A 56193-nucleotide genomic window follows, 5' to 3' on the forward strand; every position below is an offset into this window, starting at 1 on the left:
CCCGGCCGAGCCCATGCGCGTCTCGCTGACCGCCAGGCCCAGGGTTCCGGTCTTGCCCACCGGGAAGAGGCCGGCGGCGTAGACGCTGGAATAGCCGCCCGTGCCGACGGAGACGCCCGCCTCGCCGTGGACCTTGCGCGGGCTCTCGGCGGAGACCACGCCGTCGGCCCCGGCCTCGCCGGACAGGTCGACCGGCTTGGAGGCGGCGATCCACTGCTGGATCTGGGCCATGGTGTCGTCGTTCGTGGCGCCGGCGGTCTGTATGGCGTCGGCGGGATCGGACGCCCGGGCGGCGGGCGCGGCCAGCGCCAGGGCCAGCGCCGACAGCGCCAGGGTGCGGGACGTAAGGATCAGGCGCATCGCAGGTCCGGTTTCATCGGGGGCCATCATCCGCCGCGAACGCGGCTCGCTGATGGCCGGTTTGTAACATCGGCATGTCGCCGCGGAGATGTGCGGGCCGTTTCAGCCGGCGGGCACGACCACCGTGGTGGACAGGCTGTCGAGGCCGTCGTTCAGGCGCGCGCGCTGGTCGTCCGACAGCGAGCCGTAGAGCGCCTTCATGGCGGCGACGGCGCGGCGCTGGTTCTCGTAGGTCTGGCGGTAGAACCGCATCTTGGCGTCCGCCCGCGCGAGCGGCCCGGCGTCGGCCGCCAGCGACAGGAACGCCGAGTCGGAGGGGGCGGTGAAGGCGGTCGCCACGAAGTCGCGCCAGCGTCGCTCCTGGCGGTCGTTGAGCTGGAGGTCGGCGTGCAGCTCCTGCAGGCTCGCGGTTAGGCTGGCCTGCAGCACGCGCTCGGCGATGATGCGCTGGGCCTGGTCGGCGGTCACCGCGTAGGGGCGCGCCAGGAGCGCGGCGTCCTGGGCCGAGGCGGGCGTGCAAAGGGCGGTTGCGCCGGCCACGGCGGCGAGGGCCAGCAGCGGCGTGCGAAGCTTGACGGGCATGGTCATGGTCGTGTCCCAAGCGCCCCCGCCCTGGAGCTTCTAGGCGCGGCGCCGGACGGAAATTGGACCGCGTCTTGCGGCCGTCTTGCGAAACTGTCGGCCAAGATCAAGGCGCTTAAGGGGTCCGCAGACGCGGTCGAAGCGTATAGAAAGCGGCGTAGCCGTAGGAGCGTAAGAATGGCCAAACCCACCCAAGCCGAAGCCGAGGCGGCCGTGCGCGTGCTGATCGAGTGGGCTGGCGACGACCCGGCGCGCGAGGGGCTGATGGACACGCCCGGCCGCGTGGCGCGCTCGTATCGCGAGCTGTTCAAGGGCTACGGCGAGGACCCGCGCGACTATCTGAGCCGCACCTTCGAGGAGGTGGCCGGCTACGACGAGCTGGTGGTGCTGTCCGACATCCGGGTGGTGAGCTTCTGCGAGCACCACATGCTGCCGGTGGTCGGCAAGGCGCACGTGGCCTATCTGCCCAGGGACCGGGTGGTGGGCATCTCCAAGCTGGCGCGGGTGGTGCATGGTTTCGCCCGGCGCCTGCAGATCCAGGAGAAGCTGACCGCCGAGATCGCCCAGGCGATCCAGGACATCCTCGATCCGCTGGGCGTGGGCGTGGTGATCGAGGCCGAGCATAGCTGCATGACGCTGCGCGGGGTCAACACGCCCGGTTCGACCCTGACCACCAGCCGCCTGTTGGGCGTGATCCGCGACGATCCGCGCACGCGCGAGGAGTTCCTGGCGCTGGTGCGCCGCAGCTAGGTTTGCCCAAGGGACAGGTTTCCGGGAAGGACCCGACCAGATGAGCCATCAACGCATCGCCACCGTCTCCGAGAACCGCAAGGGCCCGTTCGGCCAGACCGTGCACGTGGGCGCCAACGTGGTGCAGGCCGACGAGCCGGTCGAGCTGGGCGGGTTGGGGCAGGGGCTCGACCCGTTCGAGTTCGTGCTGGCGGGGCTGGGCGCCTGCACCTCCATGACCATCCGCATGTACGCCACCCGCAAGGGCTGGCCGCTGGATCACGTGGAGGTGGTGACCGCCCACGCCGAGCGGCTGAGCGAGGGCGCGCCGCAGGACGTGTTCACCCGCGAGATCCGCCTTCACGGCGACCTGTCGGACGAGGAGCGGGCGCGCCTGCTCGACATCGCCGAGCGCTGCCCGGTGAGCCGCAGCCTGGGCAAGGGCGCGATCATCCGCTCCCACCTGGCTGAGGCGGGCGAGGGCGTGGGCGGCGTCACCTCCTGACCGCGGCTTGGGCGCGGGCGCCCGCGCAGGGGGCGCATCGGCCGCAGACGACGGGCGCCGGCGGGGGCGGAGCCAGCTCGGCGCTTACATCGGCGCGCCCGCGGGCATAGCCTTCCGGGCGAAGCTGCGGGAGAAACGCCATGAGCCTGGAAGACATAGCCCCCACCGACGCGCGCCTGTCGCAGGACGCCGAGGCCGACCTCCTGGATCGCGGTTGGTCGCGGCGCAGCCTGGCGCGGATCGCGGGCCTGCTGGCCGTGAGCTCGGGCCTGGCGGCCACGGTGCGGCCGGCCGCCGCGCGGGCCCAGGCCGAGGCCTCCAAGGTGCGCATCGACGCCAACGAGTGCTGGGTGGGCCCGTTCGCCCCGGCGGTGAAGACCGCCGCCGACGAGGTGATCGTCGGCAACCGCTACACCGGCCCGCAGCGCGACGCCTTCCTGAAGGCGGTCGCCGAGGTGGAGAAGGTGCCGACCAGCCACGTGATGCCCTGGCCAGGCTCGAGCGATCCCCTGGCGCGGGTGATCGTGACCTTCTGCTCGCCGACGCGGGGCCTGGTGATCGCCGACCCGACCTTCGAGCTGGCCGGCAGCGTGGCCTCCTGGCTGAAGGTGAAGACGACCAAGGTTCCGCTGACGGCGAGCTACGCCCACGACGTCAAGGCGATGCTGGCGGCCGACCCGAACGCCGGGGTCTATTACGTCTGCTCGCCGAACAACCCGACCGGCACCATCACGCCGCTGGCCGACATCGAGTGGCTGGTGGCCAACAAGCCCGAGGGCTCGGTGGTGCTGATCGACGAGGCCTACATCCACTTCTCCGACGCGCCGAACGCGGCCTATCTGGCGGCCCAGGACAAGGACGTGGTGGTGCTGCGCACCTTCTCCAAGCTGTTCGGCATGGCCGGCATGCGCATGGGGCTGACGATCACCAAGCCGGCGTTCGGCGCCAAGCTGATGCGCTACGACGGGATGATGGCGAGCTACGCCCTGCCGAACCCCTCGCTGGTGGCGGCGACCACGAGCCTGACCCAGGCCGAGCTGATCAAGGCGCGCCGGGCGGAGATGCAGGCGGCCCGCGCCGAGGCCTTCAAGGTGCTGGACGCGCAGAAGCTGCCCTACATCGCCAGCAACGCGAACATGTTCATGGTCGACTGGGGCAGGCCCGCCAAGGACGTGCAGAAGGCCTTCGCCGGCGAGGGCGTGGCCATCGGCCGCTCCTGGCCGATCTGGCCGAACCGCTCGCGGATCACCGTGGGCTCGATGGACGACATGCAGGCCTTCAACGCTGCGGTGATCAAGCTGGGCCTGAAGGGGGCGTAGGCTAGCGCCAGCCGAAGATGCTCTCCCTCTGGGGGAGCTGTCAGCCGCAGGCTGACTGAGGGGGACTTTGGCTCCCCTCGCGCTCGCCAGCCGAGCCTAGGCGTTGAATCGCAGTCCCCCTCAGTCGCTTCGCGACAGCTCCCCCAGAGGGGGAGCATCTTCGGGGTCTGGCCCGTGGAAGGCTGGTTGAGGCCGCTCACGCCCCGGTAACTTGCGCGCGCCGGGGCGCTGGCCGACCATCCCGGCAAAGGGAGGCCAGGCATGCGCGAATTCCGGATCATCGACACGGGCGAGGTGCGCCTGCGGGCGGCCGTGGAGGGGGACGGGCCGCTGGTGATCATGGTGCACGGCTTTCCGGAGTCTTGGTTCTCCTGGCGCCACCAGATGGGGCCGGTGGCCGACGCCGGCTTCACCGCCTGCGCCATCGACGTGCGTGGCTATGGCGGCTCGGACAAGCCCCGGCCGGTCGAAGCCTACGCCATGGAGCACATGATCGCCGACGTGGCCGGCGTGGCCGACGCGCTGTCGCCCGGCGAGCCGGCGATCATCCTGGGCCACGACTGGGGCGCGCCGATCGTCTGGAACTCGGCGCTGACCCGGCCGGAACGGTTCCGCGCGGTGGCGGCGCTGTCGGTGCCTTATATGGGCGTGGGCTCGCGGCCGTTCTCGGCGATCTTCGACGAGCTCTTCACCAAGAAGAACCGTTTCTTCTACCAGGCCTATTTCCAGAAGGAGGGGGTGGCCGAGGCGGAAGGCGAGGCCGACATCCGCAGCTTCCTGCGCAAGTTCTACTACGCGATCAGTGGCGACGCGCCGGCCGGAAGCTGGCCCAGCAACAAGACCGCGTCCGATCCGCTGCTGAAGGGCCTGGTCGATCCCGACCCGTTCCCGGCGTGGCTGACGCCAGCGGACCTCGACTACTACGTCGGCGAGTTCAAGAGCTCGGGCCTGCGCGGGCCGATCAACCGCTATCGCAACCACGAGCGGGACTTCGCGTTCCTGTCGGCCTTCAAGGACAGGAAGATCGAGCAGCCGGCCTTCTTCGTCTCGGGCACGCGTGACCTGGCGTTCAACATGCTGGGCGGGCCGGACCCCATCGAGGTCATGCGCCGGTTCGTGCCGAACCTGCAGGTGGCCGAGGTGCTGGAAGGCTGCGGCCACTGGACCCAGCAGGAGCGGCCGGACGAGGTGACGAAGCTCCTGATCCCCTGGCTGAAATCGCTCTGAGCCGCCCCCATTCGCGAGAGGACCATCATGTACGAACACCTTGAGCTGAAGCACGAGGGCGAGGTCATCTGGGCCACGATGAACCGGCCCGAGCGGCTGAACGCCCTGAACCGCAAGCTGGTGGACGAGCTGCGCGACTTCTTCGTCGGGCTCTACTGGCGGCGCGACGTGCGGGTGGTGGTGCTCTGCGGCGCGGGCGCGGCGTTCTGCGCGGGCCTGGACCTGAAGGAGCACCGCGGCGCCAACGCCGACCGTTCGGTGGGCGGCGGGCTGACCGGCCAGCGGGAGATCAGCGAGATCGTCATCGCCATGCGCCGCTGTCCCCAGCCGATCATCGCCTGCGTGGACGGGGCGGCCTCCGGCGGCGGCTTCGCCCTGGCGCTGGCCTCGGACGTGCGGATCGCCACGCCGCGCACGCGGATGAACGCGGCCTTCATCCGCATCGGCCTGTCGGCCTGCGACATCGGGGTGAGCTATTTCCTGCCCAGGATGGTCGGCAGCTCGGTGGCCGCCGAATACATGCTGACCGGACGCTTCATCAGCGCCGAGCGGGCCTACGAGCTGGGGCTGGTGAGCCGGGTGGTGGAGCCCGAGCAGGTGAAGGGCGAGGCCGAAGCCTTCGCCGAGGACATGCTGCACGCCACGCCGCTCGGCCTTCGGCTGACCAAGGAGTGCCTGAACCACGCCATCGACGCCCAGGGGCTGGAGGCGGCGATCGCCATGGAGGACCGCAACCAGATCCTCTGCGCCCAGGACGGCGACTTTGCCGAGGGGGTGCGGGCGTTCCTGGAGAAGCGCAAGCCGGTCTACGCGCGCTAGCGGAACAGACCGAGCAGGATGGAGGGGGTGTTGTTGGCGATGGTCAGCGCCTGGATCGCCAGCTGCTGCTTGACCTGCAGGGCCTGAAGCCGCGCGGCTTCCTTGGCCACGTCGGCGTCCACCAGATTGCCCACCCCGGCGTCGATCGCATCCTGCAGCTTGCCGACGAATTCCAGGTGGGTGTCGAGCGCCTTGCCGCCGACGCCGAACGAGGAGAGCACCGAGGACACCCGCTCGATGGTGGCGTTGAGCGCGGTCAGGTCGACCTGGGTGACGCTGCCGGTCACCACCGGGATCGCGCCGGCCAGCACCGAGCCGGTGAGCGACAGGTCGATGTGCGTCACGTCGATGGTGGAGGAGGCGTCGGCGTTGGCGATGGCGTGGACGGCGCCCTGGCTTCCGGGGCCGATCAGGTTGACGCCGTCGAACTGGGCGTTGGCCGCGATCGTGCCGATCTCCTTCATCAGGCCGGCGTAGTCGTCGTAGAGCGCCTTGCGCGAGGCGGCGGACAGGCCCTGCTCGCTGGCGGCCACGGCCTTCTCGCGCATCTGGACCAGCAGGTCGGAGATCGACTGGCCGGCGGACATGGCCACCTCGACGATCGACTGGCCGCGCTGCAGCGACGCCTTCACCGAATCCAGGCTCTTGGACTGGGCCCGCGCGTTCTGGGCGATGGCCCAGACGGCCGGGTTGTCCTTGGCCGAGGCGACCTTCAGGCCGGTGCTGATGCGGTTCTGGACCTTGGCCAGCTCGGCGTTGGTGGCGTTCAGCGCCTGCAGCGCCACCCTCGCGCCGACGTTGGTGTTGACGCTGTTGAGCGACATCTCGCCAAGGCCCGTTTCACGAGCGGCCGCAACGGTGCGGCCACCGGACGTTTTGTCCTGCAACCACATTGACTTGGCAGTCTTAACGTCTTGTTCACGCGCGGACGATCGGCCGGGCGCGAGGCCCGGCCGCCGGCCTTAGTGCGCCGCCGAGGTGTCGACGTCCATGCGCGGTCTGGGCGTCAGCCAGATGCCGATCGCCGCGATGCCGAAGATCGCCGCGCAGCCCAGGAAGATGTTGTTGGTGGAGATGGTCACCGCCTGGCTCTGCACCATCTGACTCACGTCGGCCACGGCCTGGTGCGAGCTGAAGCCCGCCCCGGTGAGCGTGTCGAGCGTGTCCTGGGTTCCGCGCATCATGCCGGCGAGATCGGCGTGCGAGCGCGTGGAGCCGTTCTCCCACAGGGTGGTCACCAGCGAGGTGGCGAAGGCCCCGGACACCGTGCGGATGAAGTTGAACAGGCCGGCCGCCGCGGCGGTCTCCTGCGGGGCGACGCTGCCCAAGGCCACCAGGTTGATCGGCATGAAGAACATCGGCATGCCCGCGCCGGCCAGCAGCAGCCAGCGGGAGATCTGCCAATAGGTCATCTCGTTGGTGGCGAAGCCGCGCATGAAGGTGATCACCGCCAGCCAGCCGACGCCCAGGAAGATCAGCCGTCGGGGATCGCCGCGCGAGGCGAGCTGGGAGGAGATCGGGGCGCTGACGATCGCCAGCACGCCGAACAGGCCCGTCACGCAGCCGGCCCAGGTGGCCGTGTAGCCCATGTTGGTCTGCAGCCACAGCGGCGTGAGCACGTTGGTGGCGAAGAACGAGCCGTAGACTAACGACAGCACCACCGTGGCCGTGGCGAAGCCGGAGTGTTTGAACACCTTCAGGTCGACGATCGGCTCGCTGTCGGTGAGCTCCCAGATCATGAAGGCGGCGAAGCCGACCAGGGCGACCAGGCCCAGGGCGACGATCGTGCTGTTCTCGAACCAGTCGCGTTCCTTGCCCAGGTCCAGCATGAGCTGCAGCGCGCCGACCCACAGAACCAGCAGGCCCAGGCCCACGGTGTCGACCTTGGCCTTGCGCAGGGGCGTCTCGTAGTCCTTCAGCACGCGCCAGACGAGCGGGGCGCACAGGATGGCGATCGGCACGTTGACGTAGAAGATAGACGGCCAGCCGAAGTTGTCGCAGAGCGCCCCGCCCATGAACGGCCCGGCGACGGGCGCGACCAGGGTGGTGACGCCCCAAAGGCCCATGGCCGCCGGCCGCTTGTCCGGCGGGAAGATGGTCATCATCAGGGTCTGCGACAGCGGCATGAGCGGGCCGCCGCAGATGCCCTGCAGCACCCGGAACAGCACCAGCACGCCGAGGCTGGGCGCCAGGCCGCACAGGGCCGAGAAGACGGCGAAGCCGATGATCGCCGCCACGAAGGTGCGCACCGTGCCGAACCGGCCGGCCAGCCAGCCGGTCAGCGGCACGGTGATCGCCTCGGCCACCGCATAGGAGGTGATGACCCAGGTGCCCTGGCTGGACGAGGCGCCCAGGCCGCCGGAGATGTTCGGCACCGAGACGTTGGCGATCGTCATGTCGAGGATCGCCAGGAAGTTGGACGCGGCCAGCAACACGGCCGCGCCCCACAACGCGCCGCCGGACAGGTAGCGCGGCGGGCTGGCTGGCCCGCTCAGGGTTGCAGAGGACATGGGGAGGCGTCCTTCAGGCTCAGCCGATATCGACCGTGGCGACCATGCTCATGCCCACGCGCAGCGGGTGGGCCTTCAGCTCGGCCGGGTCCAGGGCGATGCGCACGGGCACGCGCTGGACCACCTTGATCCAGTTGCCGGTGGCGTTCTGCGCCGGGATCAGCGAGAAGGCCGCGCCGGTGCCGCCGGCCAGGCCGACCACCTTGCCGTGGTACTTCACCGACTTGCCGTAGACGTCGCTTTCCAGCTCGACCGGCTGGCCGGCGCGGACCTTGCGAAGCTGCACTTCCTTGAAGTTGGCGTTCACGTAGGCCAGCTCCAGGGGCACGACGGCCATCAGCGGCGAGCCGACCTGCACGCGCTGGCCGACCTGGGCGTTGTTGTTGGCGATCACCCCGTCGATGGGCGCGCGGATCACCGTGCGTTCCAGGTCGAGCTTGGCCTGGTCCACGCGGGCGCGGGCCTGGGCGACCTCGGGGTTGGCGGCGACGCCGTTCTGGCCGGCGATCAGCGCGGCGTTGACGTCGCGCGAGCCCTCGGCGGCCTTGACCTGGGCCTCGGCGGCGATGAGCGCGGCCTGGGCGGCCCGCAGGCCGGTCTCGGCGGTGGTCAGTTCCTCGCCGGAGACGGCGCCGCTCTGGGCCAGGCCCTTGCGGCGGTCGTACTCGGCCTGGGCCTTGGCCAGGTCGCTCCGGGCGCTGGCGACCTGGGCGGCGCGGGCCGCGGTCTGGGCGCGCAGGGCGTCGTCGTTGGCGTAGTAGCCCTTCACGCGGCTTTCGGCCTGGGCGAGCTGGGCTTCGGCCTGGGCCAGGGCGAGCTTGGCGTCGGAATCGTCGAGCACCACCAGGACGTCGCCGGCCTTGACCCGCTGGGTGTCGATCACCGGCACCTGCAGGATGGGCGCGGCGACCAGCGGGGTGATCTGGGCCGTGCTGGCTTCGACATAGGCGTTGTCGGTGGTCACGTGGCGCGAACCGGCCAGGAACCACCAGGCGCCGTAGCCGACGGCGCCGACGACGATGGCGCCGCCGAGCATCAGGAACAGGCGCTTGCGGGAGGAGCCGCGGCGCGGCTTGGCGGCGGGCGGCGCGGCGGCCTGCGCGGCGGCCGGGGCCGGGTGCTGGGCTTCTTGGGCGGCCGGAGCGTCTTCAGTGTCGAACATGAGAGATGTCCTTGGAAACAAACATTGAGTCAGGCTGCGGCGAAGCCGCCGCCCAGGGCGCGGGTGAGCGCCACGTCGAGGGAGAACGCGCGGGTTTGCAGGTCTGCGACCGCGCGCCGACTGGAGATGAGGGCGTCCTCGGCGGTGAGGACGTCGAGGTAGGTGGCCAGGCCGGCCTTGTAGCGGGCGAGCGCCACGTCATAGGCCTGCTGGCTGCCGTCCAGGGCCGAGCGGCTCTCGGACAGGCGGGTCTCCAGGGCCCGCGAGCTCGCCGCCACGTCGGCGACGTCCTGCAGGGCCTGGACGATGGTCCCCTGATAGGCGGCCACCGCCGCGTCGTAGTCGGCGCCTGCGCCGCGATAGGCGGCGCGCAGGCGGCCGCCCTCGAAGATCGGCAGGTTCAGCGCCGGGCCGACGCCGCCGACCACCGAGCCGCCCTTGGTGAACAGGTCCATGCCCAGGGACTGGCGGCCCAGGTAGGCCGACAGGCGGATGTCCGGGTAGAAGTCGGCCTTGGCCACCTTGATCCGCTGGGCCGCGGCCTCGGCGCGCAGGCGCGCGGCGGTGACGTCCGGCCGCCGGCCGAGCAGGCTGGCGCGGGCGTCCGCCGGCAGGCCGAAGGCCCTCAGCGACTGGATCGAGGGGCGCTCGACCGCCAGGCCCCGGTCGGGACCGGCGCCCACCAGGGCGGCGATGCGGTTGCGGGTGATGGCGATGGACTCGTCGACCGCGGCGACCTCGGCCCGGGCGCTGGCCGCGCCGGACTCGGCCCGGGCCACGGCGCCCTGGTTCTCCAGGCCGCTGACGGCGCGCTCGGACATCAGCTTGGCGCTGTCCTCGCGGATGCGCTGGGCGTCGACGGCGGCGTCGCGGTCGGCGAAGAGCTGGGCGAGATCGGCGTAGGCGGCGGCCACCGAGGTGGACAACGTCAACCGCGCGGCGGCCCGATCGGCGCGGGCGGCGTCGGCTTCGCCGAGCGAGGCCTTCAGCGCGGCGCTGTTCTTGCCGAAGAAGTCGAACTCGTAGCCGAGGTCGATCGTGCCGCGGGTCGAGTCCTTGTAGCCCTTGGGCACGAAGGCGGCGGGGAAGCCGTTGTTGTAGCTCTGCTTGACCGACTGGAGCTGGCCGTTGAGCTCCAGCGTCGGCGCCAGGGCCGCGCGGGCCTGGCCGGCCAGGGCGTCGGCCTTGCGCACCCGCGCCTCGGCGGAAGCCAGGTCCGGGGAATCGGCCAGGGCTTCGTCGACCAGCTTGTCGAGCTGGGGATCGCCGTAGGCGCGCCACCAGTCGTCGGCGGGCCAGTCGGCCTGGGGCGCGGCGAAGCTCTTGGCCGCCGCCAGGCTCTCAGGCGCGGGCAGGGTCGCCGACGGCTCGAGCTTGGGGACGGCGGCGCAGCCGGAAAGGAGCGCCGCGACCGCAGAGAGAGCTGCGGCGCGACGCCAACTGGGGAGGAGATAGGGGAGGTTAGCGACCATCGACAAGACTCGACGACAAAAAGTTGAACCGTACCGTACGGTTTGATTGCCCTTGACGTATGGAGAGCCTTGCGTCAAGACAAAACCGTACTGTACGGTTCAAATTGTGATGCAAGCACCTTCCCAGACGATTTCCCAGGCCATCCGTGACCAACGGCGGGAGCGGATCATTCAGGCTGCCAGAGCCGTGTTCTTCGAGGAGGGCTACGCGGCCGCTTCGATGTCGATGATCGCCCAGCGGCTCGGCGGCTCGAAGGCCACGCTCTACGCCTACTTCAAGAGCAAGGAAGAGCTGTTCCGAGCGATCGTCGTCGAACAGTGCAACCAGGTGCAGGACGTGCTGGCCGCCCAGTACGGCGACGACGACGTGCGCCGCACCTTGACCAACATCGGCCTGAAGCTGCTGGAGCTCCTGCTGGACGACTCCTCGGTGCGCACGCTTCGGCTGCTGGTCGAGGAAGGGCCTCGCGCGCCGGAGCTGGTGACCTCGTTCATGGAGGCCGGGCCGCAACTGGGCGAGCAGCGCATGGCCGAGTTCTTCGCCCAGGCGCAGGCGCGCGGACAGCTCGACATTCCCGATCCGATGACCGCGGCCAAGCAGTTCTCCGCTCTGGTGAAGGGCAGCCTGCACTTGAAACGCACTCTCGGCATGATGGACCAACCGTCGGACGAGGTGGTGCGCCGCGAGGTCGATGACGCGGTGGAGATGTTCATGCGAGCCTATGGGCGCAAGGGCGCGGACGGCCAAAAGCCGGCCTGACCGCCCTGGCCTCGCCAGATTCCTGTTCCATCCCCGGCCGCCTTGGCGGCAGTGTGCCGCAAACGGTGAAAGGGGAGGCGCGCATGGCCGAATTGGCGGCGGAACCGGATCAGGCCGAGCATCTGGTCGACAGACGCGACGGCCTGGTGATCGCGGCCTCCTCGGTGGGCACGGTCTTCGAGTGGTACGACTTCTACCTCTACGGCTCCCTGGCGGGCCTGATCTCCCAGCACTTCTTCTCGGGCGTCAACGAGACCACCGGATACATCTTCGCCCTCCTGGCCTTCGCCGCGGGCTTCGCCGTGCGGCCGTTCGGCGCGCTGGTGTTCGGCCGGCTGGGCGACCTTTGGGGGCGCAAGAACACCTTCCTGGTCACCATGCTCCTGATGGGGCTGTCGACCTTCGTGGTCGGGCTTCTGCCGTCCTACGCGGCGATCGGCGTGGCCGCGCCGGTGCTGCTGATCGTCATGCGCCTGGTGCAGGGCCTGGCGCTGGGCGGGGAATACGGCGGGGCGGCGACCTATGTGGCCGAGCACGCCCCAGCCGGCCGGCGCGGCTTCTACACGAGCTGGATCCAGACCACGGCGACGGGCGGGCTGTTCCTGAGCCTGATCGTCATCCTGGCCGCGCGCACGGGCCTGGGCGAGGACGCCTTCAAGGCCTGGGGCTGGCGCATCCCGTTCCTGGTCTCGGCGCTGCTGCTCGCCGCCTCGATGTGGATCCGGCTGAAGCTGAACGAGAGCCCGGCCTTCAAGCAGATGGTGGCCGAGGGGCGCGGCTCGAAGCGGCCGCTGGCCGATTCCTTCGCCCGCTGGGGCAATCTGAAGCTGGTGATCCTGGCGCTCGTGGGCCTGACCGCCGGCCAGGCGGTGGTCTGGTACACCGGCCAGTTCTACGCGCTGTTCTTCCTGGAGAAGACGCTGAAGGTGGACGGGGCGCTGGCCAACGTGCTGATCGCCGCGAGCCTTTTGATCGGCACGCCGTTCTTCGTGCTGTTCGGCTGGCTGTCGGACAGGATCGGGCGAAAGCCGATCATCCTGGCCGGCTGCCTGATCGCGGCCCTGACCTATTTTCCGCTGTTCAAGACCCTGACCGCGGCGGTGAACCCCGAGCTGGCGGCGGCCAGCGCGACGGCGCCGGCCGTGGTGTACGCCAGCCCCAGCGACTGCCACTTCCAGTTCGACCCGATCGGCAAGCGCCAGTTCCTGTCGTCCTGCGACCTGGCCAAGAGCTACCTGGCCAAGGCCGGCGTGCCCTATTCGAACAAGGCCGCGCCCGGCGGCGTCAGCGCCGAGATCCGCGTCGGCGGGGCGACGGTGCAGGCGCTGGAGGGCGAGCGGCTGGACCCGGTGTCGTTCAAGGCGGCGCAGGCGGCCTGGGAGACGCGGATGGGCCAGGTGCTGGCCAAGGCCGGCTATCCGGCCAAGGCCGACCCCGCCAAGGTGAACTACCCCCTGGCGATCGGCGTCCTGACCCTCCTGGTGATCCTTGTGACCATGGTCTACGGGCCGATCGCGGCGATGCTGGTGGAGCTCTTCCCCACCAACATCCGCTACACCTCGATGAGCCTGCCCTACCACGTCGGCAACGGCTGGTTCGGCGGCTTCCTGCCCACCACCGCCTTCGCCATGGTGGCCGCCAGCGGGAACATCTACTTCGGGCTCTGGTATCCGGTGGTGGTGGCCGCGGTCACCGCCGTGGTCGGCTTCCTGTTCCTGAAGGAGACCAAGGACGTGGACATCCACGCCTGAGGCGCGCCTGCGGATCGGGCAGGCGGCGCGGCCGCGGCGCCTGACGATCCGACAGCTTGCGGTTCGCGGCCGGGCGGAGGCGCCGATCCGCCCATGCGCCGGCCCGAACGCGCTAGGGCGGCGGTTCTGATGGAGAGCCCGATGTTGAGACGCCAATTCCCCGCCGTCGCCGCGGCCGTCGCCGCCCTGGCCCTCGGCGCAGGCGCCGCCCTGGCCGCCAGCCCGCACGACGGCGCCTGGGAATCCACGGCCGAAGGCACCTATTGGAGCAACGGCCAGCTTCCCAAGGACTTCAAGCTGACGCTCAATCTGAAGTTCGGCGACAACCGGCTGCAATACCACTCGGTCAACACCACGCGTCCGGACAAGCCGTTCCTGACCGACTACGAGACGAGCCTGGACGGCAAGCCCAATCCGTTCACCGGCCAGCCGCGCTTCGACCAGATCTCGGTGACCCGGCTCGGCCCCGACGAGTTCCAGATCCTGAAGCTGAAGGGCGGCGACGTGATCATCGGCGAGTTCTGGACCTTCAGCGCCGATGGCAAGACGCTGGTGCGCCGGGGCGTGGCCAAGTCGCCCGAGGGGATCTCGAAGGCCTACCAGGAGACCTTCATCAGGAAGTGACCGGCGTCAGGAAGTAAGCGGCCTCAGGAGGCGACCGTCGCCGGCGCGGCCTCCCGCGCCAGCTCCTCGCGCACCTGGGCGGCGATCTCGAAGGAGCGCAGGCGCGCGGCGTGATCGTAGATCTGCGAGGTGAGCATCAGCTCGTCGGCGCCCGTGCGGGCGATGAACTCGGCGATCTGGGCCTTCACCGTCGCCGGCGCGCCGACGGCCGAGCAGGCCTGCAGCTCGGCGACCTGGGCGCGCTCCTGCGGCAGGAGGGTCGCCTCGAAGGCCGCGTCCGGCGGCTGCAGCGGCGAGGGCTGGCCCCGGCGCAGGTTGACGAAGGCCTGGATCACCGAGGTGCGCAGATAGCGCGCCTGTTCGTCGGTGTCGGCGGCGAAGACGTTGAAGCCCAGCATCACATAGGGCTTGTCCAGCGTGGGCGAGGGGGTGAAGCGGTCGCGGTAGATGCGGATCGCCGCCTCCATCTGCTGGGGGGCGAAATGCGAGGCGAAGGCGTAGGGCAGGCCGAGCGCGGCGGCGAGCTGGGCGCCGAAGAGGCTGGAGCCCAGGATCCAGACGGGCACGTCCAGCCCGGCGCCGGGCACCGCGCGGATGCGCTGGCCGGGCTGCTCCGGCTCGAAATAGGCCATCAGCTCCACGACGTCCTGCGGGAAGCGGTCGACCTCGGAGGCCAGCGTCCGGCGAAGGGCGTGGGCGGTGAGCTGGTCGGTGCCCGGCGCGCGGCCGAGGCCCAGGTCGATCCGGCCCGGAAACAGCGAGGCCAGGGTGCCGAACTGTTCGGCGATCACCAGCGGCGCGTGGTTGGGCAGCATGATCCCGCCGGCGCCGACGCGGATGGTGCGGGTGCCGGCGGCCACGTGGCCGATCACCACGGCGGTGGCGGCGCTGGCCACGCCCGGCATGTTGTGATGCTCGGCCAGCCAATAGCGCTTGTAGCCCCACGCCTCGGCGTGCTGGGCGAGGTCGAGCGTGTTGCGGAAGGATTGGGCCGCGTCGCTCCCCTGGAGGATCGGCGACAGGTCGAGGACCGAGAACGGGATCATGTCCCTGCATATGGGATGAGGCGCGCGCAGCGCCAGCGCCCGCGCTTGGCGAAATAAATTTACGCGGTATATCTATCGCCGCGACCGCCGGCGCGGCGGCGAACAGGGAGAGACGCCATGGACAGGCAAGCCGAGTTCGACATCATCGTCTATGGCGCGAGCGGCTTCACCGGCCGGCTGGTGGCCGAGTATCTGGCCAAGGCCTATGGCGTCGGGAAAGACCTGAAGTGGGCCATGGCCGGGCGCAGCCTCGACAAGCTGGCGGCCGTGCGCGACGAGATCGGCGCGCCGAAGGAGACCCCGCTGGTCGAGGCCGACGCCGACGACCCGGCGTCGCTGAAGGCCATGGCCGCACGCACCAAGGCGGTGATCACCACGGTCGGCCCCTACCAGCTCTATGGCGAGGCCCTGGTCGCGGCCTGCGCCGAGGCGGGGACCGACTATCTGGACCTGTGCGGCGAGCCGGCCTGGATGCGCAAGATGATCGACGCCTACGACGCCAAGGCCAAGGCGAGCGGGGCGCGGATCGTCTTCTCCTGCGGCTTCGATTCCATCCCCTTCGAGCTGGGCGTGTTCTTCCTGGAGGAGACCGCCAAGAAGACGCTGGGAACGACCGTGCCCAGGGCCAAGGGCCGGGTGCGCAAGATGCAGGGCGGCTTCTCCGGCGGCACGGCGGCCAGCCTGAAGGCGACCATGGCCGCCGCGGCCAAGGATCCGGGCGTGGTGGCGCTGCTGATGAACCCCTTCGCCCTGACGCCCGGCTTCGAGGGGCCGGCCCAGCCGCCGGGCATGGCGCCGGAACTCGACCCGGACCTGGGCATGTGGACCGCGCCGTTCGTCATGGCGCCGATCAACACCCGCAACGTGCACCGCTCCAACGCGCTGCTCGGCCACGCCTATGGGACCGACTTCGTCTACGACGAGATGATGATCACCGGGCCGGGCGAGCAGGGCGAGGCGATGGCCAAGGCCGTCGCCCAGATGGGCTCGCAGGCCCTGGGCGGCGAGAACGCGCCCAAGCCGGGCGAGGGGCCCAGCAAGGAAGAGCGTGAAGCCGGCTTCTACGACGTGCTGTTCGTGGGGACGGCCAAGGACGGCCGCCAGGTGCGCGTCGCGGTCAGCGGCGACAAGGACCCGGGCTACGGCTCGACCTCGAAGATGATCGCCGAGGCGGCCATCTGCCTGGTGAAGGACACCGCCGAGGTTCCCGGCGGAATCTGGACCCCTGGCGCGGCCATGGGGAACAGGCTGATCAAGCGCCTGACCGAGAACGCCGGCCTGAAGTTCGAGGTGGAGGCGGCTTAGGGCCGCGCGGCCGGGTCACGCCGGCGAGCGCGAGGCTTGACGTCTCGCGTCTTACGCAACATATGAAGTTGCATGAGGCGCAACAGCCAACTGTCCGGCGTGCTCCATGTGCTGCTGCACATGGCCGAGCACGATACGCCCAGCACGTCCGAAGCCCTCGCCAAGGCCATGGCGACCAACCCGGTGGTGATCAGGCGGATCCTGGCCGGCCTGCGCAAGCGCGGCGTCGTGCGGTCCGAGAAGGGCCATGGCGGAGGCTGGAGCATCGCCCGGCCGCTTGGCGAGATCACCCTCGGCGAGGTCTATGAAGCCCTGGGCAGTCCGGAGCTTCTTGCGATCGGCAATCGGACCGAGACGCCGGACTGCCTTGTGGAGCGGGCGGTGAACGCGCGGTTGGGGGCGGTTTTTCACGACGCCGAGGATCTGATTCTGGCCGGCCTGCGGTCCGTGACCCTGGCCGCGCTCAGCGCCGACGTCCATGCCAGGGCCGCCAGCGGCGGCGCGCGCTCGGGCGAGGAGCATCTGGCCCATGCGCGCTGAGGATGGTTCGAAGGTCTTTCTCGCGGCCTTTTCCGACCCGAAGGCTGTGGCGAACTACGCCGAGGGTCCGCGGCGCATGGTGCCGGGCCTGGAGGCCTTGCACCGCATGTGCGGGGTGCTGCTGCACGAGCGGGCGCCCGACGCCGCCAGGGTGCTTGTCGTGGGCGCGGGCGGCGGGCTGGAACTGAAATTCCTGGCGCAGGCCTATCCCGGCTGGACCTTCGTCGGCGTCGATCCGGCCGCCGAGATGCTTCGCGAGGCCGAACGCACGCTTGGCGAACTGAACGCCAGGGTGGAGCTGGTGCAGGGCTATGTCGAGGACGTGGCGTCGGGCGATTTCGACGCGGCGACCTGCCTGCTCACGCTGCACTTTCTCGGCCACGAGGATCGGCGTCGAACGGCGGCAGAGATCCACGGCCGGCTCACGCCAGGCGCCCCGTTCGTCGCCGCGCACGGCAGCTTTCCGCAGGGGTCGGCGGAGCGCGATCTCTGGCTGGACCGCTATGCGGCCTATGCGATCGCCTCCGGCGTCGAGCCGGAGCGGGCGCGGGCGGCGCGCGATGCGGTGTCGGACAGCGTGAACATGATGGCCCCGGAATATGACGAAGCCATCCTGCGCGAGGCCGGCTTCAAGGACGTAGCGCTCTTCTACGCCGCCTTCACCTGGCGCGGCTGGTGCGGCTGCGCCTAGAGCCCTGTCCGTTCAAATGGAACCATTTGGGCGGAAGAATAGTACGATAATTCAAAGGTATGGTGCGCCCCGGCCGCAAGGCCGTCACCCACTTTCGCGGATCGCTTCCTAGGCCGCGGCCCTGAACCGCACGGGCATCGACCTGGGCCCCGAAATGAAGTTGGACGCCAGCCACTGAGGCTCGCCGGCCAGGGCGAAGCCGTCCATGCGGGTCAGCACCTCGCGCAGCATGGCGTCGATCTCGATGCGGGCGATGTGCTGGCCAAGGCAGCCGTGCGGGCCGACGCCGAAGGCGATGTGCTCGTTGTCAGCGCGCGACAGGTCCAGCCGGTCGGGCCGGTCGAAGCGGGCCGGGTCGCGGTTGGCCGAGCCGAAGTACATGATCACCTTGTCGCCCTCGGCGATCCGGGCGCCGTGGAGCTCGAGATCGCGGGTGGCGGTGCGGCGCATGTAGATCACCGGGCTCGCCCAGCGCAGCAGCTCCTCGCGGGCGGCCGGCAGGCGCGCGTCCAGGTCGGCCTTCAACCAGGCGAGCTGATCGGGATGGTCGAGCAGGGCCAGCATCCCCGACGACAAGAGGTTGCGGGTGGTGTCGCCGCCGGCGTCGACCAGCAGCAGGAAGAACAAGAGGAAGTCCATGTCGTCCAGGCGCTTGCCGTCGACCTCGGCGGCGAGCAGGCGGCTGGCGAGGTCGTCGGCGGGCCGGGCGCGCTTCTCGGCCATGATCCGCGCGCCGTATTCGAACATCTTCATCACCGCCGCCGCCCCGGCGCCCTCGGGCAGGGCCTCGGGGGCGGTGTGGATGGTCTCGGTCAGCTTGTAGAGCTCGCGCCCGTCGTCGAGCGGCAGGCCCATCAGCTCGGCGATGACGTAGGACGGCATCTCGCCGGCGACCTCGGCGACGAAGTCGCATTCGCCGCGGGCGGCCACGGCGTCGACGATCTGGCGGGCGAGGGCGGCGATGCGCTCGGCGCGCAGGGCCGAGGCGGGGCGGGTGAACTCGGCGCGGATCAGCTTGCGGTAGGCCGTGTGCCCCGGCGGATCCATCATCAGCATCATCTTGTGCTCGCCGAAGGCGTTCGCCTGTTCCGCCGCCGGATCGGTCATCATGACGGTGGGCTCGGACGAGAAGGCCTGGAAGTCGCGATCGACGGCGAAGACGTCGTCGTAGCGGGTGACGGCCCAGAAGCCGGGCCCGTCCGGCTCGGCGTGGCGATAGACCGGGGCGTTCTCCCGCAGCCAGCGGAACTGGTCGTGCGGCTGGCCCGCGGCGAAGCTCGCCGGGCTGATCAGGTCGATGTTCATTCTTGGCCTCCCTGACCTGCACCATCAGCGGCGCGGGCGACGGGTTCAAGCATCGGCGCGGAAGAAATCGTCGCCCCGGCCGCGCGTGCGCAAGCCGGCCCGAGACCAAACCGAACGGTGTTCGAGAAGCGGGCCGCGTTCGCCGAACGCGGCTATAGATTTCGTTTCGCGCCCGATTTCGCGACATCTTGCGCAATGTCGTCATGAATGACCGGCCCGTGTTGCGAATTCCGCACTTGGGACTTTCCTCCGGGGCAAGATCGTGTCTCGTTCCCCGCCGCAGGGACTCGCGGCCGCACGGGCCGCGTCAGCGGGATGAGCGGCGTATGACGGTGATGAAGAACGGCAAGGGCGCGACGGGCGCGGGTCTGGTTCTGGCGGCGGCGCTGTTCGCGACGGCGGCCTGGGCCGAGGGGCCGGCCACGGCGATCATGGGGGCCACGGTGTTCGACGCCACCGGCGCGGCGCCCCACGTGGCCAACGTGGTGATCGAGGACGGCCGGATCGTCGCCGTCGGACCCAAGGTGAAGGCGCCCAAGGGCGCCAAGGTGATCAAGGCCAAGGGCCTGGCGCTGCTGCCCGGCTTCTACGACGTGCACACCCACTGGACACCGGCCGGCGATCCGGGCCTGACGCCGGAAATCGCCACGGCCTACGTGAAGGCCGGCGTGACCACGGTGGACGACTTCCACGAGCAGCCGGAATCCTTCGCCCCGCGCCGGCGCTGGATCGCGAGCCTGGCCTCGCCGCACGTGAACTTCACCGCGCGCATGTCCACCCCCGGCGGCCACGGCGCCGACTGGGCCGACGAGAACACCACCCGCTGGGTGAACACGCCGCAGTCGGCGCGCACCGAGGTGGACGGACTGCTGAAGTACAAGCCCGACCTGATCAAGGCGTTCACCGACGGCTGGCGCTACGGCCTGTCGGCCGACAACACCAGCATGGGCGAGGACACGCTCGCGGCCCTGGTGGACGAGGCGCACAAGAACGGGCTGAAGGTGCTGACGCACACCGTGACGGTGAAGCGCGGCAAGGAAGCGGCCGAGGCGAAGGTGGACGTGATCGCCCACAGCCTGCAGGACGAGGAGATCGACCAGGAGACGGTCGACCTGATGGTGGCCAACCACACCGCCTACGCCCCGACCCTGGCGGTCTACGAACCGGGCAAGGGCGGCAAGCCGCTGGATCCGAACGATCCGCGCACGGCCCAGAGCCTCAAGAAGTTCGACAACGCCTTGCATAACGTGAAGGTGCTGCACGACGCCGGCGTGCTGGTGGCGCTGGGCACCGACGCGGGCATGACCGGCACGCCCCACGGGGTCTCGACGCTGCATGAAATGGAGCTGCTGGTGAAGGCCGGCCTGACGCCGACCGACGCGCTGATGGTCGGCACGGCCAACAGCGCCAAGGCCGTCGGCCAGCTCGCCGACCGCGGCACGATCGAGCCGGGCAAGCGCGCCGACATCGTGCTGATCAAGGGCCAGCCCTGGGTGAACATCTCCGACGTGCGCAACACCGAGGACGTGTTCATCGACGGCAAGCTGGTCTACGGGCCGGGCGTCAGCCTGCCGGCGGCCAACAGCGAGCGCTCGATGCCGGCGATCAAGGTCGAAGCGCCGATGATCGACGACTTCGAATCCGACCGGTCGAACCGCGACACCCTGCGCCTGGACGACATGGACGGCGGCATCGACCGCACCGTGCAGGTGAGCCAGACGATCGCCCGCGCGGACGGGGACGGACACGCGCTGAGCCTGGACGCGCGCATGGCCGAGAAGAAGGGCCTGCACGCCGGGGTGATCATCCCCCTGAGCCGCGGCTCGGTGGAGCCGGTGGACGCCAGCACCTACAAGGGCGTGCGTTTCGAGATCCGCGGCGACGGCGGCGACTACGCCTTCGACGTCAACACCCTGAACGGGAGCTGGACCAAGACGCTGACGGCCGGTCCGCAGTGGAGCACCGTGGAGGTGCCGTTCACGGCGCTGGCGCCGGAGGCCGGGCGCGGCGGCGCCAAGGGGCCCTGGAGCGGCAAGGACCTGCTGCAGGTGGAGTTCGGCGGCGCCCGCGCCCCCGGCTCGACCCTGTGGCTCGAGGTCGACAACGTGAGCTTCTACTAGATCCGGGCGCAGGCGGACGGTTTGGGGAGGATTGGAGTTGGCTAAGTCTTTCAGGGGCCTGTGGCTGGCCCTGGCTCTGTGCGCGGGCCTGTCGGCGGGCGCGGCCCAGGCCGAGGTCAAGGGCATCACCTCGCCGAAGGAGGCCTTCGGCCACGACATCGGCGAGGACTACTTCCTGGCCGACTACAGCCAGGCCGAATCCTACCTGAAGACCCTGGCCGGCGAATCCGACCGGATGAAGCTGGTCGACATCGGCCCGACCGAGGAGGGCCGGCGCGAGTACATGGCCATCGTCTCCTCGCCGGCCAACCTGAAGAACCTGGGCCGCTACCAGGAGATCGCCCGCAAGCTCGCCCAGGCCAAGGGCGTCAGCGAGGACGAAGCCCGTGCCCTGGCCTCCGAAGGCAAGGCGGTGGTGTGGATCGACGGCGGGCTGCACGCCACCGAGACCGTGCCGCCCCAGGCGCTGATCGCCGCGCTCTACGACATCCTGACCCGCGACGACCCGGAGACGATGCGGATCCTGGACGACGTGGTCATCCTGTTCTCCGAGGTCAATCCGGACGGCATGCAACTGGTCAGCGACTGGTACATGCGCAACGAGGACCCGAAGAAGCGGGAGTACGATTTCCTGCCCCGGCTCTACACCAAGTACATCGGCCACGACGACAATCGCGACTACTACATGTCGGCGATGAAGGAGACGACCAACCTCAACCGGGTCTTCTTCCGCGAGTGGTTCCCGCAGATCATCTACAACCACCACCAGACCGGGCCGGCCGGGACGGTGGTGTTCATGCCGCCGTTCCGCGACCCCTTCAACTACAACTACGACCCGCTGGTGATGACCTCGCTGTCGGAGGTGGGGGCGGCCATGCACGGCCGCCTGGTGGCCGAGGGCAAGCCCGGCTCGACCATGCGCAGCGGGGCGACCTATTCGACCTGGAACAACGGCATGGAGCGCTCCATCGCCTACTTCCACAACGCCGTCGGCCTCTTGACCGAGATCATCGGCCACCCGACGCCGATGATGCTGCCGCTGGTGCCCAAGAACCAGTTGGCGCGCAACGACCTGCCCGAGCCGATCGCGCCGCAGGAATGGCACTTCAAGCAGTCGATCGCCTATTCGCTGTCGATCAACCGCGCGGTCCTGGACTACGCCTCGCGCAACCGCGAGCGCCTGTTGTTCAACATCTGGCGGATGGGGGAGAACTCCATCGAGCGCGGAAGCCAAGATTCCTGGACCGTCACGCCCAAGCGCATCGAGGCGCTGGAGGCCGCGGCCAAGGGCAAGCCGCTGGTGGGCGAGGGCCGCTTCCGGGGCGTGGAGCCCAGCCTCTACGACACCGTGCTGCATGATCCGGCGCTGCGCGACCCGCGCGGCTACGTCATCCCCGCCGACCAGGCCGACCTGCCGACGGCGATCGCCTTCCTGAACGCCCTGATCAAGACCGGCGTGGAGGTGGAGCGGGCGACCAAGCCGTTCACCGTGGCGGGCAAGACCTATCCGGCCGGCTCCTTCGTGGTGAAGACCGACCAGGCCTATCGCCCGCACGTGCTGGACATGTTCGAGCCGCAGGACCACCCGGACAACGTGGCCTATCCGGGCGGCCCGCCGATCCCGCCCTACGACGCCACCGGCTACACGCTCGCCCTGCAGATGGGCGTTAAGTTCGACCGCGTCCTCGACGGCTTCGACGGCCCGTTCGAGCCGGTCGCCGACGTGATGAGCCCGCCGCCCGGCAAGGTGATCGGCGCCGGCCGCGGCGGCTTCCTGGTGAGCCACGAGATCAACAACAGCTTCATCCTGTCCAACCGCCTGCTGAAGGCCGGCCAGCCGGTCTACTGGATCAAGCCGGGGGTGAAGGCCGCGGGCCGCGCGTTCGCGCCGGGCGCGCTGTGGGTTCCGGCCAGCGCCGAGAGCCGCGCCATCGTCGCCAAGGCGACCGCCGAGCTGGGCATCGACGCCTATGCGCTGGGCAAGGCCCCGGCCGGCGACCAGATCAAGCTGAAGCCCGTGCGCGTGGGCGTCGTCGACAAGTACGGCGGCGTGATGAGCGCCGGCTGGACGCGCTGGCTGATGGAGCAGTTCGAGTTCGACTACCAGCAGGTCTATCCGCAGCGCCTGGACGCGGGCGACCTGGCGAAGGACTTCGACGTGCTGGTCTTCGCCAACGGCGTGCTCGACGAGCCGGGCGGGCGCGGCCGGCCGCAGCCGGCGGCCGAGGACATTCCCGCCGAGTTCCGTCCCTGGCTGGGCCGGATCACGCCCGAGAAGACCTATCCGCAGATCGCAGCCTTCATGAAGGCTGGCGGCTCGGTGGTGGCGGTCGGGCCGTCGACCGCGCTGGCCCAGATCGTGGACGCCCCCGTCGCCAACGCCCTGGCCGACGCCAAGGGCGAGCCGCTGCCGAGCAAGGAGTTCTACATTCCCGGCTCGCTGCTGGAGGTGGCGGTGGACAACACCCAGCCGGTGGCCTTCGGCGCGCCCAAGACGATGGACGTCTACTTCGAGCGCAGCCCGGCCTTCACCCTGTCGGACGGGGTCAAGGCGGCGGCCTGGTATCCGCAGGGCGACGTGCTGCGCAGCGGTTGGGCGATGGGCCAGGAGCGGCTGTCGGGAACGGCGGCGGTGGTCGACCTGAAGGAAGGCGCCGGGCGGCTCTTCCTGATGGGACCGGAAGTGACGCAGCGGGCCCAGCCGCACGCTTCGTTCAAGTTCCTGTTCAACGCCTTGCAGTACGGGCCGGCGGCGTCCGCGCGCTAGTTCTTCCGTAAACGGACGGCCTTGGCCGGCGCGCCGCGTGAGCGGCGCGCCGGCTTCCGCTTACGTGAGGTCATAAAGACACAACCAGCGTTATTTTTGTGAAGATCGTGCAGTGATTGCGTGACCTTTGGCGATTCCGATGCGCTTAGAAGCTTTGAGATTTGGATTTCTGCGTCGGGGGGCTGGCCCGACACATCGGCATGTAACCGGGGGTAACACAGAGATGTTCGATCAATCATTGCGCAAGGTTCTATTGACCACGTCCGCGCTTTGCATCGCGGCCTCTTGGGGCGGCCAGGCGTTGGCGCAGGGCGGCGATGCGAACGCCGTCGAAGAAGTGGTCGTCGTCGGCTCGCAGATTGAAGGCTCGAAGGTCACCGAGGCGGTTCCGGTGACGGTGGTCGGCGAAGATCAGCTCGACTCCATCGCCGCGACGTCGGGCGACGACCTGTTCCGCTCGATCCCGCAGATGGGCGACGTGAGCTTCAACACGGCCTACCTGCCCAACTCGTCGAACAGCGCCCGCGGCGACGTGGGCTCGGTGAACCTGCGCAACTTGGGCGTCGGCAACACCCTGGTCCTGCTGAACGGCCGCCGCGTGGTGGCCCACCCGACCAGCCGCGCCGACGAGAACCTGGTGCCGGTCTTGACCTACAACACCAACGCCATCCCGGTGAGCGGGATCAAGCGGCTGGAGGTGCTGCGCGACGGCGGCGCGGCCCTGTACGGCTCCGACGCGGTGGCCGGCGTGGTCAACACCGTGCTGCAGGACGACTTCGACGGCCTGACGCTGGAAGCCCAGTACGGCGGCGCCGAGAACACCAGCCTGACCGAGAGCAAGTTCAACGTCACGGCCGGCCACAACTTCAAGGACGGCCGCGGGAACATCAGCCTGTTCGGCGCCTACACCAAGGGCACGGGCCTGAAGGCCTCCGACCAGGACTACACCGCCAGCGCCGACCTGCGCTCGCTGTTCAACGGCACGCGCTTCGACGGCTCCACCTCGCTGGACGGCCGCAGCGCGACCACGCCGTGGGGCTACTTCCAGGCGCTGTCCAGCGGCGCGGTGCGGGTGAACGGCACGGCCGTGACCTCCAGCGCCGGCTACTTCCACAACCAGCCGTCCACCAACGCCGGGTGCCTGTACGACTACGGCAACGGCTACTGCATCGACGACGGCTCGATCTCGACGACCAGCGTCGACCGCAACCTGCGCTTCGACGCGCCGAAGGCCTACGACACCAACGTGATCCCCAAGCTGGAGCGGGTGAACCTGTTCCTGACCGGGAACTACGAGCTGACCGACGAGGTCACCGCCTTCGGCGAGCTGGGCTACTACACGGCCACCACGCACAGCGTGCAGAGCTCCAGCGGCACGCTGTCGTCCATGCCGATCACGATCCCGGCGTCCAACTACTACAACCCCTTCGGCCCGACGACCTTCGCCGACGGGTCGGTCAACCCCAACCGCATCGCCGGGCTGAACATCTCCGACGCCGGCGTGCCGGTGATCCTGCGCACCTACAACTTCTCCGACGTGGGCCCCAACCACGTGGACGTGGAGAACAACCAGTGGCGCTTCCTGGCCGGCCTGCGCGGCGAGAAGTTCGGCTTCAAGTGGGAAGGCGCGCTGCTCTACTCCAAGGCCGAGGTGACCGACGTGTCCGACGGCATCAGCGCCACGGCCCTGCAGGCCCAGCTCGCGCTGTCGACGCCTGACGCCTACAACCCCTTCAACGGCGCGAACCTGACCGATCCGAGCCTGGCCGACACCACCTCGTCCAGCCAGGCGGCGATTGACGCCATCAAGATCCGCGTGACCCGTCACAGCACCAGCAGCCTGACCATGGCTGACTTCAAGGTGTCGCGTCCGGACCTGTTCGCGATCCCCGGCGGGGACGTGGGCTTCGCCGCGGGCGTGGAGTTCCGCCGCGAGACGCAGAAGGACGACCGCGACCCGCACGTCGACGGCACGATCAACTTCACCGACAGCGTCACCGGAACCGCCTACACCGGCGACCTGATCGGCACGAGCCCGTCGCCCGACACCAAGGGCGCGCGCACGGTGAGCTCGGCCTATCTGGAGTTCGCCGTGCCGGTGATCTCGCCGGACATGAACATCCCGTTCGCGCAGAGCGTCGAGCTGCAGCTCGCCGGCCGCTTCGAGGACTTCAGCGACGTCGGCTCGGTGACCAAGCCCAAGGCGGCCTTCGCCTGGGACATCATCGACGGCGTGCGGATCCGCGGCTCCTGGGCCCAGGGCTTCAAGGCGCCGAACCTGGAGCAGGTGAACGCCACCCTGGTGACGCGCTCGAACACCCGCACGGACTACATCCGCTGCGAGCAGGACCTGCGCGCGGGCCGGATCACCAGCTTCGCCAACTGCTCTGAATCCTTCGCGACCACCGCGCACCGGGCCGGCAACGCCGACCTGAAGCCGGAAGAATCCGAAACCTGGACCGGCGGCCTGGTGCTGGAGCCGACCTTCATTCCGTCGGACTACGGCCGCTTCACCTTCACCTTCGACTACTGGCGGGTGAAGCAGGACGGGATCGTCGGCCTGTTCGGCGAGGGCAACGCCCTGATCCTGGACTACCTGATGCGCGTGCAGGGCTCGAGCAACCCGAACGTGATCCGCGCCGCGCCGACCGCCGACGACATCGCCGCGGCGGCGGGCACGGGCCTGGATCCGGTGGGCGCGGTGCTCTACGTCAACGACCAGTACCAGAACCTGCTGCCGCAGGAGGCCCGCGGCTTCGACATCGGCGCCATGTGGCGTCTGAACGGCACGAAGTTCGGCGACTTCAGCCTCAGCTTCAACGCCGCGCGCCTGCTGAAGTTCTATCGCCAGCCCTCGCCGGCGATCGCCGCTCTGCTGGCGGCCCAGGAGGCGGGCGAGATCAACGCCGGCACCTCGATCACCGGCGGCGGCAGCCTGCTGCGCCAGGACGGCCGTCCGGAATGGAAGTGGTCGGCCTCGGGCACCTGGAGCTACGACCAGTGGCAGGTCGGCCTGTTCACCCAGTACATCGGCGACGTCGAGGACACCGGCCTGACCGACTCCAACGGCAACAACTGGGTGGTGGACTCGCAGATCACGGCCAACCTCTACGGCCAGTACGAGTTCACCGAGGGCCTGGCGGCCAACACCCGGGTGCGCCTGGGCGTGCGGAACCTCACCGACGAGAAGCCGCCGATCTCCTCGGACGGCTACCTGGCGGCCCTGTACCAGCCCTACAGCCGCTACTGGTACATCAACATCAAGAAGAGCTTCTAAGGCTCTGAACGATCGGACCAACGGATCGGCCCGCCTCACGGCGGGCCGATTTCGTTTGGGCGGCTACTTCTGGCCGAAGACGACGGCGTCGCCGCCGACCGGCAGGACGATGGTCATGCCGTCGTCCGCCAGGCGGTGCTCGGGACCGCCGACCGCGTCCATGCCCTTGGTGAAGGTCTCGGGCTTGAACATGGGCAGGCCCGCCTGGGTCAGGTGGGTGAGGACGAGCTGCTTGACGCCAGCGGCCTTGGCGATCTCCTCGGCCTCCACGGGGGTGGTGTGATAGGTGACGGTGTCGCCGATGATCGAGGCCATGCGCGGATTGCCCTGCATCTTCAGGCCCATGGACATCATCCTGGTCATGCCGTCGTTCTGCGCCTCGTGGATCAGCACGTCGGCGCCCTTGGCCGCCTCGGCCAGCGGCGGGAACTTGCGCGTGTCGCCGCTGATCACCACCGAGCGGCCCTTGTAGTCGAAGCGGTAGGCGAAGGCCGGCTTGGCCGGGCTGTGGTCCACGGCGATGGCGGTGACCACCAGGCCGTCCTTGGACCAGACCTCGGCGCGGCTGACGCCGTCGGCGCCGGGGGCGGGCAGGTCGACGACCTTCGCCTCCATCAGGCCCGCGGCGATGGGCAGGGCGATCCCGTCGTGCTCGTGGTGGGCGTTGCGGAAGACGTGGTCGGGCGCGTAGGCCTCGTTCATGCCCTCCACCAGCTTGTCGACGCCCTCCGGGCCGACCACGGGCAGGGGCGCGGGGCGGCCGGCGACCCAGCTCTGCATGTTGAATTCGCCAAGGTCGCCGATGTGGTCGGAGTGCAGGTGGGTGATGAACACCGCCTTCGCCGTCGCCAGCGGCATGCGCCAGAGCTGCAGGTTCTCGGCGGACTCCGGACCGATGTCGACGAGATAGAGGCCGCCGCCCGCCTGGATCGCCACGCACGGCTTGGCGCGGTCCTTCACGGGCAGGGGGCCGGAGGTGCCGCAGAAGGTGACGTCGAGGGCGTCGGGCTCGGCCGCCCGCGCCGCCATGGGCGCGACGCCCGCCGTCAGGGCCAGGGCGGCCGCCGCCGCCGAAATCCAGCGCAATCCGCGCATCGCATCCTCCCGGTTTTCACGCGCCCGTCGTTGTTTTCGCGGGGCGCGGAGAAATTGACATTATGCGCGCAATAATATCAAGCTCGACGCCGAAAGAAGGCCGGGCGAGGGATCCGGCCCGAGACCGGGAGGACGCCATGGCCGCCGATCAGGCCGTGCTGAACGACGAGCGCCTGACCCTGACCGGGGCGCCGGGCTCGCCCTACACCCGCAAGATGCTGGCGGTGCTGCGCTACCGGCGCATTCCCTACAGCTTCGACATCGGCGCCCACGGGCGCACGGACCTGCCGAGGCCGCAGGTGCAACTGCTGCCCACCTTCTACCTGCGCGGGGCGGACGGGGCGTTCGAGGCGGTGACCGATTCCACGCCGCTGATCCGCCGGTTCGAGACGGCGTTCGCCGGCCGCAACGTCGTTCCGCCCGACCCGGCGCTCGCCTTCATCGACGCCTTGATCGAGGACTATGGCGACGAGTGGCTGACCAAGGCGATGTTCCACTATCGCTGGGCCTATGAGGCGGACATCGACCGCTCGGCGCGCGTGCTTCCCAATTGGCGGCAGGCGGCGATGACGGACGAGGAGCTCGCCAGGGCCGGCGAGATGTTCGCCGGCCGGCAGATTCCGCGCCTGCGCTACGTCGGCTCCAACGCCACGACCGGGCCGGTGATCGAGCGGAGCTACGAACGCTTCCTGGACGCCTTCGAGGAGCACCTGCGCCATCACCGCTTCCTGATGGGCGGGCGACCCGGCGCGTCGGACTTCGGCGTGTTCGGCCAGCTCACGCAGCTCGCCCTGTTCGATCCGACGCCCATGGCCGTGACACTGGAGCGCGCGCCCCGGGTGATGGCCTGGACGATGATGATGGAGGACCTGTCGGGCCTGGAGCCGGCGGACGGCGACTGGCTGGACGCCAAGGCCCTGCCGGCGAGCCTGATCGCCGTCCTGAAGGAGATCGGCCGGGTCTATCCGCCGCTGCTGCTCGCCAACGCCAAGGCGCTGATGGCGGGGGCCGAGGCGGTGGAGGCGGTGGTGGACGGCCAGCCCTGGACGCAGCAGCCCTTCACCTACCAGGGCAAGTGCCTGGCCTGGCTGCGGCGCGACTACGCCGCGCTGGACGCCGGGGCCAAGGCGAGCGTGGACAGGGCCCTGGCGGGCACGGGCTGCGAGGCGCTGGTCTAGGCTAGGCGTCCTTGCGGCGGCGCAGGGAGAGCGCCAGGAAGACCAGGGTCAGCGGCACGACGATCAGGCTGGCGTAGTGCTCGGGCGGATGATGGCCGCCGACGGGCGGGCGCAGCACCCAGCCCTGCAGCGCCATCAGCCCGCGCTCGACGATGACCAGCGCCAGGAACAGCGGCGTCAGCGGCCGGTAGCGCAGGGCGACGGCCAGCATGGCCAGGCCGAGCGCCAGCTGGGTCGCGCCCTCCCAGGCGAAGACGCCGACGACGAGATCGCGCTGCTCCCCGAGGTCGAGCCCGGCGATCCCCACCGCCCCGCCGTTCGGGGCGAAGCTGTGGATCAGCGCCGGGACGATGGTGAGCACGGCCAGCAGGCCGAGGAACGCGGCCGAGACACGCGCGCCGGCGTACTGGCGGTTGGTGGACGGGGGCAGGAAGGCCACGGCGCGGCTCCCGCCTAGTTGTCCCACATGATGTATTCCTCGCCGGCCTTCTGCGGCACGCCCTCGGGGTGGTCGATGAACACCGGACCCTGCAGCAGCGAGGGCCACAGCGGCTTGGCGTCCTCCTTGTCCTGGGCGGCGAGCATGGCGAGCATGGTCTTCACCCGATCCGGCTGGGCCTTGGACAGGTCATGCTGCTCGGTGGGGTCGGAGGCCAGGTCGAACAGCCAGACCTTGTTCTGCGACTCGCTGGACTGCAGCTTCCAGTCGCCGTCGAGCACCACCTTGTACTGGCCCGAGCGCCAGAACAGCGTCTGGTGCGGCCGGCCGGTCGCCTTGCCGTCGGCGTAGGGGATCAGGTCGACGCCGTCGATCTTGCGGTCGGTAGGCAGGCCCGCTCCGGCCGCGGCCGCGGCGGTGGCGAAGATGTCCACGTGGCCGACCGGATAGTCGAAGTGCGATCCGGCCGGGATCTGCCCGGGCCAGCGCATGAAGAAGGGCGCGCGCACGCCGCCTTCGAAGAAGGTCGACTTCCAGCCGCGGAAGGGCTTGTTGATGTCGGGCAGGCCGATGTAGCCGGCGCCGCCGTTGTCGCTGGTGAAGATCACCAGGGTGTTCTGGTCCAGGCCCTCGTCCTTCAGCGCCTGCAGAAGCTTGCCGACGTTGCGGTCCAGGTTGCGCACCATGGCCGCATAGACCCGCAGGCGGTGGTCCTTGATCTGCGGCAGGGCGTCATAGTCGGCCTTGGTGGCCTGCAGCGGGGTGTGCACCGCGTTGGGCGCGAAGAACATGAAGAACGGCCGGTTCCGGTTGGCCCTGATCGCCTCGACCGCCTCGTCGGCGAGGTAGTCGGTCATGTAGCCCTTGGGCTCGAACATCTTGGAGCCGTTGAACTGCACCTCGTAGGGCAGGTTGGGCCACAGGAAGCGGTCGATCGGATCCCACGGTTGCTTGGAGTTCTCCACGTTCGGATCGTTCTCGGGCAGGTACATCGAGGCGCCGGCGATGAAGCCCAGGCTCTCGTCGAAGCCCTGCTGCTCGGGCCGCGTGCCCGGCGCGCCGCCCAGGTGCCACTTGCCGAAGTGCAGGGTGTGGTAGCCGCGCGTCTTCAACAGCTCGGCGATGGTGATCTCGCTGGCCGGCATGGCCAGGGTGTCCAGCGGCGGCACGTCCTTGACCCGGTCCTTGAAGAACTTCGGTTTGACGATGGCGCCCGGCTCGGACTCGGTGCCGACCATGCGCTCGAAGGCGACCGGGGCCGGCGTGAACTCGAAGCCGAAGCGGGTGGCGTAGCGGCCGGTCATGATCGCCGCGCGCGAAGGCGCGCAGGTGGCGTTGCCGGTGTAGCCGTGGGTGAAGCTGATCCCGTCGTGGGCGATGGAATCGATGTTGGGGGTGGGAACCGCGCCGCCGGCCACGCCGCCGCCGTCGCCGGTGATGTCGTTGTAGCCCATGTCGTCGGCGAGGATGAAGACGATGTTCGGCGGCCGGTCGCCGGTGGGCGGCGCCGGCGGGCCCTGGTTCCAGACCACCGGCATGTTGGGCTCCACGTGCGGCTTCTTCAGCCGCGCGATCGCGGAGAGCACGAAATCCCGGTTCATCGCCGCCGCGCCCACGAGCACGGCCAGGACGAGCACAACCCCGCCGATCCAGGTCAAGACCTTCATAGCGTTCTCCCCATCCGCACGGTGGCGGTCGTTGGTCTTATTCGGGGAGGAGCATATGATATGACACTATATGTGTCGATAGTTTGTTTCGACGTCCGCGGGCGCCGGCGGAACGCGTGTCCCGGACCGCTTCAGGCGGCCGCGCGGGCCTTCAGGCCCTGTTGCTCCAGGCGCCATTTGAACTGGTCGAAACGGTCCTGGCCGAAGAAGGGCTCGCCGTTGAAGGAGATCATCGGCACGCCGTAGTGGCCGGCGGCGCGCTGGGCGACCTGGCTCTCCTCGATCACCGCGTGCAGGCGATCGGCCTCGGCGTCGGCGGCCGCGTTGAGCTCGGCCGGGTCCAGGCCGGCGCGGACGGCGGCCTTGTCCAGGTGGTCGCCCTCGGGCCAGTTGTCGACCTCGCCGCTCCAGATCACCCGGCTCGCCTCCGCCAGGTACTGCAGGCCGCGGCCGCGCTCGGCGGCGGCCACGCCCAGGCGGGTGAGGCGATGGATGTAGGGCTGCTCCTTGGGATAGGTGCGGGTGGCCATGTCCATGAACACCGGATCGGGCCGGGGCCAGCGGAACGGCAGGCCGAGGAACGCGGCCTCGCGGTGGATGTCGGTCATGAAGTAGCTGAACCAGAGCGGATCGCGGGTCTCGAAGAACTCCGGCGTGCGCACGGCCAGCGGATAGACGGGACGGATCACGCCCTTGACGTCATAAGCCTCCTCCAGCGCGATCAGACGCGGCACGATCATGTAGGAGTAGGGCGAGCGGAAGGACCAGTAGAGCTCGTAGGAAAGGGTCACGTGGCGTCCTCCGCATTGTCTTTGGCGCATTGTCGTTATGGATCAGATTATGGCATATGCCGCGCCATAATCAACGTGCAGTCGGGAGGGCTTGAAGATGCGCATGGTGGTTCGAGGGCTGGTGTGCGTGGCCGGCGTGCTGGCGCTGTTCCTGGCCGTCCAGTTCTGGCTGCATCCGGCCGAGCCGGCCAAGCGCCTGGGGCTGGAAGCGGTCGGCGCGCTCGGCATGGCCACGGTGCGGGCGGACATGGCCGGCTTTTTCGCCGCGGCCGGGGCGCTGTCGCTGGCGGCGGCGATCCGCGGCGAGGCGAAGCTGATGACCGCGCCGCTGCTGATGGTCGCCGTGGCCCTGGCCGGACGGCTCTTCAACGTCTGGCAGCTCGGCTATTCGCCGGCCCAGGCCGCGCCGATGGCGATCGAGGCGGCGCTGGTGGTGCTGTTCGGCTTCGCGCGCCGCGGGCTCTGACCTAGCCCTTGGCCGGTTCGAACGAGGCCAGCACCCGGCGGCCACGCTCGTCCAGGCGGCAGGTCACCGCCGCGCCGAGCGGCTCCTGATCGATCATCTGCTTGACCAGGGTCAGGTCGGCCGGATCGGTCATGGCCACGAACCGCTCGCCGGCGGCGGTGCGGCAGACCAGCACGCCCGCCGGATCGCCGCGGCCGTAGTCGATGGTGTAGGTCTCCACCGTCCCGCTCATGGCCTCGTCCGGCGCGGGCCCGGGCGCCGGCCAGGCGTTGATCTGGTCCTGCAGGTCCTTGCTGGAGAAGCCCTTCCACGCGGCCGGCGCGGTGGAATAGACGCCGGTGGAATACTTCGACAGGAAGCCGCCGTTGGCGCCGACGAAGCCGTAGGCGCCGGGCCGCTCGCGCAGCGCCCGCACCATGCTGGCGATGGCGTGCATGGAGTAGTTGTTGCCGGCGCCGCCGAAGAACGGCAGGCCGCCGGTGACGGTGAGCGGGCGCGGATCGTCCGGGGCGATCCCGAGCTCCTCGCGCACGTCGAACACGGCCACCGGGAAGCAGCTATAGAGGTCGAAGAGCGCCACGTCGGCCACGCCGATCCCGGCCAGCTCGAGCGCGCGGCGGGCGGCGACGCCCGCGGCGGGATAGGCCGACAGGTCCTGGCGCTCGATCGGCGTGCGCTCGGCCACGTCCGCGCCGCCGTGCAGATAGACGAGCCGGTCCTGCGGCACGCCCAGCTCGCGGGCCTTGCCGGCGGAGGTGATCAGCACGGCCGCGCCCTGGTTGGCCTGGTCGCGGGCGATCATGCGGCGGGGGAAGGGATCGGCCACCAGCCGGTTCTTCGGCGTGATCGTCGCCAGGCCCTCGGCGTCGAACACCTCGCGGGACATGGCGTGGGGATTGGCCGAGGCGACCTTGGTGAAGGGCGCGAAGAGCTCGCCCATCTCCAGGGCGTAGGCGGCGCGGCCCAGCCCGCGCTTGGCCCGGCGGGCGTTCTCGTAGAGGGCGTAGAGCTGGATCGGCGTGCGCGCGCCGTGGTTGGCGAGTTCGGCCGTGACCAGTCCGTCCAGGGCGTAGCCGCGATCCTCGAGCTGGCCGCCGACGGTCTCGCTCCAGTCGCGGGTCTCGCCCCTGGAAGTCAGGTCGCGGACCGTGGAGATGGCTTCGGAGCCGCAGATCAGGGCCATCGTCATCTCGCCCTTGCCGATGGCCTGGGCGAACTCGTTGATCAGGTGCTGCGGGCCCTGGCCGCCCACCACCTCCAGGATCGCCCGGGCCGGGTCGGCGCCGATGCGGCGGGCCACCGAGCGGGGGAAGTTGTCGGACTTGCCGAAGGGGGCGACGGCGTGCGCGCCGGAAACCTCGAACTGGCGGATGGCGGCGATCACGTCGATCGCCGGGGCGACGTCGGCGCCTGTGTCCTCGCAGGCCGCCTTGGCGGCGTGGGCGGCGAGCTCCACCGGCGAGAGGGCGGCGTAGTCGGGGGCGTCGATCCGCTCGGAAGCTTCGCCCACTCCGATGATCACCGGCGTCAAGTCGTCCACGCGCGCTCCTCCCAGGCGTCCAGCTCGTTGGCCGGCACCTTAGACGGCTGACGCGGCGGCGCCTCAACGATGAAATCGCGGGCGCCGCCGGCAGGCCGGCGCGGGCTATTCGCGGGTGTAGTCCGCCGGAATCTGCGGGTTCGGCCCGGCCTTGCCCCAGAGCACGATCTCGTTGCCCCAGGGGTCGCGGAAGGCGTGGTTGTAGCCGTTGAACTCGGACCAGTAGTGGTCGCGCCACAGGATGATCGCGCCGCGCTGCTCGGCGTCGGCCAGGATGCGCTCGGCGCTGTCGCCGTCGCCGATCAGGATCCAGACCCTGGACTTGCGCCCGTCCTGGCTGAGCGTGCGCGGCTCCACCCCGGCCGGGTTCGGGTGGGGGCGGGCGTTGTCGGCCTTGAAGATGCCGATGTGCAGGTTGCCGATCTCGCTGTCCGTGCCGTCGGGGTTCTTGAACTGGCCGCCGGGCACCATGCGGTGGTAGACGCCCAGCGGCCTGGGATCGTCCTGCCAGCCGAACACCTCGGCGTAGAAGCGGCCGGCGGCGGCCGGGTCGTCCGACGCCAGGTCGACGAAGATCAGGGTGTTGGGCGTGGCCACGCGGGGCTCCTGTGCTGACACGAAATCGGTCCAACCTAGACGCCGCGCCGCCGCGGTCTTGCCCGTGCGCGCACGGCGGCTTGCTCAGAACCGCCCGTCGTCCAGGAAATAGGCGCCCGCCAGAAATGTTACGGGACATTTGAGCAGGGCCGGCGGGCGGGGCTGGCGCAACGCCGTGGAGAAGGCGTAAGGCGGGGCGACCATCAACAGGAAGGCGCCGTCGTGTCCCAGGTTACCGCTTCCGAGCTCCCGTCCGCCAGTCTCGACCAGATTTTCCGCGAGGCGCGGACGCAGAACGTGTGGGATTCGGCGCCGCTGGACCCGGATGTCTTCAAGGCGATCTACGAACTGGCCAAGTGGGGCCCGACCTCGGCCAACGCCTCGCCGGCGCGGTTCGTGTTCGTGACCTCGCCCGAGGGCAAGGCGAAGCTGGCCCCGCACCTGTCGAGCAACAACCGCGAGAAGACCATGCAGGCGCCGGCCTGCGTGATCGTGGCCTACGACCTGGCCTTCGCCGAGAAGCTGCCGATGCTCTTCCCGCACGCGCCGGGCGTGAAGGACTGGTTCGCCGCGCCCGCGATCGCCCAGGAGACGGCGTTCCGCAATTCGAGCCTGCAGGGCGGCTATTTCATCGTGGCCGCGCGGGCGCTGGGCCTGGACTGCGGGCCGATGTCCGGCTTCGACGCCGCCGGCGTCGACGAGGCCTTCTTCGCCGGCACGAGCCTGAAGACCAACTTCCTGATCAACATCGGCCACGGCAAGCCCGAGGGCGTCTTCCCGCGCAATCCCCGGCTCAGCTTCGAGGAAGCCTGTCAGATCGTCTAAGGCCGTCTTGGCGAGGTCTGAAATTTCAGCGTAGGTTTATTGAGTACACGGAAGGTCGGAACGGGAGCGCCGGGTGTCACGCAGGTCACGCAAGCCGGACGACGGGGAAGGCCCCGGCGCGATCCGCAACAGCGTCGTCGCGGCGAGCGACGACTGGTCTCCCGACCTGCGCAAGGCCCGCGTCTACGAGCAGATCCTGCTCGACATCATCCTCGGCGTGCTGACGCCGGGCGCGCGGGTGGAGGAACAGGCCCTGGCCCGCCGCTACGACGCGGGCCTGGCCGGCGTGCGCGACGCGCTGGGCCGGCTGGCGCTGGAGGGCATGGTGCTGCGCCGCGCCCGCTCCGGCACCACGGTCTCGCCGCTCGACCTGGTGGACCTGCGCCAGGGCTATGAGGCCCGGGCCCTGATCGAGCCGCACTGCGCGGCGCTGGCGGCGGTCAACGCCGCCGACGAGGAGCGCGCCGTGATCCTGGCCGCCTTCGACGACGGCGAGCGGGCGGCCCGCGAACGCGACCGTCGCGCCCTGGTGGCGATGGACCAGCGATTCCACTACGCGATCGCCCAGGCCAGCCAGAACGGCGCGCTCGCGCGCATCCTCATTCCCTTGCAGCACAAGGCCGCCCGCTTCTGGGTCTACACCATGGGCGCGACCACCGAGGACGAGCGGGTGGCCGACATCCGCCAGCATCGCGAGGTGGCCGAACGCATCGCCGCGCGCGATGCGGAGGGCGCGCGGGCGGCCATGACGCGCGTGCTGGGCGTGCTGCCCGACACGGTCACGCGCACGCTGACGGGCGCTCCAGCCGAGGTTTCGAGCGAGTCCGCTCCCGCTGTCTGACGCGGCGTTAGGCGCCGCTTTGATGAATCTGGCCGCCTTCGCGGCGCCCTGCACATTTCATCTGAAATTTCAGAAGACATTTTTGACCTGGATCAAGGCGGCGCCGGATTTTAGTTCCCGAGGCCTGCGGGACAGGGGATACCGCCATCCGGCGGATGGTCCGTTCGCCTCGAGAAGAGGGCGAGATGTCGAAACGACTTTTCTTGGCGGCAGGCGCGTCCTTGTCCGCCCTGCTGGCGAGCGGCGGGCTCGCGCAAGCGCAAACCGCCGCCACCGGCGCTGAAGCCGCCGCAACGGCCGGCGGCAGCGCGATGGCCTCGCAAGTGGACGAGGTCGTGGTGGTGGCGCGCGACAAGGCGGGCCTTCTGGAGAAGACGCCCAACGACAGCGTCTTCGGCCTGGACAAGGCGCTGATCGAGACGCCGCGCTCGGCCAGCTTCGCCAGCGACGTGACCCTGGAGCGCTACGGCATCGAGTCGATCGACGACCTGACGTCGATCTCGCCGGGCACCTACACGGCCAGCTTCTACGGCGTGCCCGGCGCGCTGAACATCCGCGGCACGCTGGCGGAAAACTACTTCCGCGGCTTCAAGCGGATCGAGAACCGCGGCACCTATTCCACGCCGATCGGCGACGCGGCCCAGATCGAGATCGTGCGCGGCCCGCCGACGCCGATCTACGGCGCGGGCAAGGTGGGCGGCATGCTCAACTTCGTCCCCAAGTCGGGACGCAGCGAAGACAAGTACATCTCCGAGGTGGAAGGCGAGGTCGAGGCCACCGTCGGCTCCTATGACAAGAAGCAGGTCGCCGGCCAGATCGGCGCGCCGCTGAACTTCGGCTCGATCGAGGGCGGGGCCCACCTCTACGCCGAGGGCGAGGACTCCGGCAGCTTCTACCGGGGCATCCATCCCAAGCGCCAGATCATCGAAGGCTCGGTCGACTTCGATCTGGGCAACGGCTGGAGCACCGCGCTGGACGCGATGTTCTTCCATTCCGACGGCGACGTGCAGACGCCCGGCTGGAACCGCCTGACCCAGGACCTGATCGACAACCAGACCTACATCACCGGCCGCGACACGACGCTGGTGGACGCCAACGGCGACGGCAAGCTGACCCCCAACGAGATCGGCTACTACCCCTACGCCTCGGCGCTGTACCAAGCCTACTACGGCTATCCGTCGACCGACGCCAACCACACCCTGGACACGGGCGTGGGCACCACCAAGCTCGACCCGCGCACGGTCTACATCAGCAAGGCCGACTTCTCGCACACCTGGACCAAGACCGCGTACTGGGACCTGGCCAAGGAGTTCGACAACGGCTCGGCGCTGAAGCTGCAGCTCTTCTACGACTCGCTGAACAACAAGCGCTTCGTCTCCTACGGCTATCCGGCGTGGTTCACCTCGGAAGTCGGCGAGGCGCGCGTCACCTACAACTTCGACGCCAACTTCGGGATCGTGAAGAGCAAGTCGTTCGTCGGCGCCTCCTACCGCGCCTTCGACGGCCGCCGCCGGGAAAGCTACAACTCCGGCCTGATCGCGCTCGACCGCCGCGACATCTCCTACGGCGCGACGGCCAACGACATCATCGACGATCCGTTCTCGCCGGAGAGCTACGGCCTGCAGTGGGAGAACGACAACCACTCCCGCTGGCGCGACGCCGGGGTGTTCTTCACCTCGGACATCTATTTCGGCGAGCGGCTGAACCTGATGCTGGGCGCCCGCTACGACGACTATGACGTCAAGTCGCACGACGACGGCCTGGTGTCCTACCAGCCGACCGGCGAGCAGAAGGCCGGCAAGGGCAAGGGCACCTACACCGCCTCGCTGAGCTATCAGTTCCCGTTCGGCCTGATGCCCTACATCACCTACGCCAAGGGCGCGGCGCTGGAGATGAGCCAGGCGGGCGACATCGCCCCGTCGCTGATCTCCAAGGGCTCGTGGCTGTCGGACTCCGACCTGGCCGAGGGCGGAGTGAAGTTCCAGCTCCTGAAGGGCACGCTGGTCGGCTCGCTGTCGCTCTACCGGCAGAACCGCACCCAGCTCACCGGCGGGCCGAACCCGACGGTGCAGGGCACGCGGGCCAAGGGCGCCGAACTGGAAGTGCGCTACCTGGCCAGCGAGAACCTGAGCTTCACCTTCGCCGGCAACACCCAGCACACTGAAGTGAAGGGCCCCGACACCAGCTTCGCCTACATCCCGTACTATGTGACGGGCGTGGATGCGACCGACTCCTTCGGCGGCACCTACGTGGTCTGGGCCTTCAACACCCTGCCGGGCCGGGCGGGCGATTACGCCTACACCCTGATCCCGCACTCGGTGCTCAGCCTCTACGGCACCTACACCAGCGACGAGTACGACTGGGGCCGGGTGGGCGCGACCGCCGGGGCCACCTATGTGAGCAAGACGCAGCAGACGATCCAGGGCGGGATCACCTTCCCCTCCTACACGGTCGCCAACCTGTCGTTCTTCTACGAGAAGGGCCCGTTCCAGGCGTCGGTCAATATCGATAACCTGTTCGACCAACTCTACTTCACGCCGGACGCCGACTCCTACGCCAACCTGGGCGCTCTGCCCGGCAAGGGCCGCGAGTGGCGCCTGACCCTGAAGCGTTCGTTCTAACGCGAGGGCCGCGCCGGTCATCGCGGCCGGCGCCGCCCTCGCCCGTAGGGCCCCCTGGGCCCGGGAGTGCATGAGATGTCCAGGATCGAATGGCGGCCGTGGCTGCTGCTGATCGTGTTCAGCGTGCTGCTGTTCATGATCATGGCGGCGACCTTCTCGTCCCTGGGCGTGGTGCTGCCTTCGATGGTGGGCGAGCTGAAGTGGAACTGGGCCCAGGCGGGCCTGGGCTTCACCCTGCTCGGCGCCTGCTGCGGCGGCTCGGCCTGGTTCCCGCCCATCCTGATCCGCCGCTTCGGCGTGCGCTCGACGCTCCTGGTCGGCACGGTGGTGATGGCGGCGGGCTTCCTGGCGCTCTACTACTCCGGCCAGAGCATCTGGCTCTATTTCACCGGCACGGCGCTGTGCGGGGTGGGCTATCAGTTGATGGCCCTGATCCCCGGCACGCACGTGCTGGCCGCGGCCTTCAAGCGCCGCGCCATGGCCTTCGGCGTCTATTTCACCCTGGGCGGACTGGGCGGCGTGGCCGGCCCGCTGATCGCTCTGGGGGTGATGGGCCAGGCCGGCGGCGACTGGCGCACCTTCTGGATGGTCCAGGTGGTCGCCTCGCTGGTCATCGGCGTGGTCTGCGCCGCCCTGATCCCCGGCCGCGACTGGCTGGAGCGCTCCTCCCAGCGGATCGACGCGGAGCTGAAGGCCGAGACCGAGGCCCAGGCGGCCTCCTCGACGCCGGCGCGCGTCTACCGCACGGCCGTCGACTGGACCACCAAGCAGGCCGCCCGCACGCCGCAGTTCTACATCCTGGTGGCCGCCTATTTCGTGCACCTGCTGAGCGGGGTGACGGTCTCCAGCCTGTCGGTCGCCCACCTTACCGAGCGCGGCGTCACGCCGGCGGTGGCCGGCGCCATGCTGAGCCTGGAGGCGCTGATGGCCACCGGCGCGCGGTTCATTGGCGGCCTGATCGGCGACCACGTGGACCCCAAGCTGCTGCTGGTGGTCGCGATCGGCGCCCTGGGCATGGGCTCGGTCGCCCTGAGCGTGGCCGACACCTATCCGCTGATGATGCTCTACGCGCTGGGCACCGGCGTCGGCTTCGGCCTGACGGCGCTGGCGGTGACGGTGCTGCTGATCAACTACTTCGGCCGGGCGCACAACCTGGAGATCTTCTCCACCGTCTGCCTGGCGGGGGCGCTCTCGGCGCTGGGCCCCACCATCGGCGGCGTGCTGCGCGACAGCCTGGGCAGCTTCTCGCCCACCTTCCAGCTCTTCGGCGTCGTGGCCGCGATGGTCTTCGTCGCCTCGCTCTTCATGCGCCCGCCCAAGCCGCTTCCCGCGGCCGAGACGGCGGCGGGCGAGATCCAAGTCCAAATGGTCAATGACCCTGCCTGAGGGAAGTAAGATGTATCACAAGGCTTTGAAGAAAAAGGACTTTGGCGTCTTCCTCCCGGTCGCCAACGGCGGCTGGATCATCTCGAAGACCTCGCCGCCCCTGGACGACCTGTGGTTCCAGAACCGCCAGGCGGCGATCATCGCCGACGAGATCGGCCTGGACTTCGTGATGTCCATGGGCAAGTGGCGCGGGTTCGGCGGGGAGACCAACCACTGGGGCTCGTCGCTGGAGTCGGCGACGATGATGGCCGGCATCGCCGAAGCCACCAAGAACGTGAAGATCTGGGCCACGGTCCACCCGCTGCTGCAGAACCCGGCGGTGACGGCGAAGATCATCACGACGCTGGACCACATCTCCGGCGGCCGGGCGGGGCTGAACATCGTGGCCGGCGCCTACCGCGAGGAGTTCTCGCAGATGGGCGCGTGGGACGAGAGCCTGAACCACGACGACCGCTACGTGCTGACCGAGGAATGGACCGCGATCATCAAGCGGCTGTGGAGCGAGGAGAGCGTCACCCACGACGGCCGCTTCTTCCACATGGACGACTGCCAGTCGAACCCCAAGCCGGTGTCGAAGCCGCGGCCGACCCTGATCTGCGCGGGCCAGTCCGACCGGGGCTTCCAGTTCTCGGTGCGCGAGGCCGACGCCTGCTTCATCGGCGGGCGCACGCCCGAGGAGCGCCGCGACAACAGCCGCCGCGCCAAGGCCCTGGCCGAGAAGCTGGAGAAGCCGATCAAGACCTACGCCATGTGCACGGTCATCCACGGCGAGACCGACGCGGCGGCCGAGAAGATGGTCCAGCACTACGCCGAGGGCAAAGACATGGGCGCGATCCTGTCGATGCTGAAGAGCTGGGGCGTGCCGGCCGAGCGCCTGTCGACCATCGCCGACAGCCAGGGCGCGATCATGACCCAGACGGCGGTCGGCTCGCCGGCCACCTGCGCCGCGCAGATCGAGGAGTTCGTCGAGTTCGCCGAGCTGGACGGGCTGATGCTGATCTTCCCCGACTACGCCGAGGGCCTGACGATGCTGGGCTCGGAAATCCTGCCGGGACTGCGGGCCCACTTCGCATGAACGCGGCGGTCGTAGAAACCAAGGCGCCCGAGGGGCTGGCCGGCTGGATCGAGCCGGCCCGCACGGCGGTGGTGGTGGTGGACATGCAGGTCGACTTCGCCGCCCCGGAGGGCGTGCTGGGGGCGGCCGGCGTGGACCTGTCCAGCGTGCCGCCGGCCCTGGCGGCGGCCGAGACGCTGGTGGACGCCGCGCGCGAGGCCGGCGCCAAGGTGGTGTTCGTGGGCTTGCAGACCCGCGCCGAGACGGATTCGCCGGCCTGGCGCGAGCGCATGGTCCGGCGCGGCGGCGACCCGGACTCCGGCTCGGCGCTCTGCCGGGCCGACGAGACGGGCTCGGACTTCTACGGGCCGACGCCGCAACCCGGCGAGCTGGTGGTGGGCAAGACCCGCTACTCCGGCTTCGTCGGCACCGATCTGGACGCCCAGCTCAAGGCCATGGGCGTGGACACCCTGATCGTCTGCGGCCTGACCACCGAATGCTGCGTGGACTGCACCGTGCGCGACGCCTTCCACCTGGACTACCACGTGTTCGTGCCGACCGACGCCTGCGCCGCCTATGAGGACGACCTGCACACCAGCTCGCTGAAGAGCCTGGAGCTCAACTGCGCGATCCTGGTCACCGCCGACCAGGTGGCCGCCGCCTGGCAAGGAGCCGCCTGATGGCCGACGGATTTTCCCTGGCCGGCGCGGCCGCGCCCTTCGCCGTGGACGAGACGGCGGCCAAGCGCATCGCCGCGGCCATCGACGAGGCCGAGGCGGTGGAGCTGGCCCTGACGCTGGGCAACATCCCGAGCCCCGCCGGCGGCGAGCTGGCGGCCGGCAACTTCGTCTACGACTGGATGGAGAAGGAGGGCTTCAACCCCCGCAAGGTGGGCGCGACGCCCGAGCGCAACAACATCATCGGCACCTACGGCGGCAAGGGCGAGGGCAAGAACCTCCTGTTCACCGCCCACCTGGACACCGAGAGCCCCACCTGGGATCCGGACCTGGACGCCCAGAAGTATCGCGCCGAGACCCTGAAGAACCCGGAGTGGCAGAGCTGCTGGCTCGAGGACGGCAAGCTCTACGGCTATCCGATCGCCAACGACCGCGGGCCGATGACCTGCTTCCTGATCGCGGCCAAGGCGCTGAAGAAGGCCGGCTACGACCTGTCCGGCAAGCTCTACCTCACGGCCTGCCCGGGCGAGATCGGTCCCGAGCCGATCGAGGAGCACCGGGGCGTGGCCTACATGGGCAAGGACATCGGCGCCCATTACCTGTTCCACCACGGCGGCGTGGCGCCCGACTTCGCCATCGCCGCGGAAGGCTGCGACTACGGCCTGACCTGGGTGGGCTGCGGCTATGCTGTGTTCCGCATCCGGCTGTGGGGGGAGGGGGTGTTCACCCCGCTGCTGACCCATCCGGACAACCCCGGCGACCATCCCAATCCGCTCTACCGCGTGGGCAAGCTGACCGACGCCCTGCACGCCTGGAGCAAGACGCACGACGCGACGAGCATCTACGAGAGCCCGGGCGGCACGGCGATCCCCAAGTCGCAGGTGGCCTCGATCCGCGGCGGCCTGCCGTTCTCGTTCGGCGCCGGCACGGAGCTGGCGTCGGTCTATCTGGAAGTGGGGCTCAACCCCACCGAACGGATCGCCGACCTGCAGCATTCGCTGGAGCGCATGGTGCGCGAGGCGGGCCTGGGCGAGGTGGACATCGAGCCGGTGGTCGTGCGCCACGGGTTCGAGGCCGACGCCGGCGAGGTCGCCCCGCTGGTGGGCGCGGTCGACGCGGCCACGCGCCTGACCCTGGGCCATCCGGTGCAGAAGGCCGCGGCGGTCTATTCGAGCATGTGGCGCGATCACAACGTCTTCAACATGCAGCGGATTCCGGCGATCACCACGGGCTTTCGCCGCTGGCGGCCGACGCCGAAGGACCTGACCGACAGCGCCCTGATCTTCGCCCTGACGGCCCTGGCCGTGTGCGGCGAGGCGACCGACGCCCAGGCGGTCGAGCGCGGCCGGCCGGTGTACGGCGACAACCCCTTCGGGTCGGACCAATGAGCTTCGGGCCGGCGGTGGCGGGCGAGGCGCAGGCCGAGCCGATGGACCCGGCGCTCTGGCGCTCGGCCATGGGCAGCTTTCCCTCGGGGGTGACGATCGTCACCACCCTGGACGGCGACCGGCCGGTGGGCACGACGGCGAGCGCCTTCACCTCGGTCTCGCTGTTCCCGCCGCTGCTCCTGGTCTGCCTGGACCACAAGAGCCGCACCCTGGCGGCCGTGCGGCGGGCGGGGTTCTTCTGCATCAACGTTCTGGCCGAGCACCAGGCGGACCTGGCGCGCCTGTTCGCCGGGGCCGGGGCGACCGACCGCTTCCGCGACGTGGAGATCGGCGAGGGCCGCATGGGCGCGCCGGTGATCGGCGGCTCGGTGGCGGTGGTCGAATGCGCCCTGCACGCGGCGCACACCGCCGGCGACCATGACATACTGATCGGCCGCGGCCTGGGCGTGGAGACCCGCGCCGGCGCGCCGCTGATCTACAGCAATGGACGCTTCGTCAAGGCGTCCGCGAACGACTGAGGACCCCAGGCATGGGATATGAAGTGCTGGACGTGCGGCCGGCGACCTACCGGATCGGCGCGGAAGTGGGCGGGATCGACCTGTCCGCGCCCCTGAGCAACCGCCAGGCCGCGGAGCTGCGCGACGCCCTGGCCGAGCACCAGGTGCTGTTCTTCCGCGACCAGCTCATGGACCACGAGAGCCACAAGGCGCTCGGCCGGCTGTTTGGCGAACTGGCCATCCACTCCGGCGTGCCGGGCCTGCCCGACCATCCGGAGGTGGTGGCGATCCATGCCGACGAGAACTCCAAGTTCGTGGCCGGCGAGAGCTGGCACTCCGACCTGACCGCCGACGCCGCGCCGCCGCTCGGCTCGATCCTCTACATGCACACCGTGCCCGAGTACGGCGGCGACACGGTGTTCGCCAGCATGACGGCGGCCTACGAGGCGCTCTCGCCGAAGATGAAGGCCTATCTGGACGGCATGAGCGCCGTCCACGACGCCAACCACATCTACAAGGCGCTGTTCCCCGACGTGGACAAGACATATCCCTGCTCGACCCACCCGGTGGTGCGCACCCACCCGGTGACGGGCAAGAAGTCGGTCTTCGTCAATCCGAGCTACACGACCCACATCGTCGGGGTCTCCCGCGACGAGAGCGACGCGATCCTGGGCTACCTCTACCGCCATTGCGGCAACCCGAACTTCCAGGTGCGCTTCCGCTGGCGGCCGAACTCGGTGGCCTTCTGGGACAACCGCTGCACCTGGCACCAGGCGATCTGGGACTACTTCCCGGCCGTGCGCTCGGGCTACCGCGTGACCATCGCTGGCGACAAGCCGTTCTGAGGCTGGTCAGGCAGGTTCCTTGGCCATGTCGACGAGTTCGTGCCAGCCGAAGCCCTTGCGGTAGTCGAGCACGCTGATCACCGCCGGCTCGACCTGGAAGAGCGCCATCTGCGAGGCGTCGCCGGTCAGGTACTGGCCGATCTCGGGGGCGAACTTCTCAAGGAACACGGCGCCGGCGCGGTCGAGATCCTCGGGCGTGGTGAGCCGGCGGGCGCGGCCGCCGATGGAGACGCCCTGGATCTCGTCCCACTTGTCGTAGGGCAGGTTCACGGTGAGCGAGACGCGGTCGTCGCGGGCGAGGTTCCGCGCCTTCTGCGAATGGGCGTCGCAGCCGAAGTAGATGGCCTCGCCGTCGCTGGCGTAGCTGACGGTGGTGGCCTGGGGCCAGCCGTCCTCGCGCACGGTGGCGACGGTCATGTCCTTGCCGTCCTTGAGGATGGTGCGGATTTCCTGGCGAAGCGCGGCGTCCATGGCGGCCTCCTGGCATGGGGTTCCAAGAGGCTAGGCGCACGGGCGGGCGCCGCCTTGATCGCGGTCAACGGGGCCGTTCAGTCGTCGAAGGCGATGCCGGTGGAGAGCGCGACCCAGTCGCCGATCTCGGCGGTCAGGGCGCCGATCTTGCGCGTGGCGTAGTGGATGGCGTCGGCGCCGAGCAGCAGGTGCAGCGGCGGGGCGTCCAGGTCGGCGATCTTCAGGATCGCGGCGGCGGCCTTGGCCGGATCGCCGCTCTCGTGGCCGGCGTGCCCGGCCAGGAGGCGCGGGGCCTCGTGGGCGGTGGCCTCATAGGCGTCGATCAGCCGCTGGGCGCGGGTGAGCGAGCGGCCGGCGTAGTCGGTGCGCATGCCGCCGGGGGCGACGTTGGTGACCTTGATCCCCATCGGCCCGACCTCTTGGGCCAGGGTCTCGCCGATGGCCTCCAGGGCGAACTTTGAGGCGCAGTAGACGCCGGTGCCCGACCAGGCGGCCAGGCCGCTGACCGAGGTGACGTTGACGATGTGGCCCGATCCCCTGGCGCGCATGGCCGGCAGCACGGCCTGGATCGCGGCCAGGGCGCCGAAGACGTTGACCTCGAACTGGGCCCGGGTCTCCGGGAGGCTCGCCTCCTCGACGGCGGCGATCAGGCCGTAGCCGGCGTTGTTGACCAGCACGTCGATCGCGCCGAAGGCCGCCTCCGCCCGGCCGACGGCCTCGTGCACGCCGGCCTCGTCGGTGACGTCGACGACCAGCGGCAGGGCGCCCGGGCCCAGGGCCGCCAGGGCCTCGGCGTCGGCGGCCTTGCGCACGGTGCCGGCCACCTTGTCGCCGCGGGCGAGGGCGGCCTCGGCCAGGGCGCGGCCGAGGCCGGAGCTGACGCCGGTGATGAACCAGGACTTGGTCACGCGCGTCTCGCCCATCAGAACGGCTTGTCGCCCTTGGCCCACAGCCGGTGCATCAGCCGGTAGTACTTGGTGTCGTCGTAGAGGGTGCCGGTGTGCAGGGTGCAGCGGTTGTCCCAGACGAGCACGTCGCCCTCGCGCCACTTGTGGCGATAGACGAAGCGGTCCTGCGTCACCCACTCCACCAGCTCGTCGATGAGCTGCAGGCCCTCGGGATTGGGCATGCCGACGATCTCCTTGACCGTGCCGGTGGAGACCCACAGCGCCTTGCGCCCGTCGGCCGGGTGGGTGCGGATCAGGGGGTGGATCACGTCGGGGTTCTGGGCCTTCAGCTCCTCGGAGAGGGTCTGGCGGCCGTATTCCCGCGTCTCCATGAAGTACTGGTAGCTGTGGTGCAGCTTCAGGTCCTTGAGCTGCTCCTGGCGTTCGGCGGGCAGGGCGTCCCAGGCCGCGCACTGGTCGGCCAGGAGGGTGTCGGAGCCCTCCGGCGGCACTTCCACGGCGTAGAGCATGGTGCACATCACCGGCTCGGCCTTGTAGCTGTAGTCGGTGTGCCAGCCGACGCCGTCGTTGTGGGCGCCGATCGGCTTGCCGTCGACGACGCGGTTGGAGAGCACGAACACCTTCGGATAGCCGGGCAGGGTGAACTGCTTCTGGGTGTGGTCCTCCGGCTCGCCGAAGCGGCCGATGAAGGCGGTGAGCTCGGCCGGATCGAGCGTCTGGCCGCGCAGCAGGATCGCCCCGTGCCTGTGGAAGGTGTCGACCACCGCATCGAGGGTCGCCTCGTCGGCGGTGTGGATGTCGACGTCCTCGATCTCGGCGCCGAAACCGGGGCCGAGGGGGCGCGTGCGCAGGGCGACGGCGGCTTCACTCATGAGGGCTCTCCTCGTCTAGATCGCGGCCCAAGCTAGCCCCGGACAGGGTCGTTCGTCTTGCCCGGGAACGCCCGTTCCTTTGCCTCGCGCGCAGGCCCGCCCACGCCCGGCGGGACGATCTGCGCACCCGGCGATCAACGGCGCCCGCAAAGGCGGCGCAAGCCCCGTTTCATCGGCCGACGACCAACTTGTCGTGCGCCCTGGTGCAAGACCGGGGAGGGGGGCGGGCGTAGCGTTTTCCCACGTTTTCGCCAGCCGCGCAGAGGATCGCCATGACCGCCCGCGCCTTCGCCGAGCCCCTGTTGTCCGACGCCTTCTTCGAGGGCCTGTCGTCGTCCACGCGGGCCTTCGACACCGCCGAGACCCTGCCGCCGGCCTGCTACGTGGACCGCGACTTCTACGAGTTCGAGAAGGAGGCGGTGTTCAACCACGAATGGCTGTGCGTCGGCCGCGAAGCCTGGGTGATGGAGCCGGGCGACTACTTCACCAGCCACATCGTCGGCGAGCCGATCATCGTGGCCCGCACGCGCAAGAACGAGCTGGTGGCGATGTCGTCGGTCTGCCAGCACCGGGCCATGCTGGTGGCCGAGGGGCGCGGCAACACCCGCGGCTTCCTGTGCCCCTACCACCACTGGACCTACGGCCTGGACGGGGCGCTGGTGAACGCCCCGGCGATGGAGCGCACCTGCGACTTCGACAAGGCCTCCATCCACCTGCCGCGCTTCAAGGTGGAGGTGTGGCTGGGCTTCATCTTCATCAACTTCGACCTGGAGGCGGCCCCGCTCGCCCCGCGCCTGGCCGACATCGAGGAGGCCCTCGCGCCCTACGACCTGGCCAACGCCGAGGGCCCGGTTCCCGACGCGCCCGGAAAGTTCCCCTGGAACTGGAAGGTGATGTTCGAGAACAACAACGACGGCTACCACGCCAGCCGTCTGCACCAGGGCCCGCTGCACGACTTCGTGCCCAGCGCCCAGTCGGTGTTCCCCGAGCCGCCGGAGGGCTCGGCCGGCTACCTGCGCTTCAACGGCACCCTGCACCCGGACGCCAGCTTCAACGTCACCCAGAAGGCGCTCCTGCCGGTGTTCCCGGGGCTGGGCGAGGTGGAGCGGGGCCGGATGACCTTCGCCAACATCCCGCCGACCCTGTCGCTGGTGGTGACGAGCGACATGGTGATCTACCTGATCCTGCGCGCCGACGGCCCGGAGACCCACGAGATGGACACCGGCCTGCTGTTCGCGCCGGGCGCCATGCAGGACCCGGCCTTCGAGCACAAGCTCGGCATGAACATGGCCGCGGCCAACGCCATCATCGCCCAGGACCTGCACGTGGACGGGCTGGTGCAGGTGGGCCTGCGCTCGCGCTACGCGATCCGCGGCCGCTATTCCTGGCAGGAGGGCGCGCAGATCGCCTTCAACCGCTGGCTCACGCCCCGCTACCAGGAGGCCTGGGGGCGGATGAAGGGCCAGAGCCTGCCGGCCGCGGCCGAGTGAGCGCCCGCCCGGTGACCCCCGCAACATCCATCCCCGCCGCCGACGCGGCCTGAAGGAGCAGCCCATGGCTTTCATCTGCGAGGCGGAGGGCGTTCGCCCGGACACGGTTCCCGGCGCGCTGCACCACCTGTCGGCCGTGCCCGAGACGGTGCACTGGGGCTACTTCGACCCGTCGGTGGCGCCGGTGCTGAAGGTGAAGAGCGGCGACCTGATCCGCGCCGAAGCCGTCACCCACCACGCGGGCGACGATCCGGAACTGATGTTCGACGAGAAGATCGCGCGGATCTTCAACGAGGTGCCGGCGACCGACCGCTATCCGGGCGTGCACATCATGACCGGGCCGATCTTCATCGAGGACGCCCAGCCGGGGGACATCCTGGAGGTGCGCTACCTGTCGATGGTCCCGCGCTTCCGCTACGGCTCGAACCTGGCCGCCAACTGGGGCTACCTCTACAAGGAGTTCGGCGAGAAGGAGCGGGTGACGATCTACGAGCTCGACCCGAACACCAACACCGCCAGCGCGCTCTACGCCTACGACTTTCCTGGCAAGTACCTGACGCCGGGCACGGTCACCCGCTGCCCCGAGTGCGACCGCCAGCCGGCGCTGGCGGGGGTGCGCGTGCCGGTGCGTCCGCACCTGGGCACGGCCGGCGTGGCGCCGGACGTCACCGGCCGGGTCTCGACCATCCCGCCGGGGCTGCACGGCGGCAACATCGACAACTGGCGGATCGGCGCAGGGGCGGTGATGTACTACCCCGTGCAGGTGGAGGGGGCGCTGTTCTCCATCGGCGACCCGCACGTCAGCCAGGGCGACGGCGAGCTTTCCGGCACGGCCATCGAGGCCTCGCTGAACGTCCTGTTCCAGGTGATCGTGAGGAAGGATTTCAGCTTCCGCTCGCCGCTGCTGGAGACGCCGAAGAACTGGATCGTCCACGGCTTCGACGAGGACCTCGACGTGGCCATGCGCCAGGCCTCGATGGACATGCTGAGCCTGCTCACCGAGCACCGGGGACTGTCGGCCAACGACGCCTATTCCCTGATGAGCGTGGCCGCGGACTTCGGCGTGACCCAGGTGGTGGACGGCCGCCAGGGAATCCACGTGCGCATGCCCCGCGACATCTTCGGACCTCAGACGGGCGTCAAGAAATAGGTTCAACGGGTTGAAAGCCTGGCAGTTCACGACGGACACCTATCCTCGCGAAGAGCGCCGCGAAGCCTGGCGCGACGCCATGACTCGTCTGCGCCTGCCGGTCGGCGTGCTGCCCGAGGCCGAGCCCTTCCGCGCCCAGGTCTCGTGCCTGACCTCGCCGATGGGCATGGAGTTCGCGGTGGTGGCCTCGACCCCGCAGGAGATCAGCGGGCGCAACCCCGACCAGCCGGCCGCGGTGTGGCTGGCCCAGTTGCTGGACGGCCAGGCGGTGCTCTGGGACGGGGCGCGCGAGGTGAAGGCGGCCCCGGGCGACATCATCTACGGGCCCACCGGCATGGCCGCCTCGCTGCGGCTGGAGACGAAGTTCCGGCTCCTGTTCATCACCGCGCCGAGGGTGGCGCTGGACCACCGGCTGCTCGCGCCCTTCGCGCTGAGGGTCGGGCGGCTGGCGGCGGGCTCGGGGGTGAACCACGTCTTCTCCGGGCTGCTCCGGGCCACGGCCGAGGCGCTCGAGGACCTGACCTCCGACCAGCTTCGTCCGGTGGAGCTGGCGCTCACCGAGTTCCTGGTGGCGAGCCTGGCGCTGGAGGGCGGGCCGGCGGCGCAGGGCGGCGCGGCGGGCGCGCGGGCGGTGCAGCTGCATCGCGTCTGCCAGACCATCGAGACCCTGCTGGCCGAGCCGGACCTGACCCTGCGCCGGGTGGCCGACGAGGACGGGGTTTCGCCGCGCTATCTGCAGAAGCTGTTCGAGTCCGCCGGCCAGAGCTTCTCCGGCTACATCCGCACGCGCCGGCTGGAGCGCTGCCGCGCCGACCTGGCGAGCCCGGCGTGCGCGCAGCTTTCCATCTCGCAGATCTGCTTCCGCTGGGGCTTCAACGGCTCGGCCCACTTCAGCCGCGCCTTCCGCGACCAGTACGGCCTGCCGCCCCGGGAGTACCGCAGGGCGGCCGCGGCGGGCGAGGCGGCGACGGCCGTCGCGGCCTGAGCCGGCTCAGGCGCCGACCAGCCGGTCGATCTCGGCCCGCTTGGGGCTGGACTGCGCCGCGCCCGGCCTGAGCACCGAGATCGAGGCCGCCGCGTTGGCGCGCACCATCGCGTCCTCCAGGCCGTAGCCCTCGGCCAGGGCCGCGGCGAACACCCCGCAGAAGCAGTCGCCGGCGCCCACCGTGTCCACCGCGTCGACGCGCCGGCCGGGCACGTGCAGGGTCTCGCCGGCGGTGACGGCGACCGCGCCCTCCGCGCCCAGGGTGGCCACCACCGTCTGGTCGGGCCGGGCGATCAGGTTGCGGGCCGCCGCGGTGACCGCCGCCTGGGTGGAGGGGGCGTCGTCGAGGCCGGCGAAGCGGGCGAGCTCGGTTTCGTTGACGATCAGGACGTCGGCCAGCGGCAGCAGCGGCGCGCCCTCCAGGAGCGCGGGGGCGGCGTTGAGGATCTTCACCGCGTCGGCGGTCTGCGGCGAGCGGAACAGGGCCTCGATCGCCGGCAGGGTCGCCTCGAACTGGGCGAGCACCACGCGGGCGTCCGACAGGTCCTGGGCGAGGACGTGCTCGTCCAGGCAGGCGGCGTTGGCGCCGGAGGCGACGACGATGGTGTTGCCGCCGCGATTGTCCAGGGTGATGAACGCCTGGCCGGTGGGCTGGCCCTCGATCCGGGCCACGGCCGTCAGGTCGACGCCGGCCCGGGCCAGGAAGGCGAGCATCTGGGCGCCGGCGGCGTCCTGGCCCACCGCGCCGATCAGCCGCGTGGGGGCGCCGAAGCGGGCGGCGGCGACCGCCTGGTTGGCGGCCTTGCCGCCCGGCGTGGTGGCCAGCTCGCGCCCGGACACGGTCTCGCCGCGCGCGGGCAGGGCCGCGACCTTGACCACGTAGTCGAGATTGATGCCGCCCAGTACGCAGACGCTCACGCCGGTCCCTCCGTTTGAACGGGACAAGCTTTACAGCAGATCGGACAGATCGAAAGGCCGGCGGCCGGCCCTAGCGCTCCGGCGCGCGCTCGGCCTTGACCTTGACCGGGACGGCGGCCTGGCGGCGTTCGCGCCATTCGACGGTGAGGGCGGCGACGGCGACGGCGGCGAAGCCGACGGTGGCCACGCACCAGCCGCAGTGCGGCGCGAGCCCGCCGCAGATGACGCCGAACGCCGACAAGGTCTTGGCGTGCAGCCACGCGAGTTCGGCGCTGACGGCCGAGCCGACGATCGCCACGCCGGCCCCGGCCATCCGCAGTTTGCTCATGTCGATCTGGGCCACGGCGCTCATCTCCGAAGAATCCTGTTATCCAGAATGCTGCGACATCAAGCGCTTGTCGACCTTGACTCAAATCAAGGCCACCGGCGCCGCCGCACGCGAAGAACCCCAAATTCCAAACGATTCCGCCCGGGGGCGAAATGAAACAACTAGCCGCCAAATTGGATGACGCGCCGCTAGACGCCGTCATCCTCTACGTCCTGACAGGGGTTTGCGCATTCGGCGCGCTCCTGGCGACGGCCTTCACCCAAGATCCGCTCTTCCGCTTCCACGGATATGTCTTCCTGGGGGCTTTCGTCGCGGCCCTCGCGGTCATGACGGTGGCCCTGTCGGGCGGCGGTCTGCGCTCGCCGCAGGACCGCTACTCCGACGGCGTGGTCCGGGCGGGCGTCATCGCCACCATGTTCTGGGGCGTCGTCGGCCTCCTGGTGGGCGTGGTGATCGCCAGCCAGCTCTCATGGCCGAGGATCTTCTACTTCCCCGAGGCCGGCTGGCTGAACTTCGGCCGGCTGCGCCCCCTGCACACCTCGGGGGTGATCTTCGCCTTCGGCGGCAACGCGCTGATCGCCACGTCCTTCTACGTGGTCCAGCGCACCTGCCGGGCCCGGCTGGCCGGCGGCGTCTGGCCCTGGTTCGTCTTCTGGGGCTACCAGCTCTTCATCGTCCTGGCGGCGACCGGCTACCTGATCGGCGTCACCCAGTCGCGCGAATACGCCGAGCCCGAATGGTACACCGACCTGTGGCTGACGGTGGTCTGGGTGGCCTACCTCCTGGTGTTCCTGGGCACGATCTGGAAGCGCAAGGAACCCCACATCTACGTGGCCAACTGGTTCTACCTGGCCTTCATCGTGACGATCGCGATGCTGCACATCGTCAACAACCTGGCCCTGCCGGTCGGGCTGCTGAACCACCGCAGCTATTCGCTGTTCTCCGGCGTGCAGGACGCCCTGACCCAGTGGTGGTACGGCCACAACGCGGTGGGCTTCTTCCTGACCGCCGGCTTCCTGGCGATGATGTACTACTTCGTGCCCAAGCGCGCGGAGCGGCCGGTCTACAGCTACCGCCTGTCCATCGTTCACTTCTGGGCGCTGATCTTCATCTACATCTGGGCCGGCCCGCACCACCTGCACTACACGGCCCTGCCGCAGTGGGCGCAGACCCTGGGCATGACCTTCTCGATCATGCTGTGGATGCCCTCCTGGGGCGGCATGATCAACGGCCTGATGACCCTGTCGGGGGCGTGGGACAAGCTGCGCACCGACCCGGTGATCCGGATGATGGTGGTCTCCATCGCCTTCTACGGCATGTCCACCTTCGAGGGCCCGCTGATGTCGATCCGCGCGGTCAACTCGCTCAGCCACTACACCGACTGGACCATCGGCCACGTGCACTCCGGCGCGCTGGGCTGGGTCGGCTTCATCAGCTTCGGCGCGATGTACTGCATGGTGCCGTGGCTCTGGAAGAAGGACCGCCTGTACTCGACCAAGCTGGTCGAATGGCACTTCTGGATCGCGACGACGGGCATCCTGCTCTACATCTGCGCGATGTGGGTGTCGGGCATCATGGAAGGCCTGATGTGGCGCGAGTACACGCCGCAAGGCTTCCTGGCCAACAGCTTCGTCGAGACAGTCGCGGCCAAGCATCCTGAAAACGTCATCCGCATGCTGGGCGGTCTCATGTACCTGACCGGCGCGGTGATCATGTCCTACAACCTGTGGCGCACCGTCCGCATGCCGGGAACCGTTCCGGCCAAGGCGAACGACGGCCCCGCCCCCGCGCTCGTCGCGGCTGAATAGGGAGGGTTGCCGTCATGTGGAAACATCACGCCAAACTCGAACGTCACTCGCTGCTCCTGGTGCTGGGCATCCTGATCGTCGTCTCGATCGGCGGCCTGGTGGAGATCACCCCGCTCTTCTACCTGGAGAGCACCATCGAGAAGGTGGACGGCATGCGCCCGTACACCCCGCTCGAGCTGGAGGGCCGGGACATCTACATCCGCGAGGGCTGCTATCTCTGCCACTCGCAGATGATCCGCCCGCTGCGCGACGAGGTGGAGCGCTACGGCCACTACAGCCTGGCCGCCGAGAGCATGTACGACCACCCCTTCCAGTGGGGCTCCAAGCGAACGGGGCCTGACCTGGCCAGGGTGGGCGGCAAGTATTCGGACGCCTGGCACCGGGACCACCTGATCGACCCCCGCTCGGTGGTGCCGGAATCGGTGATGCCGCCCTACGCCTTCCTGGCCAAGAAGGATCTCGACGCCCGCGACATCAAGGCCAAGGTCGAGACCATGACCAGGCTGGGCGTGCCCTACACCCAGGAGATGATCGACAACGCCGAAGCCGACCTTCAGGCCCAGGCCGATCCGTTCTCCGCGGGCGGCACCGCCCTGAAGAAGCGCTACGGCGACAAGGTGCAGCAACGCGACTTCGACGGCGATCCGGACCGGGTCACCGAAATGGACGCGCTGATCGCCTACCTGCAGATGCTCGGCACCCTGGTCGACTTCAAGACGTACCAAGCCGAGAACCCGGAGAACCTGAGATGAGCGGCCTCACCTACGAGATGGTCTCCCGCTTCGTCCAACAGGGCGGGATGATCTACTTCGCCATCATTTTCGCGGTTGGCTGCGCCTACGCGCTCTGGCCCTCCAACAAGGAAGCTTTCAAGCGCCTCGCCCAGCTTCCGCTCGAAGACCATGAGGATGAAAATGTCCGACCGTAAGATCGACGACATCTCGGGCGTCGAGACCACCGGTCACGAGTGGGACGGCATCCGCGAACTGGACAATCCGCTGCCGCGCTGGTGGCTGTGGGTCTTCTACGCCTGCATCGTCGCGGCGATCGTCTACTGGGTGCTGATGCCGGCCTGGCCGGGGATCCATGGCTACACCCACGGCATGCGCGGCGAGTCCGACCGGGCCAACGTGGTCAAGGAGCTGGCCAACCTGCAGACCGTTCGCGGCGCGGGCGCGGCCAAGCTGAAGAACGCCACGCTGGAGCAGATCGAGCAGAACCCCGACCTGCAGGCCTATGCGCTGCAGGTGGGCCAGTCGATCTTCGGCGACAACTGCGCCACCTGCCACGGCGCCGGCGGCACCGGCGGCAAGGGCTACGCCAACCTGCGCGACGACGTGTGGCTGTGGGGCGGCACGCTGGAGGACATCCAGCACACCCTGCAGGTGGGCGTCCGCTCGGACGACCCGAACACGCGGTTCTCGCAGATGCCGGCCTTCGGCAAGGACCAGATGCTGACCTCGCCGCAGATCGACGATCTGACCGAGTACGTGGTGTCCCTGTCCGGCCGCAAGGCCGACGCCAAGGCCGTGGCCCGCGCCGCTCCGATCTTCCAGGAGCAGTGCTCGGTCTGCCACGGGCCCCAGGGCAAGGGCGATCAGAAGGTCGGCGCGCCCGACCTGACCGACGCCGACTGGCTCTACGGGTCCGACCGCGACAGCATCCGCGGCCAGATCTGGAACGGCCGGGGCGGCGTGATGCCGGCCTGGGGTCACCGTTTCGACCCTGAAACCATCAAGGCCCTGGCGGTGTATATTCACGCCAACGCCGGGGGTCAGTAGGTAGTCAAAATGACTGTCGTCATCGACCGGACCAAGCCCAAGGACGCCCAAGGCGAGGAGCATGGGCCGGTCTCTGTGGCCGCCAAGACGCGGGCCAAGGGCGAGACCCACGGCCAGCTCTACCAGGCGCGCCAGCAGATCTATCCGAAGCTGGTCCATGGCCAGTGGCGCAACATCAAGTGGGCGCTGCTGGTCCTGACCCTGACGATCTACTACGTCACGCCCTGGATCCGGTGGCATCGCCCAGGCGGGCTGCCGGACCAGGCCGTGCTCGTGGATTTCACGGGCCGCCGCTTCTACTTCTTCTTCATCCAGCTATGGCCGCAGGAGGTCTACTTCATCACCGGCCTGCTGGTGATGGCGGCCCTGGCGCTCTTCCTGACGACGGCGCTGTTCGGCCGCCTGTGGTGCGGCTACGCCTGCCCGCAGACGGTCTGGACGGACCTCTACATCTATGTGGAGCGGCTGTTCGAGGGCGACCGCAACGCGCGCATGCGCCTGGACGCGGCTCCCTGGTCGTTCAACAAGCTCTGGCGCAAGGTCGGCAAGCACGCCGTGTGGCTGGGCATCGCCTTCGGCACCGGCGGGGCCTGGATCTTCTACTTCCATGACGCGCCGACCCTGATCCGCCAGTTCTGGGTGGGCCAGGCGCCGATGACCGCCTACCTCTCCTGCGCGGTGCTGACGGCCACCACCTATCTCCT

At 69.5% G+C, this 56193-nt stretch carries 52 protein-coding genes (2 of these 52 cut by a window edge); 33 read left to right on the plus strand and 19 right to left on the minus strand.

Annotation, left to right across the window (positions count from 1 at the left end):
• Positions 1-360, minus strand: the 5' portion of a protein-coding gene (locus ACE3TA_RS00590; RefSeq protein ID WP_374569742.1) for a hypothetical protein. The gene continues 255 nt to the left of window position 1, outside the view; 360 of the gene's 615 nt are visible here — the first part of the coding sequence; its start codon is at positions 358-360; its stop codon lies beyond the left edge, outside the window.
• Between the two features lie 102 nt (positions 361-462).
• Complete coding sequence (locus ACE3TA_RS00595; RefSeq protein ID WP_374569743.1) at positions 463-948, minus strand: Spy/CpxP family protein refolding chaperone; 486 nt, start codon at positions 946-948, stop codon at positions 463-465.
• Positions 949-1119: 171 nt separating this feature from the next.
• Here ACE3TA_RS00595 and folE point away from each other — a divergent pair, with 171 nt between their 5' ends.
• The 5 genes from folE (at position 1120) to ACE3TA_RS00620 (ending at position 5541) form a co-directional block, all read left to right on the plus strand.
• The gene (gene folE, locus ACE3TA_RS00600; protein ID WP_374569744.1) at positions 1120-1692 is read left to right on the plus strand and encodes a GTP cyclohydrolase I FolE; all 573 of its coding nucleotides are present in this window, start codon (positions 1120-1122) and stop codon (positions 1690-1692) included.
• A gap of 40 nt (positions 1693-1732) precedes the next feature.
• The gene (locus ACE3TA_RS00605) at positions 1733-2176 is read left to right on the plus strand and encodes an OsmC family protein (protein WP_374569745.1); all 444 of its coding nucleotides are present in this window, start codon (positions 1733-1735) and stop codon (positions 2174-2176) included.
• 140 nt (positions 2177-2316) lie between these two features.
• The gene (locus ACE3TA_RS00610) at positions 2317-3495 is read left to right on the plus strand and encodes a pyridoxal phosphate-dependent aminotransferase (protein WP_374569746.1); all 1179 of its coding nucleotides are present in this window, start codon (positions 2317-2319) and stop codon (positions 3493-3495) included.
• 261 nt (positions 3496-3756) lie between these two features.
• Complete coding sequence (locus tag ACE3TA_RS00615) at positions 3757-4722, plus strand: alpha/beta fold hydrolase (protein WP_374569747.1); 966 nt, start codon at positions 3757-3759, stop codon at positions 4720-4722.
• 27 nt (positions 4723-4749) lie between these two features.
• Positions 4750-5541 (plus strand): enoyl-CoA hydratase/isomerase family protein, encoded by a 792-nt coding sequence (locus ACE3TA_RS00620; protein WP_374569748.1) that lies wholly within the window; start codon positions 4750-4752, stop codon positions 5539-5541.
• On the opposite strand, the gene ACE3TA_RS00625 is transcribed toward ACE3TA_RS00620, so the two are convergent.
• From ACE3TA_RS00625 to ACE3TA_RS00640, 4 genes are all read right to left on the minus strand, one after another.
• The gene (locus tag ACE3TA_RS00625) at positions 5538-6365 is read right to left on the minus strand and encodes a flagellin (protein WP_374569749.1); all 828 of its coding nucleotides are present in this window, start codon (positions 6363-6365) and stop codon (positions 5538-5540) included. The two genes, ACE3TA_RS00620 and ACE3TA_RS00625, sit on opposite strands and share 4 nt — an antisense overlap.
• A gap of 138 nt (positions 6366-6503) precedes the next feature.
• The gene (locus ACE3TA_RS00630; protein ID WP_374569751.1) at positions 6504-8051 is read right to left on the minus strand and encodes a DHA2 family efflux MFS transporter permease subunit; all 1548 of its coding nucleotides are present in this window, start codon (positions 8049-8051) and stop codon (positions 6504-6506) included.
• Positions 8052-8070: 19 nt separating this feature from the next.
• Positions 8071-9213: an HlyD family efflux transporter periplasmic adaptor subunit gene (locus tag ACE3TA_RS00635; protein WP_374569752.1), complete on the minus strand. Its 1143-nt coding sequence runs from the start codon at positions 9211-9213 to the stop codon at positions 8071-8073.
• Positions 9214-9242: 29 nt separating this feature from the next.
• Positions 9243-10685, minus strand: coding sequence for an efflux transporter outer membrane subunit (locus ACE3TA_RS00640; RefSeq protein WP_374569753.1), 1443 nt, complete (start codon positions 10683-10685; stop codon positions 9243-9245).
• A 109-nt stretch (positions 10686-10794) separates the two neighbouring features.
• Here ACE3TA_RS00640 and ACE3TA_RS00645 point away from each other — a divergent pair, with 109 nt between their 5' ends.
• The 3 genes from ACE3TA_RS00645 (at position 10795) to ACE3TA_RS00655 (ending at position 13820) form a co-directional block, all read left to right on the plus strand.
• A complete protein-coding gene (locus ACE3TA_RS00645; protein ID WP_374569754.1) occupies positions 10795-11445 on the plus strand; it encodes a TetR/AcrR family transcriptional regulator C-terminal domain-containing protein in 651 nt (216 codons plus the stop codon).
• 83 nt (positions 11446-11528) lie between these two features.
• Complete coding sequence (locus tag ACE3TA_RS00650; RefSeq protein ID WP_374569755.1) at positions 11529-13196, plus strand: MFS transporter; 1668 nt, start codon at positions 11529-11531, stop codon at positions 13194-13196.
• 141 nt (positions 13197-13337) lie between these two features.
• Positions 13338-13820, plus strand: a complete 483-nt coding sequence (locus tag ACE3TA_RS00655; protein WP_374569756.1) for a hypothetical protein — start codon at positions 13338-13340, stop codon at positions 13818-13820.
• Between the two features lie 23 nt (positions 13821-13843).
• Here ACE3TA_RS00655 and ACE3TA_RS00660 read toward each other — a convergent pair whose 3' ends face one another.
• The gene (locus tag ACE3TA_RS00660) at positions 13844-14866 is read right to left on the minus strand and encodes an LLM class flavin-dependent oxidoreductase (RefSeq protein WP_374569758.1); all 1023 of its coding nucleotides are present in this window, start codon (positions 14864-14866) and stop codon (positions 13844-13846) included.
• Positions 14867-14983: 117 nt separating this feature from the next.
• Between ACE3TA_RS00660 and ACE3TA_RS00665 the strand changes: the two genes are divergently transcribed.
• The 3 genes from ACE3TA_RS00665 (at position 14984) to ACE3TA_RS00675 (ending at position 17402) form a co-directional block, all read left to right on the plus strand.
• Complete coding sequence (locus tag ACE3TA_RS00665) at positions 14984-16171, plus strand: trans-acting enoyl reductase family protein (protein WP_374569759.1); 1188 nt, start codon at positions 14984-14986, stop codon at positions 16169-16171.
• 72 nt (positions 16172-16243) lie between these two features.
• Positions 16244-16711, plus strand: a complete 468-nt coding sequence (locus ACE3TA_RS00670) for an Rrf2 family transcriptional regulator (protein WP_374569760.1) — start codon at positions 16244-16246, stop codon at positions 16709-16711.
• Positions 16701-17402, plus strand: a complete 702-nt coding sequence (locus tag ACE3TA_RS00675) for a class I SAM-dependent methyltransferase (protein WP_374569761.1) — start codon at positions 16701-16703, stop codon at positions 17400-17402. The genes ACE3TA_RS00670 and ACE3TA_RS00675 overlap by 11 nt, the downstream gene beginning before the upstream one ends.
• A 108-nt stretch (positions 17403-17510) precedes the next feature.
• Here ACE3TA_RS00675 and ACE3TA_RS00680 read toward each other — a convergent pair whose 3' ends face one another.
• Positions 17511-18707: a cytochrome P450 gene (locus ACE3TA_RS00680; RefSeq protein WP_374569763.1), complete on the minus strand. Its 1197-nt coding sequence runs from the start codon at positions 18705-18707 to the stop codon at positions 17511-17513.
• Between the two features lie 326 nt (positions 18708-19033).
• On the opposite strand from ACE3TA_RS00680, the gene ACE3TA_RS00685 reads away from it, so the two are divergent.
• From ACE3TA_RS00685 to ACE3TA_RS00695, 3 genes are all read left to right on the plus strand, one after another.
• A complete protein-coding gene (locus tag ACE3TA_RS00685; RefSeq protein WP_374569764.1) occupies positions 19034-20827 on the plus strand; it encodes a CIA30 family protein in 1794 nt (597 codons plus the stop codon).
• Positions 20828-20858: 31 nt separating this feature from the next.
• A complete protein-coding gene (locus tag ACE3TA_RS00690; RefSeq protein WP_374569765.1) occupies positions 20859-23594 on the plus strand; it encodes a M14 metallopeptidase family protein in 2736 nt (911 codons plus the stop codon).
• A 253-nt stretch (positions 23595-23847) separates the two neighbouring features.
• Positions 23848-26871, plus strand: a complete 3024-nt coding sequence (locus tag ACE3TA_RS00695; protein WP_374569766.1) for a TonB-dependent receptor domain-containing protein — start codon at positions 23848-23850, stop codon at positions 26869-26871.
• A 63-nt stretch (positions 26872-26934) separates the two neighbouring features.
• On the opposite strand, the gene ACE3TA_RS00700 is transcribed toward ACE3TA_RS00695, so the two are convergent.
• A complete protein-coding gene (locus ACE3TA_RS00700) occupies positions 26935-27966 on the minus strand; it encodes an MBL fold metallo-hydrolase (RefSeq protein ID WP_374569768.1) in 1032 nt (343 codons plus the stop codon).
• A gap of 137 nt (positions 27967-28103) precedes the next feature.
• Between ACE3TA_RS00700 and ACE3TA_RS00705 the strand changes: the two genes are divergently transcribed.
• Positions 28104-29144, plus strand: a complete 1041-nt coding sequence (locus ACE3TA_RS00705) for a glutathione S-transferase N-terminal domain-containing protein (RefSeq protein ID WP_374569769.1) — start codon at positions 28104-28106, stop codon at positions 29142-29144.
• A gap of 1 nt (position 29145) precedes the next feature.
• Here the strand turns inward: ACE3TA_RS00705 and ACE3TA_RS00710 are convergent, their stop codons facing one another.
• From ACE3TA_RS00710 to ACE3TA_RS00720, 3 genes are all read right to left on the minus strand, one after another.
• Complete coding sequence (locus ACE3TA_RS00710; RefSeq protein WP_374569770.1) at positions 29146-29583, minus strand: hypothetical protein; 438 nt, start codon at positions 29581-29583, stop codon at positions 29146-29148.
• Between the two features lie 14 nt (positions 29584-29597).
• Complete coding sequence (locus tag ACE3TA_RS00715; protein ID WP_374569771.1) at positions 29598-31250, minus strand: sulfatase-like hydrolase/transferase; 1653 nt, start codon at positions 31248-31250, stop codon at positions 29598-29600.
• A 131-nt stretch (positions 31251-31381) separates the two neighbouring features.
• Positions 31382-32041, minus strand: coding sequence for a 2-hydroxychromene-2-carboxylate isomerase (locus ACE3TA_RS00720; protein WP_374569772.1), 660 nt, complete (start codon positions 32039-32041; stop codon positions 31382-31384).
• 97 nt (positions 32042-32138) lie between these two features.
• Here ACE3TA_RS00720 and ACE3TA_RS00725 point away from each other — a divergent pair, with 97 nt between their 5' ends.
• Positions 32139-32507, plus strand: a complete 369-nt coding sequence (locus ACE3TA_RS00725; protein ID WP_374569773.1) for a hypothetical protein — start codon at positions 32139-32141, stop codon at positions 32505-32507.
• Between the two features lies 1 nt (position 32508).
• Here the strand turns inward: ACE3TA_RS00725 and ACE3TA_RS00730 are convergent, their stop codons facing one another.
• Positions 32509-34047 carry an acetyl-CoA acetyltransferase gene (locus tag ACE3TA_RS00730; protein WP_374569774.1) on the minus strand — a complete coding sequence of 513 codons (1539 nt, stop codon included), beginning with the start codon at positions 34045-34047 and terminating at the stop codon, positions 32509-32511.
• A 105-nt stretch (positions 34048-34152) separates the two neighbouring features.
• The gene (locus tag ACE3TA_RS00735) at positions 34153-34644 is read right to left on the minus strand and encodes a VOC family protein (protein ID WP_374569775.1); all 492 of its coding nucleotides are present in this window, start codon (positions 34642-34644) and stop codon (positions 34153-34155) included.
• Positions 34645-34866: 222 nt separating this feature from the next.
• Here ACE3TA_RS00735 and ACE3TA_RS00740 point away from each other — a divergent pair, with 222 nt between their 5' ends.
• The 9 genes from ACE3TA_RS00740 to ACE3TA_RS00780 all read left to right on the plus strand — a co-directional run bounded on the left by ACE3TA_RS00740 (position 34867) and on the right by ACE3TA_RS00780 (position 44778).
• Complete coding sequence (locus ACE3TA_RS00740; RefSeq protein ID WP_374569776.1) at positions 34867-35469, plus strand: malonic semialdehyde reductase; 603 nt, start codon at positions 34867-34869, stop codon at positions 35467-35469.
• Between the two features lie 121 nt (positions 35470-35590).
• Positions 35591-36310, plus strand: a complete 720-nt coding sequence (locus tag ACE3TA_RS00745) for a GntR family transcriptional regulator (RefSeq protein ID WP_374571088.1) — start codon at positions 35591-35593, stop codon at positions 36308-36310.
• A 185-nt stretch (positions 36311-36495) separates the two neighbouring features.
• On the plus strand, positions 36496-38931 hold the full coding sequence (locus ACE3TA_RS00750; protein WP_374569777.1) for a TonB-dependent siderophore receptor: 2436 nt from the start codon (positions 36496-36498) through the stop codon (positions 38929-38931).
• A gap of 75 nt (positions 38932-39006) precedes the next feature.
• Positions 39007-40317 carry a CynX/NimT family MFS transporter gene (locus ACE3TA_RS00755; RefSeq protein WP_374569778.1) on the plus strand — a complete coding sequence of 437 codons (1311 nt, stop codon included), beginning with the start codon at positions 39007-39009 and terminating at the stop codon, positions 40315-40317.
• 10 nt (positions 40318-40327) lie between these two features.
• Positions 40328-41392 (plus strand): LLM class flavin-dependent oxidoreductase, encoded by a 1065-nt coding sequence (locus ACE3TA_RS00760; RefSeq protein ID WP_374569779.1) that lies wholly within the window; start codon positions 40328-40330, stop codon positions 41390-41392.
• A complete protein-coding gene (locus ACE3TA_RS00765) occupies positions 41389-42051 on the plus strand; it encodes a cysteine hydrolase family protein (protein WP_374569780.1) in 663 nt (220 codons plus the stop codon). The genes ACE3TA_RS00760 and ACE3TA_RS00765 overlap by 4 nt, the downstream gene beginning before the upstream one ends.
• Positions 42051-43436: a peptidase M20 gene (locus ACE3TA_RS00770; RefSeq protein ID WP_374569781.1), complete on the plus strand. Its 1386-nt coding sequence runs from the start codon at positions 42051-42053 to the stop codon at positions 43434-43436. The genes ACE3TA_RS00765 and ACE3TA_RS00770 overlap by 1 nt, the downstream gene beginning before the upstream one ends.
• Positions 43433-43954: a flavin reductase family protein gene (locus ACE3TA_RS00775; protein ID WP_374569782.1), complete on the plus strand. Its 522-nt coding sequence runs from the start codon at positions 43433-43435 to the stop codon at positions 43952-43954. The genes ACE3TA_RS00770 and ACE3TA_RS00775 overlap by 4 nt, the downstream gene beginning before the upstream one ends.
• A gap of 11 nt (positions 43955-43965) precedes the next feature.
• A complete protein-coding gene (locus ACE3TA_RS00780) occupies positions 43966-44778 on the plus strand; it encodes a TauD/TfdA dioxygenase family protein (RefSeq protein WP_374569783.1) in 813 nt (270 codons plus the stop codon).
• 6 nt (positions 44779-44784) lie between these two features.
• On the opposite strand, the gene ACE3TA_RS00785 is transcribed toward ACE3TA_RS00780, so the two are convergent.
• The 3 genes from ACE3TA_RS00785 to ACE3TA_RS00795 all read right to left on the minus strand — a co-directional run bounded on the left by ACE3TA_RS00785 (position 44785) and on the right by ACE3TA_RS00795 (position 47029).
• Positions 44785-45249 (minus strand): pyridoxamine 5'-phosphate oxidase family protein, encoded by a 465-nt coding sequence (locus tag ACE3TA_RS00785; RefSeq protein WP_374569784.1) that lies wholly within the window; start codon positions 45247-45249, stop codon positions 44785-44787.
• A 77-nt stretch (positions 45250-45326) separates the two neighbouring features.
• On the minus strand, positions 45327-46172 hold the full coding sequence (locus ACE3TA_RS00790; protein ID WP_374569785.1) for an oxidoreductase: 846 nt from the start codon (positions 46170-46172) through the stop codon (positions 45327-45329).
• Complete coding sequence (locus ACE3TA_RS00795) at positions 46172-47029, minus strand: TauD/TfdA dioxygenase family protein (RefSeq protein WP_374569786.1); 858 nt, start codon at positions 47027-47029, stop codon at positions 46172-46174. Before ACE3TA_RS00795 ends, ACE3TA_RS00790 begins: the two co-directional genes overlap by 1 nt.
• 272 nt (positions 47030-47301) lie before the next feature.
• Here ACE3TA_RS00795 and ACE3TA_RS00800 point away from each other — a divergent pair, with 272 nt between their 5' ends.
• The 3 genes from ACE3TA_RS00800 (at position 47302) to ACE3TA_RS00810 (ending at position 50654) form a co-directional block, all read left to right on the plus strand.
• On the plus strand, positions 47302-48519 hold the full coding sequence (locus ACE3TA_RS00800) for an aromatic ring-hydroxylating dioxygenase subunit alpha (RefSeq protein ID WP_374569787.1): 1218 nt from the start codon (positions 47302-47304) through the stop codon (positions 48517-48519).
• Positions 48520-48583: 64 nt separating this feature from the next.
• Positions 48584-49669: an acetamidase/formamidase family protein gene (locus tag ACE3TA_RS00805; protein WP_374569788.1), complete on the plus strand. Its 1086-nt coding sequence runs from the start codon at positions 48584-48586 to the stop codon at positions 49667-49669.
• A 79-nt stretch (positions 49670-49748) separates the two neighbouring features.
• Positions 49749-50654 (plus strand): AraC family transcriptional regulator, encoded by a 906-nt coding sequence (locus tag ACE3TA_RS00810; protein ID WP_374569789.1) that lies wholly within the window; start codon positions 49749-49751, stop codon positions 50652-50654.
• Between the two features lie 6 nt (positions 50655-50660).
• Here the strand turns inward: ACE3TA_RS00810 and ACE3TA_RS00815 are convergent, their stop codons facing one another.
• Positions 50661-51572: a ribokinase gene (locus tag ACE3TA_RS00815; protein ID WP_374569790.1), complete on the minus strand. Its 912-nt coding sequence runs from the start codon at positions 51570-51572 to the stop codon at positions 50661-50663.
• Positions 51573-51642: 70 nt separating this feature from the next.
• Positions 51643-51924 carry a hypothetical protein gene (locus ACE3TA_RS00820; protein WP_374569791.1) on the minus strand — a complete coding sequence of 94 codons (282 nt, stop codon included), beginning with the start codon at positions 51922-51924 and terminating at the stop codon, positions 51643-51645.
• Between the two features lie 302 nt (positions 51925-52226).
• Between ACE3TA_RS00820 and ccoN the strand changes: the two genes are divergently transcribed.
• The 5 genes in view from ccoN to ccoG are tightly spaced (at most 14 nt apart) and all read left to right on the plus strand, a layout consistent with a single transcriptional unit that may run on beyond the window.
• Positions 52227-53708 carry a cytochrome-c oxidase, cbb3-type subunit I gene (gene ccoN / locus ACE3TA_RS00825; protein ID WP_374571090.1) on the plus strand — a complete coding sequence of 494 codons (1482 nt, stop codon included), beginning with the start codon at positions 52227-52229 and terminating at the stop codon, positions 53706-53708.
• Between the two features lie 14 nt (positions 53709-53722).
• Positions 53723-54460 carry a cytochrome-c oxidase, cbb3-type subunit II gene (gene ccoO, locus ACE3TA_RS00830; RefSeq protein WP_374569792.1) on the plus strand — a complete coding sequence of 246 codons (738 nt, stop codon included), beginning with the start codon at positions 53723-53725 and terminating at the stop codon, positions 54458-54460.
• Complete coding sequence (locus ACE3TA_RS00835) at positions 54457-54636, plus strand: cbb3-type cytochrome c oxidase subunit 3 (RefSeq protein WP_374569793.1); 180 nt, start codon at positions 54457-54459, stop codon at positions 54634-54636. The genes ccoO and ACE3TA_RS00835 overlap by 4 nt, the downstream gene beginning before the upstream one ends.
• Positions 54623-55489 carry a cytochrome-c oxidase, cbb3-type subunit III gene (ccoP, locus tag ACE3TA_RS00840; RefSeq protein WP_374569794.1) on the plus strand — a complete coding sequence of 289 codons (867 nt, stop codon included), beginning with the start codon at positions 54623-54625 and terminating at the stop codon, positions 55487-55489. The genes ACE3TA_RS00835 and ccoP overlap by 14 nt, the downstream gene beginning before the upstream one ends.
• Positions 55490-55498: 9 nt before the next feature.
• Positions 55499-56193: the 5' portion of a cytochrome c oxidase accessory protein CcoG gene (ccoG, locus tag ACE3TA_RS00845; protein ID WP_374569795.1), read on the plus strand. The gene runs 814 nt beyond the window's last position; the window shows 695 of its 1509 coding nt (coding positions 1-695); the start codon lies at positions 55499-55501; the stop codon falls past the right edge of the window.

Origin of the sequence: Phenylobacterium sp. (genome assembly GCF_041916435.1) — a bacterium.
In the GTDB taxonomy this organism is placed as follows: domain Bacteria; phylum Pseudomonadota; class Alphaproteobacteria; order Caulobacterales; family Caulobacteraceae; genus Phenylobacterium.

Coding starts and splice junctions, on each gene's coding strand:
- ACE3TA_RS00605 (WP_374569745.1), top strand. CDS start 1,733: ATGAGCCATCAACGCATCGCCACCGTCTCCGAGAACCGCAAGGGCCCG.
- ACE3TA_RS00810 (WP_374569789.1), top strand. CDS start 49,749: ATGACTCGTCTGCGCCTGCCGGTCGGCGTGCTGCCCGAGGCCGAGCCC.
- ACE3TA_RS00725 (WP_374569773.1), top strand. CDS start 32,139: ATGCGCATGGTGGTTCGAGGGCTGGTGTGCGTGGCCGGCGTGCTGGCG.
- ACE3TA_RS00610 (WP_374569746.1), top strand. CDS start 2,317: ATGAGCCTGGAAGACATAGCCCCCACCGACGCGCGCCTGTCGCAGGAC.
- ACE3TA_RS00760 (WP_374569779.1), top strand. CDS start 40,328: ATGTATCACAAGGCTTTGAAGAAAAAGGACTTTGGCGTCTTCCTCCCG.
- ACE3TA_RS00675 (WP_374569761.1), top strand. CDS start 16,701: ATGCGCGCTGAGGATGGTTCGAAGGTCTTTCTCGCGGCCTTTTCCGAC.
- ACE3TA_RS00765 (WP_374569780.1), top strand. CDS start 41,389: ATGAACGCGGCGGTCGTAGAAACCAAGGCGCCCGAGGGGCTGGCCGGC.
- ACE3TA_RS00630 (WP_374569751.1), bottom strand. CDS start 8,051: ATGTCCTCTGCAACCCTGAGCGGGCCAGCCAGCCCGCCGCGCTACCTG.
- ACE3TA_RS00820 (WP_374569791.1), bottom strand. CDS start 51,924: ATGAGCGCCGTGGCCCAGATCGACATGAGCAAACTGCGGATGGCCGGG.
- ACE3TA_RS00615 (WP_374569747.1), top strand. CDS start 3,757: ATGCGCGAATTCCGGATCATCGACACGGGCGAGGTGCGCCTGCGGGCG.
- ACE3TA_RS00795 (WP_374569786.1), bottom strand. CDS start 47,029: ATGAGTGAAGCCGCCGTCGCCCTGCGCACGCGCCCCCTCGGCCCCGGT.
- ACE3TA_RS00625 (WP_374569749.1), bottom strand. CDS start 6,365: ATGTCGCTCAACAGCGTCAACACCAACGTCGGCGCGAGGGTGGCGCTG.
- ACE3TA_RS00750 (WP_374569777.1), top strand. CDS start 36,496: ATGTCGAAACGACTTTTCTTGGCGGCAGGCGCGTCCTTGTCCGCCCTG.
- ACE3TA_RS00715 (WP_374569771.1), bottom strand. CDS start 31,250: ATGAAGGTCTTGACCTGGATCGGCGGGGTTGTGCTCGTCCTGGCCGTG.
- ACE3TA_RS00790 (WP_374569785.1), bottom strand. CDS start 46,172: ATGGGCGAGACGCGCGTGACCAAGTCCTGGTTCATCACCGGCGTCAGC.
- ACE3TA_RS00770 (WP_374569781.1), top strand. CDS start 42,051: ATGGCCGACGGATTTTCCCTGGCCGGCGCGGCCGCGCCCTTCGCCGTG.
- ACE3TA_RS00645 (WP_374569754.1), top strand. CDS start 10,795: ATGCAAGCACCTTCCCAGACGATTTCCCAGGCCATCCGTGACCAACGG.
- ccoN (WP_374571090.1), top strand. CDS start 52,227: ATGACGGTGGCCCTGTCGGGCGGCGGTCTGCGCTCGCCGCAGGACCGC.
- ccoO (WP_374569792.1), top strand. CDS start 53,723: ATGTGGAAACATCACGCCAAACTCGAACGTCACTCGCTGCTCCTGGTG.
- ACE3TA_RS00650 (WP_374569755.1), top strand. CDS start 11,529: ATGGCCGAATTGGCGGCGGAACCGGATCAGGCCGAGCATCTGGTCGAC.
- ACE3TA_RS00680 (WP_374569763.1), bottom strand. CDS start 18,707: ATGAACATCGACCTGATCAGCCCGGCGAGCTTCGCCGCGGGCCAGCCG.
- ACE3TA_RS00700 (WP_374569768.1), bottom strand. CDS start 27,966: ATGCGCGGATTGCGCTGGATTTCGGCGGCGGCGGCCGCCCTGGCCCTG.
- ACE3TA_RS00775 (WP_374569782.1), top strand. CDS start 43,433: ATGAGCTTCGGGCCGGCGGTGGCGGGCGAGGCGCAGGCCGAGCCGATG.
- ACE3TA_RS00635 (WP_374569752.1), bottom strand. CDS start 9,213: ATGTTCGACACTGAAGACGCTCCGGCCGCCCAAGAAGCCCAGCACCCG.
- ACE3TA_RS00705 (WP_374569769.1), top strand. CDS start 28,104: ATGGCCGCCGATCAGGCCGTGCTGAACGACGAGCGCCTGACCCTGACC.
- ACE3TA_RS00835 (WP_374569793.1), top strand. CDS start 54,457: ATGAGCGGCCTCACCTACGAGATGGTCTCCCGCTTCGTCCAACAGGGC.
- ACE3TA_RS00620 (WP_374569748.1), top strand. CDS start 4,750: ATGTACGAACACCTTGAGCTGAAGCACGAGGGCGAGGTCATCTGGGCC.
- ACE3TA_RS00670 (WP_374569760.1), top strand. CDS start 16,244: ATGAGGCGCAACAGCCAACTGTCCGGCGTGCTCCATGTGCTGCTGCAC.
- folE (WP_374569744.1), top strand. CDS start 1,120: ATGGCCAAACCCACCCAAGCCGAAGCCGAGGCGGCCGTGCGCGTGCTG.
- ACE3TA_RS00755 (WP_374569778.1), top strand. CDS start 39,007: ATGTCCAGGATCGAATGGCGGCCGTGGCTGCTGCTGATCGTGTTCAGC.
- ACE3TA_RS00780 (WP_374569783.1), top strand. CDS start 43,966: ATGGGATATGAAGTGCTGGACGTGCGGCCGGCGACCTACCGGATCGGC.
- ACE3TA_RS00800 (WP_374569787.1), top strand. CDS start 47,302: ATGACCGCCCGCGCCTTCGCCGAGCCCCTGTTGTCCGACGCCTTCTTC.
- ACE3TA_RS00685 (WP_374569764.1), top strand. CDS start 19,034: ATGACGGTGATGAAGAACGGCAAGGGCGCGACGGGCGCGGGTCTGGTT.
- ACE3TA_RS00655 (WP_374569756.1), top strand. CDS start 13,338: ATGTTGAGACGCCAATTCCCCGCCGTCGCCGCGGCCGTCGCCGCCCTG.
- ACE3TA_RS00665 (WP_374569759.1), top strand. CDS start 14,984: ATGGACAGGCAAGCCGAGTTCGACATCATCGTCTATGGCGCGAGCGGC.
- ACE3TA_RS00640 (WP_374569753.1), bottom strand. CDS start 10,685: ATGGTCGCTAACCTCCCCTATCTCCTCCCCAGTTGGCGTCGCGCCGCA.
- ACE3TA_RS00805 (WP_374569788.1), top strand. CDS start 48,584: ATGGCTTTCATCTGCGAGGCGGAGGGCGTTCGCCCGGACACGGTTCCC.
- ACE3TA_RS00595 (WP_374569743.1), bottom strand. CDS start 948: ATGACCATGCCCGTCAAGCTTCGCACGCCGCTGCTGGCCCTCGCCGCC.
- ACE3TA_RS00785 (WP_374569784.1), bottom strand. CDS start 45,249: ATGGACGCCGCGCTTCGCCAGGAAATCCGCACCATCCTCAAGGACGGC.
- ccoP (WP_374569794.1), top strand. CDS start 54,623: ATGTCCGACCGTAAGATCGACGACATCTCGGGCGTCGAGACCACCGGT.
- ACE3TA_RS00660 (WP_374569758.1), bottom strand. CDS start 14,866: ATGATCCCGTTCTCGGTCCTCGACCTGTCGCCGATCCTCCAGGGGAGC.